The following is a 41,831-nucleotide window of genomic DNA, read 5'->3' as shown; positions in this document are numbered from 1 at the left end:
CTTTCAGACCATGCCCCTGACCAATCGCAGCCAGAAACCGCACCGCCGCAGGAGAAGAGAACGACAACACCACGAGCAACAACCTCCAAGAAGGGGTGTTGCATCGATCAATAGAATCCGGGGTACGTCTTCTGCAACGACGCGATCGGGCCTTCGCAGGGACATGAAGGCTGCCGACGAACCGTCCTCGAGGTGGCCGGCTGGCCGCGCGCAGGCTTCGCACATGGAGACGGCCGGCTTCACGGCACATCTTCATCCATGCGCCGTGGCCGGAATGTGGTCGCGCCAACCGGCCTGAGACGCCGCATGAGGAGAAAAGAACCCGCGATGCACAGGGTCCTGCTGTTGTAGCGAGGGCGGGACTCGAACCCGCGACACCACGATTATGAGCCGTGTGCTCTAACCACCTGAGCTACCCCGCCGGGAAGGCTTCGCCGGTTCTGCCGCGAGGCCGAACCGAGAGAACCAGAGCCCCGAGTCAGGATTGAACTGACGACCCCTTCCTTACCATGGAAGTGCTCTACCACTGAGCTATCGGGGCATGTGCCGCAATCGGCAACCTGAAGAGGATATCACCTCTCGGTGGATGATCCGAACACGTCGACCCCCGACCTCGACGGAAGCACATGCCCCCAAAAGGGGTGCTGTCAGTGCTGCCACGGATACCGGCGCGGGCGTCCGCGCAGTAGCCTTTCGGCATTCCTTGAGAAGGTCCGTCAAACGGGGGCGACGGTGATCTCGAACACCACGGCGATCGACCACGCCGGACTGCGGTCCGGCACGGCTTCACCCGCGCGCGGCTCGAAGCCGGGCGGGGTGGCGACGTTCGTCATCGGCGCGGCCGGAAGCGGCAAGACCGAGTACGCGCGACGCGTCGTCGCGGAGGCATCCGGCTCGCTCGTGCAGGCCACCAGGGAGTGGGGCGACGCGGATGTCGCGCGCCGGCGCCTGCTCGACGCGGCGGCCGAGTCCGGCGGTACGCTCGCCGTCGACGACGCACAGCACCTGCTGGGCACGAGCGCGGAACCGGTGCTCGAGGGGTTCGCCGCGGCATCCGGCCTGGATCGCCTGCTCGTCGTCTCTCGGCGGCCGCCGTCGTTCTCCGTGCCGCGCGACGGCGTGGTGCTCGCGCCCGACCTCGCGCTGCGCCTGCCCGATGTCGCGGCCCTGTTCCACGACGTCACCCGGCGCCGGATCGACCTCGAGACCGCGTCCATGGTCCGCCGGGAGACGGCGGGCTGGGCGCAGCCGGTGCACGAGCTCGCGGCCGACGCCGACGCGACGACCGAGGAGTCGCTCGAGGCGTGGATCGCCGACACGGTGGGCGGTGACACGGCGTCGGGATGGCTCGAGGAGGTGCTCGGCGGGTTGCCGGCCGACCTCGTCTCCGCGCTGGCAGCGACGAGCACCCTGCCGCAGCTCGACCTCGCGCGGGTCGCGGGGATGCTCGGGCGCGCCGGCGCAGTCACGCTCATCGGCGCCCTCGACCGCGGCGTCGTCATGCACAGCCGGTGCGACGGTGGGCGGCGCGCGCTCCCGCCGATCCTTCGCCGGCACCTGCTGCGCAGCATGGACGCCACAGCGCGAGCGGCGTCGGCATCGGCCGCGTGCCGCCTGCTCATGGACGAGGGCGCCGTCGAGGAGGCGGCCGACACGCTCGCCGCCGGGCGCTCCTGGATCGAGCTCGAGGCCCTGCTGTGCGATGAGGGCGCGATGAGCGGGGCGCTCTGGGCGGAGCCGGTGCCGGGCCACATCCTGCGGCGCTGTCCGAGCATCGCCGCCGCGCTCGAGTCCGGCCGGGCGGGCGACCGCATCGCGACCCGGGTCGAGACGCAGGCGGCCATCCCCATGGGCGGACGACCCGGAGGCATGCCGCTCCCGCCTCGCACCTCGGTCCCCCCGCTGCACGCGGCCCTCTCCCGCCTGCGGCGGGGCGACGTGACGGGGGCCGTGCCACTCCTCCGCCGTCTCGTGCGCACCGCCGAACGAGCCGACGAGCGATTCGCGGCCCGCCTGGCGCTGCTCGTCATCCGTGCGCCGCTCGCCACCGACGAGGAGACCCTCGACGGCCTCGTCACCGTGGAACGCCAGGCCGTCGACCACGGGCTCGGCGGACTCGGCCGCGTCGTTCGCGGAGCACTCGCGGCCCTCACGCGGCATCCGGAGCGCGGCACGGTACGGCGGGTGTGCGATCAGCTCGAGGAGCGGGGCGATGTCGTCGGGCTCGGCGTGGTCGAGGCGATCGACGTGCTCGACCGCTTCCGGCGCGGGGCGCTCGAGACCGAGCGGGCGATGTCGTTCGCGGCCAGATGCGATCGGCTGGGACTTCCGGATGTCGCGACCTGGGGTCGTGCCGTCGCCGCGGTCGGGGCCGCCACGAACGGCGACCCGCGGGCGTCGGAGTTGTGCTCCGCGGTGGACGCCTCGACCATCCGGTTGCACCTGCCCGGCCCCAGGTCGCTCCTCGAGGCGGCGTCGGCGATCCGGAGCGGCGATCCGCGCACGGCCGCGAGCCACGCGAGCGCCGCCCGCCGATCCGCGCTCGAGACCGGCCTGCCACGGCTCCCGGTCTCGATGCCGCGGCGGCCACGCGCCAACGCACGCGTCAGGGATCAGGGCGGCATGCACGTGTCCGTCGCCTGCTTCGGCGGTTTCCGGCTGCGGCTGGACGGCGTCGACGCCGACCTGCGACTCGTGCGCCCCCAGGCCAGGATGCTGCTCCGGATGCTCGCGCTGAACGCCGGTGCTCCCCTGCACCGGGAGCTCATAGCCGACCTGCTCTGGACCGACCTCGGCAGCGAGTCGGCGTTGCACGCGCTGCACGTCAGCGTCTCGAGCCTGCGGCGACTCGTCCCGGGTTCGGGCCGCGAGGGCGGCATCGTCGAACGCGTCGGGGAGGCGTACCGGCTCGGGCTCACCGCGGACAACGACTGCGACCTCGTCGGCTTCGACGAGCACCTCAGCGAGGCGGCAATCGCGAAGGCCCGTCGCGAGCCCGCGGTCGCCCGCGACCGGCTGGTCGCCGCGCTCGAGCTCTACACGGGCGACGTGCTGCCCGAGGACGGGCCGGCCGAGTGGGCCGTCGGCGCCCGGGACCGCTACCGGCACCGGGCGAGCGAGGCGGCGTCGTCACTCGCGCACCTGCACGCGCACTTCGGCGAGGCGCATCCGGCGGTCGCCGCCGCACGGCGCGCGGTCGAGATCGACCCGTGGCTCGACGAGTCCTGGCGAACGCTCGTCACCATGCACGAACGGGCGGGCGACGTCATCGCCGCACGTCGCGCCCAGCAGGGCTACCGCAACATGCGCCAGGCGCTCGGCGTGGAGTGAGCGTCACCTGCCGAAGAACTCGACCTCCGCGATCGCCACGTGCGTCGCATCCGTGGCGCCGAACGCGCCCTGGATCGTCATCTGCACCGCGACCACGTCGTCGACGCCGAGGTCGAAGCGCTGCGGGCCCGGCTCGTCGGCGAGCTTCAGCGTGTGGTCGCGCGTCACGCCCGCGGCATCCGTCGTCGTGACCAGCATGGTGGAGGGCCGCGCCTCGGCGAGGAACGCGGCCTGCTCGGCGGAGGCGCCGGAGGAGACCTGCACGGCCACCAGGCGGAACGGCGTGTCGAACGTCGCGGAGAGGGATTCACCCGTCGCCGGCCCGGTCGGCGCCGGCGCCCAAGAGCGGTCGGAGAAGCCATCGTGCGCGAGCTCCGGACCGCGACCTTCGGCCGAACTCGAGGCGCCCAGGCCGACCGGGTTGTAGGCGCTCGAATCGACCACCCGGTCTGCGGCCGTCGCGAAGAATCCCGAGATCGGCGAGCGCAGGAACCAGGCCAGCGAGGCGAGGCCTGCAATAAGGACCACGACGACGATCCAGCCGTAGCGGAACCGACGCCGCCGCTTCGGCCGCGTGCCGATCGCCGCCTGGTGGGAGACGGGGTGCGAGCGGTCCGGCTCCGGTTCGAGGGCCGCCGCGCACCGTCGACAGAAGTGTCGACCGGGAGCGTTGCCGGCGCCGCAGTTCGGGCAGACGAGGTCACCGGGCTTCGGGGCGTCGGCCGGCGTGGCCTGACGTCGAGCCGGCCGCTGCGGCACCGCGCTCGGCTTGCGCGCGGCCGGCGCGACGGCCTTCGGGGTCGTGGCGGTCGGCTTCGCCGGCGCGACGGACCTCGGCTTCGGGACGGATGGCGGGATCGCGGTCGGCGGCACCGCGGTCGGCACGGCGGCATGGCGAGCGGATGCCGCCGCTGTCGCGGCTGTCGCTGCCGCCGCGGCCGTGGCGGCCGCGGCGACTGGGGCCGCGGGTGAGGCGGGTTCGGGCTTTGGTTCGGGTTCGGGCTCGGGTTCGGGGTCCGGCTCGGGCTCGGGTTCGGGTTCTGGTTCTGGGTCTGGCTGGTCTCGATACGCTTCGCTACTCGACCGCCGGACGACGGGGTCCGGGTCAGGCTCGGGCTCGGGCTCTGGGTCTGGCTGGCCTCGATACGCTTCGCTACTCGACCGCCGGACGACGGGTTCCGGCTCGGGGTCCGGCTGGGGTTCGGGTTCGGGGACTGGTACTGGGTCGGGCTGGTCTCGATACGCTTCGCTACTCGACCGCCGGAGGACGGGGTCCGGTTCTGGCTCGGGTTCCGGCTCGGGGTCCGGCTCTGGCTCGGGCTGGTCTCGATACGCTTCGCTACTCGACCGCCGGACGTCCGGCTCGGGCCCCCAGGCCTCCTCGAAGGAGGCGGCCGGCGCGGCATCCCTCGTCGCGGCACCGCTGCGATCCCACGCGAGGTAGGCGCCGCACTGTCCGCAGAAGTCGTCGCCCTCCTCATTGTGCGCCCCGCACTCGTCGCACACGATGCCGTCGGCCATGTCACCCCTCCGTCAGCTCGATCTCGATGCGGATGTGGGCGGGCACGACGCGGCGTGCCGCCCGCTCGAGCCGCCGCCGCTCGGCCTCGGGGTCGCCTCCGGCACCCGTGACGCGCACGCGGACCGCACCGTCGGCCGATCCGGGCAGGGGGCCGTGCGCGGTCGTCGACCATGACGTGCCGCCGCTCTCGGAGATCTCCACCGCGGCATCCGCACCCGCGACCAGTCGCATGGTCTCGAGCACGCCGTCGGCGCGGCCCGAGCGTCGATGCAGCCCGGCCGCATCGGCGACGACCCGGCGCCGCTGCTCGACGGGCCACTCCTCGTCGAGCTCCACGTCGACCCAGCTCGCGAGCCAGTCGAGGAAGTCGGGCGGGGTCGTTCCCGGGCGGACATAGGCCTCGAGGTTGTCGAGCACCGACACGACGGGGGCGATCGAGAGGTCGAACGCAGTGAGCCAGCGCTGCAGGAACTCGTCCTCCTGCAGCACGGCAGGGACCCGCGTGATGAACGGCGACGGGTTCTCCAGCCTCGGCACCAGCCCGCGCACGTCACACCCCCGCCGTCACGCGCACGCGGTGCTCGAACCCGAACACGAGGGCGTCGGGCTCGAGGTCGATGCGCTGCACGGGGTCCCCGCGCTTGCCGGTGACGGGATCGGCGCCGAAGAGCAGCACCTCGTCGACGAGCTCGGTGCCGGGCAGGCTCTGCAGCACGGCGTAGACCTCGCCCGCCAGCACGGGGCGCCCGAACGGCCAGCCCGTGCCGTCGGCACCGCCGTGGGCCGCGTCGAAGGACCGGTAGAGCGCGGCGACGGCATCCTCACGGAGACGTTCGACGGCGACCCGCGGCTTGGCGATGAGCTTCGCGACGATCGTGATGCCCTGGTACAGCGGGGGCTCGATCGCGAGGCGTGCGCCGACCGTGCGCCGTTGCTCCAGCTCGTCGGCGAGCAGCATGAGCACGTCCTCCGACGGGATCAGGTCGGCGAACTCGACGCGGCCGTCGGCGGCGTGCACCGCCGAGGGCACGACGAGCAGGCGCACGCCCTGCTCCTCCCCCTTCGCGGTCGCCGGCACGGCGCGGACCCGCGCGATCGAGGGCGCCACGCGCTTGGCGAGCTGCTCGTAGTCCTCGACCGTGACCGCCCGGTCGAGCGTGCGCAGCGTCAGCGGGCCGCGGGCCTTCGCCTCCTCGACGGTCTCGCCGTCGACGCCATCATGGGCGGCGCGGCGGTTCGCGACCCGGTTCACGAACGGCACGGTCGAACGGAGCACCGAGAGTGCCCCGGGGGCGACATTGCCGCGGGCACCGCCGCCGACGCGATAGCGCGGCACGCGGATGGGCGCGCCCTTCGGCGGCACGGCGCCGTAGAAGCGCAGCACGCCGTCGGCCTCGCGAACGGCGGGCGCGAAGCTCACGACGCCGCGCGTGCGGTCGATGCGCACCACGCGCGCGTCGGCGTCCTGGTCGGCGAAGTCCTCGACCTCGACCCAGGCCTCCCACGCGGCGCCGGTGCCGACGTCGAGCGTGAACGGCGCGCCGTCGTCGACGACCGGGTGCACGTCGAGCGTGAACTCCTGGCCCGGAACGCCCTCGCTGAGCCCCAGCACCTCGTCGTCGATGGTGGTCGCGTGGATCGCCCGGGTGACCCCGCCGACGGTCTTCGCCTCGACCGAGCGCACGAGCGGCGAGGCGCTGTACGTCGGCACCTCGGGCTCGCGCTCGACGAGCCGGGTGCGGATCCAGCCCGCCCGCTCCCCCGCGATGACGGATGCCGCGTGCCCGGCGGGGACGATGAGCACGACGTCGCCGCGGCGGTTGAGCCCGCCGGTGCCGTCGGCGACGACGTCGCACGCGACCCAGCGGGTGCCGCACCACGCCTCCCAGACGATGGGCGGATCGAGCGGGTCGACGCCGACGCCGCGCACCGCGCAGTCGATGCGCAGCGAGATCGCGAGGCCGCCCGACGGCTCGTCCAGGCCGAACAGCAGCGCATCGCCGGGCGCGGGCGTCTTCTGGAAGGCGTCGATCTCGTCGCCGCGGAGGTTCGTGTCGCGGACCCAAGGCTCGCCCTCGGCCGGCTGGCTGCCGACGCGCACGAGCGAGCGGGGCGGGATCTCGAGGTCCGCGACCGTGGCGAACACGATCGCCTCGGTCGTCTCGGTGCGCGGGGTCCCGGCCTCCGTGCGCGCCGGCACGACGACCGTCTCGGTGCGGGGCGCCGAGAGCCAGAACACCAGGTCGACGGACGCGTTCGTCGGCGGGAACAACCGGATGCCGAGCAGGTCCAGGTACGCCAGGTACAGCCGGTCGGGCACGCGGTTCAGCCGGTAGAGCAGTTCGTCGGTCATGAACGCGAACGCCTCGATGAGCGTGACCCCCGGGTCCGAGACGTTGTGATCGCTCCACTCGGGGCAGCGCAGGGCGACGAGCCGCTTGGCGTCGTCGACGAGGTCCTGGAAGCGCCGGTCGTCGAGGTTCGGTGCGGGGAGGTTCATGACGGTGCTCCTTGCTCCTGCGGGATGACGTAGAACGGGAACACGAGGTTCCTCGGGTCGTTCGTGCCGAGGATCGTGTAGCCGACATCGATGTAGAGCACCCCGTCGTCGGCGTGCTCGAGCGACACCGAGACCTCGCCGAGCTCGATGCGCGGCTCCCAGAACCGCAGGGCCGCCCGAACGGCGACGCCCATCGCACCGGCGGTCGAGGCATCCGCCGGAGCGAAGACGAAGTCGTGCACGGCGCAGCCGAACTCGGGCCGCATCGGACGCTCCCCCGGAGCCGTCGCGAGGATGAGCCGGATGCTCTCCTCGATCTCGCGCTCGTCCGACGTGAGCGCGATGCGACCGGTCGCGTCGGCGTGCACGGGGAACGTCCAGCCGTGACCGACGAACTCTCGAGACATCCGCTTCCCCCTCAGTTGATCTTGACCAGGCTGCCCTTGACCGTCGTGATGCCCGAGGCCGACAGCTCTGCGGTGCCCTGCCCCTTGAGCGCGAGCGTGCCGCCCTCGACCTCCGTCGCGCCGGTGCCCTTGAGCTTCAGCGACGCGCCCTCGACCGAGACCTCGCCGGTCGCCTTGATCTTCACGCTCGAGCCCGACAGCGAGAGCGTGCCCTGATCGGCCTTGACCGTGGCGTCCGACTTGGCCGTCACCATGACGGGGCCCTCCGAGATGATCTCGATGCCCTTCTCGCCCGACTGGGTCAGGGTCACGCGCTGCGCCTTGCCGTTCGTCGAGAGGGTCAGCGTCTCGGTGCCCGACTCCTCGGTGAACACGACCTCCATCCCCGACCTCGAGGTGAACGCGCGCCGCACGACCGAGCCGGACTGCACCGCCTGGTCCCACCCGATCTCGGGCTCGTCCTTGCCGTTGTAGAGGCCGCCGATGACGTACGGACGGTCGAAGCGCCCACCCTCGAACGCGACGAGCACCTCGTCGCCGACCTCCGGCAGCACGACGGCGCCCCGCTTGGGGCCGGCCCCTGGCTGCACGGTGCGCGCCCAACTGCTGACGTAGTCGCCCGAGAGGTACGGGAAGGTGAGCTTGACCCGGCCCCGCCGCTCGGGGTCGTCGATGTCGCTCACGAGCGCCGACACGACGCCCGTCATGCGAGCGGCCTCATCGGCGGACGGGCCGGACCCGCCCGCGCCGCCCCCGCTCGCGAGGCCGTACAGCGAGCGATCCGATGCGTTGCTGACCACCACGGTCGTCGTGTACCCGGCCTCGGATGCGAACTCGTGCAGCACCTCGGTGACGGTGTACCGGCCGTCGAAGGGGGCGCCGTAGCCCTTCAGCGTCACGGCCGTGCCCGAGCGCATGTGCGAGTTGCCGAGGATGCGCGCCTCGACCTCGGCGAAGCCGCCCGCGATGCGATCGGCGACGGCCTTGGCCTGCGACTCCTGCGAGCGCTGCTGGCCGTCACCGGTCGCGGCGACGTAGGTGGGCGACGCGAAGGCGCCGGCGACCGCCTCGGGCTTGATCGTCGGCAGCTGCACGACGCGGGTCTTCGGCTCCGCCCTCGCCACGACCGCCTCCTTGCCGACCGGATCCCAGCCGCGCACCTCGACGCCCGGGACCTGGCTCGCCGCGGTCACGGTCGCCGAGAGCCAGAGCGCGTTGACGCCGTGCTCGATCACGACGGGATCGTCGCGCGCGGACTCCGCGCCGCTCGGCGCCTCCGAGGCCTGGGTGGGCAGGGCGAACACCAGCCCCTGCTCGACGACCGAGAAGGTGCAGCCCGCGGCATCCGCGAGTCGTTTCAGGAACACCCAGTCGCTCACGTTGTCCTGGGTGACGTGCTTGACGACCGAGCCGGCGACGGCGATCGACTTGACCGGGACGCCCGCCTTGTCGGCGACCTCGCGCACGATGTCGGCGATCGTCTTGTCCTGGTACGCGGCCACGCGCCGGCCGCGGAACAGCCGATGCGAGCGATCGAAGCCGCGCACGCGCGTGCGGAGGGCTCCGGCGACGTCCTCGCGGTCGATGGCCGTGACCTCGCCGTCGAGCAGTCGTTGCGGGCCCTGGGGTCCGTTCTCGGAGACCGAGAGGACAACCCGCTTGCCGATGTCGAAGCCGGCGTCCCTGAGCACCGTGCCGCCCGGGTCGGTGAACTCCAGCTCGAAGGAGTCCGGCAGGTTCGCGGCATCCGTCACCCTCCCGGTGAGGAGCAGGCTCGCGGCCGTCGCCGGCATCGGCCGCCCCTCCACCGCGACGAGGAGCAGGCTCGTATAGGTGTCAACGGACGGCACGGGCCACCTCCCGGCGGGCGATCTCGCGAGACGAGGGCCCGGCGAGCTCGTCGGCCGCGGGAAGGAAGATCGAACGTCCCGGGGAGAGGCGCATCGGGTCGTCGATGCCGTTCACCTCGGCGAGCACCCGCCACATCGCGGCGCTGCCGTACTCCCGGTACGCGATCGCGGCGAGCGAGTCGCCCTCGCGCAGGGTGTGCACGCGCCGCGGGCGCAGGCCTCCCGAGGTCGGGTTCTGCTTGCCGGGTTCCTCCGCGATCTCCTCGAGGGCGACGGTGCACACCGCGCGCAGCGGCGTGCCCGTCGGGGAGAAGAGCGTGTACTTCGCCGACACCGACTTGACGTAGCCGACGAATCCCGAGAGCACGCCCCACTTGAATCGCACCCACGGCGCCGACGGGGTGTCGCCCCGCTTGGAGTCCTTGGTGGGAGCGCAGGCCTGGAAGAGCTTCTCGACCCGCTGCACGACGCTCTCGCCGCCCGAGCTCTGCGTGTCGTCGAAGAACATCTCGACCGAGAGCTTCTGCGCCTCGGGCCCCTGATAGGTCGCCGGAGGCGCGGATGACGCCTTCTTCTGCTTCTCGGTCTTCCAGCTGGCCGACTTGGCCATCGTGAGTTCCTTGGGGTTCATCTGGAACTCGATCGAGCCGATCGGGCCGCCGGGGACGCCCGGCGTCTTGCCGGGTTCGAGCAGTTCGAGCACCGCGTGCGTCAGGCTCGCGCTGGTCGTGTCGGTCTTCGTGACGGGCATGGCGGGTCCTTCCTCAGCCGTCGGCGTCGATGCCGTGATGGGCCAGTTCGAGGGTCTCGGTGAGTACCTTCGGCTGGTCGGCCGTGAGCGAGGGACCGGTCCAGCGCACCGGCACGACGCGCTGCAGGTACCAGGTGGCGATCTTCTCGCCGAAGGAGTTCTGCGCCTGGATCTCGGCGCTGCTGGGCGTGAGCGACGGCGCCTTCGAGATCCACGCGAGGATCGGCCCCGAGGTTCCCTTGCCGACCGGGCGCGACAGCTTCACGTTCGAGAACTTGAGCCGGGTCGGCAGTTGCCAGACGAAGCTGTTGTTGCCGCCCTCCTCGCGGGACTCGAGCACGACCTCGACGCCGAGCCCCTCGCAGCTCGCGAACTCGCCGAGGGACTCCCCGTCGATCTTCACGATGTAGCTGACGCCGACGGCCAGCGCGGTGTCCTCGAGCATGTCGCCTCCCCCTTCAGATTCCGTCGATCCGGATGCCGCGGCGTTCCCGATCGAGCAGCAACTCGGCCTTCAGTCGGCGCGCGAGCGGGCCGTAGAGACGTGCGGCGAGCGATTCGATGCCGGCGGGCGAGGTGTCGATGCCGGCGGCTCCGGGAGCGGCGGCACCGGCGGATGCCGCGACGGACGCGGTTCCACCGTCGGCCGGCGGCGAGACGGAACCCGGCCCGTCGGGTGGCGGCGCCCCGGGGGCGATGGCCGTCTGCACGACCGGACCCGAGGGCGAGCCCGAGTCCGGGCCCGCATCGTTCGCCCACCCCGCACCGGCGGCTCCCCCGTCGGCGCGCGCCGCGGGCGGCGAGGCGACCGGCAGCGGCAGGCGCGGGGCGGATGCCGCGGGGCCGGCGATCGTCGGCACGCTGCGCTGCACGAGCATCGGCCCGGGGGCGTGCTGCGGCTGGGTGAGGGTCGCGGCGCCCTGGTTCAACCACCCGCTTGGGGCGGCCGAGGTCGCCGCGTCGGTGAGCCGGCTCACGGTGAGGGGCCCCGCAGCGCGGGCGAGCGGGGCGTGCGCGACGCCCGCCGGGGCGGAGGTCGACCACGGCGTGAGATCGGCGTTCGCACCCAGGTCGCCGCGGTGGTCGGCGCCGTGGTCGGCGCCGTCGCCACGGTCACCGGAGCCATCCGACGCCGTCGCGGTCATCGCCGCGGTGGCCTCGTTGCGACCGAACACCCGCTGCACCCAGGCGAACACTCCCCCGGATGCCGCGGCCGAGGGCGTCTGCGCGCCGCCGCTCGCACCCGCGGCGCGCGGGTCGGCCGTGCTCGGGGAGCCGGAGTCCGCGACATCCGATCGCTGCACGGACGCGAGCCCGGCGGCACGGCCGAGTGCGGACGACGGGCCTCCCGTCGAACCCGTCGAGCCCGGGGACGACGACGATGACGTCGTCGGGAACGGCTCGAAGGCCACGACCGGGATCGCGCGTGGATGGCTGGGGGCGACCGGCGGCATGGCCGTGGCGTCGAGCGAGGTCTCGAGTGCGCGCTGCGCGATGAGCGGCACGGTGTGCAGCGGCGGCAGGGGTTCGGCGCCGGGCGACGGGACGCGCCCATCGTCGGTCGGCGCCGCGGCGGCCCCCTGGCCCGAGCCCTCGGCCGCGCCTCCCGCGGTCGCCTCGGCGCCGGAGTCGGAGCCGGCGGGCTCACCGCCGCCCGCCATCGAGCGCTGCAGCGCGAGGGCAGTCGGCACGGCCCAGTCGAGGGGCGTTCCGGGCCGTGCCGACGATTCCGCGACGGGGTCGGCGAGGCCGACCGGTCGCTCGTGCATTCCGCCCTGGTCGACGGATGCGACGTACGGGTCAGGTCCGTCGTGCTCCGCCGGAGCCGACGTGTCGAGCAGGGCCGCGGACGAGGTCGTGCCGGGACCCGGGCTCGTCGCCGAGGCGTCGGGGCGGGGCCCGGAGCGCGCGGACTCCTCGCTGCGCTGCACGGATGCCGGCGGTTCGACCGACCCGCCCGTCGCAGCGGGCTCGCCGCTCGCAGCCCAAGTGCCACCGAGCGTATGCCGCGGCTCGGACCGGATGCCGGGCGGCAGCGGAGCCCCGAGGCCGATGCGTCGCATCCCCCCGGTATCGGGCGCTGACGTCGACCGCTGCACCGAGGTGCCGCCGGCCGCCGGCGGCGACGATGAGTCACTCGCCGCGCGCGCACCGGACACGGGCGCGGCGAGCCCCAGCCGTCCCGGGTCCCCACCGAGCGGCGGAGCGGCGGAGATCGTCGGCGCGTCCGGGGCGTGCGGAGTCGGCACGTCGGCGCCGTCGGGGGACCCGACGGCGTCGGGCGCCACGGGCGTCTCCGGGTGCGCTGCGTCGGGTGTGCGCTGCACGGCAGCCAGGTTCAGGGGTGTCGACGGGCTCGACCCGGCGTGCGGAGGCCGTGCGCCGAGCCCGTCACCGAGGCCGGCGCCGAGCGCCGTGCCCGCGGCATCCTGCCCGCTCACCGCGGTCGCGGCCGCATCCGGCACGGACGCGGCGGGCACGGGGCTCGCATCGGTCACCGCCGCGACGGCCTCGCCCGGCATCGGCGGAGGGGTCGGACTCGCTGTTTCCTCGGCGCCGAGGTCGGGCAGCTCGAGACCCGGCTCCTCGCTCGGCCCGGCGGCATCCGACCGCTGCACCGGCAGTTCGGGCTCGTTCGCCTCGCGCTGCACGACGGCGGCCTGCTGCGCGGCCGTCGGCTGGACAACCTGCCGCTGCCGCTGGGCGACCTGTCGTTCGCGAGCCCGTTCGGCGGCGGTCTGCGGCGGCCGGAGGGTGAGATCGGCGACGGCCGAGCGCTGCACGGGTGCTCCGAGCGCCGCCGACGCGGTCGCTACGGTCCCCGACGGGGCCGCATCGTCGACGAGGTGCGTGAGTTCGGCGACCCGGCTGGGCACCGTGCGCGTCGGCAGCGATTCGATCCACCCCGGACGGAGCGTGGCGGGCGGGGCATCCGAGATCTGCCGCTGCATCGGCGGCAGGAACGCCCAGCCCGCCGGCGAGATCCGGGGCTCCTCCGAGCGGCCGGCGCCGTCGGTTCCCTTTGCATCGACGCCGTCCTCGACCGCGACGCGCTGCCACGGCCACCGCATCAGTGCTCCTCGGAAAGCCTTGTGTTGATCGCCGCGATCTCGCGCACGTAGCGCAGTCGCACCGCGTGCTCCATGTCGAGGATGTCGTCGAGCGACCAGTGGAAGTGGTAGGCGACGTACGCGACCTCCTCATGGATGCGGTCGGTCGAGTACGTCATGATTCCCCCAGGCGACCACCCGCGAGGTCGGCGGTGAACCGGTGCGAGCACTCCGGGCAGGTCACCGCGATGCGCGTGTGGCCCTCCGCGTTCACGCGGCGGTAGAAGTCCTGCAGGAACGCGACATCCGAGGCGAACATGTTCTCGACGATCGACGAGTCGATCGAACCGAGCGAGCCGAGCGAGGTGATCACCCGGCCGAGCAGGACGACCGTCGTGTACGCCGGATTCTCCTGCACGCGCGCGTCGTAGAGCGGGAGCAGTTCGTCGCGCGCCGTCGCGAGTCGCATGACCCCGCGCCGGTGCACCGTGCCGTCGGCGCCGACGTACCCGCGCGGGAGCTCGAAGGCGAACTCGGTGCGCATGGCCCCGTCGTCGACGGGAGCGGCCGCGCCCGCGGCATCCGCTGTCTCGGTGCTCGGGCGCGTCGCGATGACGCGCTGCATGTCACTTCACCTCTGACTCGTCGAAGCAGACCGTGAACTTCTCGGTCGCCTGCTCGGTCGCGCCGGCCTTGAGGGAGTTGACCTCGACGCTGCGCACCCAGCAGTTGCGGAACTCGTACCTCTTGATCGTTCCGCCCTCGTAGTCGAGCAGCTCGACCGACGCCGTCTTGCGGGCGCCCTTGACGTCGCCCTTCATGACGACGCCGAGCCAGTCCGAGATCGTCTTCGAGTCGGTCAGGCCACGGGTGATGGTGAACTCCCCGGCCTTCGGACGGCCGACGAGCTGGCGCACGACGTACTTGCCGTCGGCGAGCTGCTGCTTGAGCTCGATCTTGTCGACCTCGTTCTTCAGGCCCGAGACCTCCGTCACCTTCGGCAGCTCGATGCCGTCGATGATGACCTTGAAGGCGTAGGCCGGTGAGGAGTCGAAGGCATCCGCGAGTCCCATGGTGTGCTCCTATTCGATGTGAGGTGTGCTGGACGTCGGGGTCATTCGTTGACGAGGCTCGTGCCGCCCGAGAACTGCGAGAGCTCGAAGATCACGAACTCCGCGGGCTTCACGGGTGCGACGCCGATCTGGCAGACCACCTGGCCGGCATCGATGACCTCGGCGGGGTTCGTCTCCTCGTCGCACTTGACGAAGAACGCCTGGTCGGCGGTGGCGCCGAACAGTGCGCCGGCGCGCCACTCGTTCACGAGGAACGCCGAGATCGAGCGTCGCAACTTGCCCCACAGGGCCTGGTCGTTCGGCTCGAACACCGCGAACTGCGTCGCTCCGAGAATGGACTTCTCGAGGTAGTTGAACAGGCGGCGGACGTTCACGTACCGCCACGCCGCGTCGCTCGAGAGCGTCCGGGCGCCCCAAACGCGGATGCCGCGCCCCGGGAACGCGCGGATGGCGTTGACCCCGATCGGGTTCAGCAGCTCCTGCTCGGTGCGGGTCAGCTGCGTCTGCAGCTCGACGGCGCCGCGGACGACCTCGTTCGCGGGCGCCTTGTGCACGCCGCGCTCGGCATCGTTGCGGGCCCACACCCCGGCCATGTGGCCCGACGGCGGCATGAACCGGTTCGTCGAGGTGACCGGGTCGAGCACCTTGATCCAGGGGTAGTAGAGCGTGGCGAACTTGGAGTCGTAGCCGGCGCCCGTGCGGCGCCACTCGCGCACCTCCTGCGCCGAGAGGTTCGGCGGGGAGTCGAGGATCGCCATGCGGTCGCCCATGAGCTCGCAGTGCGCGATGACCGCCAACTGCACGGACTTCACGATCTCGAGCGTGACCGCACCCTGCTCGTACGCGGCCATGAGGTCGGGCACGGCGACCATGGTGATCTCCTCGACCTCCTCGAGGCCTCCGAAACCGGTGCGGTCGGCGGGGCTGCCGATGTAGTTCGCCGCCGAGATGCCCTCGAGCACGATCGGTTGCTCCTCGGGCTCGGGCACGGCGAGGTCGAACGTGCCGGTGCGCGGGGTGACGCCCGCCGAGGCGGGGTCGCGCTCCTCGACCGTCACGAGCTTGGAGTCGGCGGTGACCTTGGACACGACGTAGGTCGCGCTGTCGGGCTTCGGCGAGACCTGCTCGAAGACCTCCGGCGAGCGTCCGTCGACCGTGATGACGACCTTGAAGGCGCCCTCCTCGACGTCCTCGCCCGTCGGCTCGGCGATCTCGACCGAGATCGGCTTCGCATTCGCCGACGAGTTCTTCGCCGTGAAGACGTAGTTGCCGATCGCCGCGGTCTGCGGGCCGGACGCGAGCGACTTCGGTTCGCCGCGCTTGCCGACGTTCTTGCCGCCGCCCCCGCCGCCGCCGGCGGCACCCGCGGTGCCGATGCGGACGACGTAGCAGTTGCCGCCGCCGTTCAGGAAGTACCCGTACACGGCGTACGCCAGGTACGCGCCCGGATACAGGCCGCCGAACGTGTCGACGAACTGGGTCCAGTTGGACACCAGCGTCGGCGTGTTCTCGGGGCCTTTGGGCGCCATGCCGACGAAGGCCGCGACCGCGGTTCCGACGCCCTCGATGGGCCTCGTCGCAGCCTCGATCTCCTGCACGTACACGCCTGGGGAGAGATAGGTGGGCATCGGATGCTCCTTCGCGGTTCGCAGCGGTTCGCATGCTCGGGTTCAGCATCGAACGGATGCCGCGCCGCGGACCTGTCCGGCGGGACGTGCATGCGGGTAGCGAGCCGTGCGCGATCGGGCACTCCGGCGCGGGTTCGCTGCGGCGCGAAGCGGTGTCGCCCGCTCTGATTCCCGGCACGCCTTCCAGATTTCGGTATGCCAGTTCCCCCTCAGCCGACGAGGGGGAACTGGCATACGGCGGAAAAGCAACTCCCATGGGCGGCTCTCAGAGCGCCCCGGAGATCAGTCCGAGCATCTCCTTCTTCTTCTCTCCTTGCATCGCTCCCACCTGGCCCATCTCTACATCGGGATTCGGGGTCGTGTCGTCGATGTAGACAGCGAGCCCCGCGTTCGCCGCCTTGACCGGTCGTAGATGCGCGGGGACCGAACCGTCCCAGATCTCAGCCCGCACGAAGTCGAGCAGGGCCTTGAGGTAGCTCTTGACTGTGGGATTGTTCGTGAAGAGCCCGCGGAGTGCATCGTGGAACCGCTTCGTGCCCTTCGTCGTCGTCAGCCCGAGCGGTCCGGCCGTGATCCGCTTATGACGACGCTCTGCCTCATCGAATCGCGACGTCGCCGCGTGCAACCTGATCTCCCACCCGGGAGTCCGGTCGACCTGGGCCTTGAAGAGGGCGTCCTGCGCGCGCTTGAGGACATCCGCCGAGTTGACCGCTCCACCGACGTGCTGTTGGAGCGTGAAGTCGAGTTGAGTGAACTCGAAGTGCCAGATCACGGCATACGTCTTCGACCGGAGTTTGTTCTGGAGGGCCTGCCAATCGTCGAGCACTCCCGCGTCCCGTGCCGCGACGGCGCGATCCAGAACCTTGTCCAGCATGTTCGTCGGAATCCATTCGTGGGTGTACGGCGCTGCGCCGCGGAACTCGTTCTTGATGTAGTTCCGAATGGTCGCATCGGACGCGAAGAGCGAGCGGATCTTCGCCACCTCCATGCCACCGATCTCCTTCGCGGAAGCGCACAGCGTCAGGAAGGGAAGGATGCCACCCGATGCGGCGATCGCCTTCTTCACTCCCTCGAGGCCGTCGAGTGTAGCCGCGCTGTCGACGTTGCTCTCGGCCGTCGTCTCGCGCTGCACCGACGCCCGCACCATCCAGTGCTTGTCCCCAGGCACGGCTTCGAGCACCGCGAGTCCGTTCCGGACCCGGGCGAAGGCGAGCGCGGGCTTCAGGATGTGCTGGCCGATCCGCTTCCCCGCGAATCGGTTGATCGCCGCGACGCCCGCCGCGGCGCCTGCGCGCTCCTTCTCCTCCGGTGTCTTCTCCTTGATCCCGAGCTTCTTCTTGATCTTGCCCCAGGCCTCCTTGCCCTTCGCCTTGACCTTGGCCAGTGCCTTCTTGCCGAGCGCGATGGCCTTCTTGCCGAAGGCGACGGCCTTGCCGACGACCCAGTCGATGACCTTGTTCACGGGCTTCTGCACGGCCTCGATGATCTTCTTGATCTTGCCGCTGATGCCGCCGAGGCCGAGGAGCGAGGCGAGGAAGCCGATGATGACCGGCACCATCCGGCCGAGCGTGTTCTCGATGTAGCCGGCCACGGCTCCGACACCGCCCGAGGCGATCGACTCGACCGAGTCGAGGATCGAGTCGACGAACGCCTTGATCTGCTCGGCCTTCTCGACGAAGAACATGACGACGTCGTAGATCATCTTGCAGGCCTTCACGAAGGCCGAGGCCGGGTTCAGCATCGAGACGAGCCAGACGATGCCGGCCTTGATGATCTCGACCGCGACCATCTCCTTGACCTGGCCCATGATCATCTCCTTGATGTCCCCGACCTTCTCGAGGATCATCCGCCAGATGCCGCCGAGCCCTTCCTTCACGATGAGCTTCACGACGTCGAACCCCTGCTCGACGAGCTCGATCGCGCCCGGCGGGAGCTTCGCGGCGATGCGCGCCCGCACGTTCGCCCACGTGAGTCCGAGGATCGAGAGCACGAGCTTCAGCACGCCCTGCAGGTCGAACTTCGCCGGCAGGTCGATGCCCGCGGCGGACAGTGCGCCGAACAGCCACGTCTGCAGTCCGTTCTTCAGGTGCGTCGCGATGTTCGAGCCGAAGGCCATGATGCCGCTCTTCACGGCGTTGACGAGGTTGCCGAGGAAGGCGATCGGGTCCTTGATGATCTTCTCGACGGCGCCGGCCGCCCTGGCCAGCACCCCGAGCAGCATCGTCTTCAGCTTCAGGATCGTCTCGACCGCGCCGACGACCGCGTCCTTGGCCTTGTCGACGAGGCCCTTGTTCGCCTCCTGCATCGCCTTGATCTCGTCGTCGACGGCGGTACGCGCCTCCACGTACTTCGTCGCGAGGTCCTCGGCGAGCGCCTGGCCCTTCTCATCGACGGAGGCTTCGAGCTCCCCGAACCGCCCGCCGACCTCCTTCGCGGCATCCGCCCCCACCTTCGCCAGCGAGGGCTTCAGGCTCTTCGTGTACGCGGCGATCTTCGCCTTGCCCTCGGCGATCTTCGTCTTCGCGGCGTTCAGCTCGCCGCCCACGAGGTCGGCGATGCGGTCGATCGCCTTCGCCATCTCGCGCTCGTAGGTGGCACGGGCGCGCCGGAAGATCTCGTCGACCTCGGGCTCCGGGCCGAGCAGGAGGTCGGCGGCCCAGCGCATGGCGCCCACGGTGTCGTACGAGTAGCGCTTGTCGCGGAACGCCTTCATCTCGCGGGTGTGCTGCTCCGTGAACGCCTTCTTCGCGGTGCCCTCGCCGTCCTTGAACGCCTGGTCGACCTTGCCGTCGATGCCCTTGAGGATCTCGTCGACGGCGATCTTGGTCTCGTCGAAGAGCCGGGTGACGTTCGCGGTCACCGCGGCTCGTTCCTGCTCGTCCTTGCTCCGAGCTCCCTGCTGGCCGCGGCCGACGGCCGCACGGTTCGCGGCGCCCAGGCCCATGAGCCCGGCGGATGTCGCGGTGCCGGCGCTCGCGGCGCCCTGCTGCGCCTGCCCGAGCTGCTGGGCCTCCTGCGCGCGGAGTTGGCCGGGCGCGGCGGCGGAGTGCGCCTCGGCCTGCTGCTTGGCGGCGAGCGCACCCGTGAACTCCGGCTCGTTCGAGCGTCGGAGCTGGTCTTCGGTGACCCCCGCGTCCTCCATATTGCGGTCGGTCTCGGCGGGGCCGTTGCGGAGGTCCACCTGCTCCGGTGGGGCGCGCGACGGCGCGGCCTGCGCGGCGTCGATCTTCAGCGGCCCTGGCGGGGCCTGGGTCGGGAGCGGCGTGACCTCCTTCTCCACGGCGCGCGACGCGTCGGGCGGTCGGGCGGATGCCTCGGCCATCGGCCGCGCGGCCGACTGGGTGTTGCGACCGGCGAGCCCGCGCACCTCGGCGCCGACCTGGTCGGCCTTGCCGGACTTCCCGAACTCGTCGGCCTCCTCGAGCGTCTTGGGCGTCTGCTTGTCGATGGCGGCCTTCACCGCGGCGACGAACGCCGCCTTGTCGAACCCGCCGGCGGGCGTCGCACCCATCGTCTCGGCCTTGTCGGCCTTGGCCTGCGCCTCGCGATCGCCCGCGGGCGGTTGCGCCGCCTTCTGGGCCTCCTGCGCCTTTGATCCGGGCGACGGATGCTGCGCCGCGCGGTGCGCGGCCGATCGGATCGACGCGGTCGCCGCCCGCACGCCCGGGTGCGCGGCGGGGTTGGGCGTCGGCGGCGGCACGGGCGGCGGCGGGACCGAGCCCCGGACCAGCCGCTGGACGGGGTGGGCGGTCTCCGGCGGGGATGCCAGCATCGCCGCGACGGCCGCGTTGCCGGCGCCGGCCTGCAGCCGCATGAGCATCGGCGCACGACCTCCGACGCCGTCGCGCGCCTCGGAGGCGGCGCGGGCGCCCGGCGCCCGCGCATGTTCGGCGCGGGCGCGCTCGGCACCCAGCAACGTCATGCCTCCATTCCCGCGCGTTCGCGCGCCGGGCGCGGCGACATCCGGGACCGCGTCGGGGCACGGGCACATGCCCGATCGGGCACCGCACGGTCGCCCGGGCGCCGCCGCGCGGCATCCGCTCGGTTCGGGGCGCGGCTACGCCGTGTCGCGCAGGAAGTCGACCTCGCGGAACCCGTCGGCGTCGAGGATGACCGCCGCCGACTCCTCCACCTCGACGAAGGCTCCCGGCAGGTCGGTGAGCGGTTCGGAGACGACGACCCTCGCCTTCGCGCCGAACAGCCGAAGGCGGTCGACCTCGGGGTACATCTCCTGCAGCGTCGGCATGTCGACCGAGTAGTAGAGCGTGCGAGTCTTGTGCATCGAGGAATACCGGAAGGCCCAGATCGTCTCCCCGTCGGAGACCGCGAACGTGCCCTGCACCACGTCGCGCACGCCGTGCGCCAGGCCGATCTCCTCGATCCGGCGGAGCGCTCGGCCGAGGCCCTTGATCGGATCCTCCTGCAGCCCGTACGTGATCGCGAGGTAGAAGACCACCTCGGAGTCCGTCGTGCCGTGCACGAGCGGGAACAGCTCGGGGTCGAGCGCGAGCATCATGTCGCGGCGAAGACGCGGGTGGTGCACGATCACCCCGTTGTGCATGAACATCCACCGGCCGTGCCGGAACGGGTGGCAGTTCGTCTGCTGGATGGGCGGCCCGCCCGCCGCCCGCACGTGCGAGAAGAACAGCGGCGAGTCGATCGCCTGCGTCAGCTCGCGCAGGTTCTCGTCGTGCCAGGCCGGCTCGATGCTGTGGAAGAGCGCGGGCCGCGGCGTCAGGTCCTGCGTCGACGGATACCAGCCGACGCCGAACCCGTCACCGTTGACCGTCTCCGCGCCGAGCGGCGAGTTCAGCGACTGCGCGACGAGCGAATGCCGCGGTTCGAGGATGAGGAGGGCGGGATGGATCGCCTCGCCCGAGTACGCAAGCCATCGGCACATTCCCGACCCCCTTCGGTCTACGGGAATGATAGACCCTCAGGTTCGGCCATGGGCGGAAGGCCGTTCGGGCACAGCACCTGCCCGAACGCGCAGCACTTGCGGAAGTGGCCGTCGAGGAGTCCAATCTGGAGGAATGACGACGGCTGCGATGGCGGCATCCGCGCCGACCCGTGCGCACGGCACGCGGGCCGCGCCGAGCCGGTCCGCGCAGAACGCGCCGACCCGGCTGCCCGACGGTCGCGTGCTCGACCTCGTGGCCCTCCAGCGCAGCGCCGGCAACCGCGCCGTGAGCGCGCTCGTGCAACGGCAGCGCCATCAGTCCGGCGGGGACTCGAGACGACCGGGCGGCGCGCACCACGCGGCATCCCCCATGGTGCAGCGGGTTCCGGTGACCGTGCCCTCGCGCGAGGAGACGCTGTTCAATCAACGCGGCACGCCGGGCAGCACACCGGGGACCGCAGGTGCAGCGGTCTTCGGACACGATCGAGGCAAGACCTTCGATCTGGCGCGTACCGGCAGTCCGGAGGCGGTGGTCGTGACGGTGCGCATCCGCTTCTTCCAGGAGGGACGCGTGCTGAGCGCACCCGATGCCCAGGGTCGCACGCATCCGGTCAACGACGACAACAAGTCGGTCATCCCGCCGGGGGACGCGCGGCGACCGTTCGCCCAGAACATCTGCACCACGGCACCCGCCCACTGGAACAACCGCGCCACGCTCGCGGGTGTGAGGGCGGCGCCGGGGCTCATCGACTCGATCTTCACCACGGACACCGGCGGCCCGGTGCGCCTTCCGATCCGCTTCCGCGCGGAACCGGTCTGGGACCTGACCTCGCCGGTCGATTCCGAGGTGCGCGTCTTCCCGCAGTCCCAAGCCGCCGGCGGCCCGGTGCACCCGGTGGATGCCGGCCACTTCTACATGAACACGACGGCGAACTACGCAGGAATGGACCTCGAGGCGATCTACGCCCATGAATACGGCCACCTCATCGGCCTGTCCGACGAGTACTCGCAATCGCACCCGCAGATGCACGCCCTCATGCACGGCATGGACCCCGCGACCTCGGCCCAGCGCAGCGCGGCGATGACCCGCGAGAGCGTGCGCCGCATGGTGCTCGCCGCGCTCATCCCCCAGCTTCACGGGCGGGTCGCGTCGGCCGCGGGTGAGATCTCGCAGCAGTTCGTGCGGGCGCAGGCTCCCGTGCGCTCGGCGCTCGGCGCGAGCGTGCGCACCGCGATGACCGACCCGACGACGATCGCCATGCTGCAGATCAGCGTGCCGCCGACCGCGGCCAGGCTAACGCCGTACGTTCCGCGCACGCTCGCGGCTGCGGCGAGGAACCCTGCGAACACCACGGCGCCGGCCGCCGCGGCCGTCGCCGCCGAGTTCGCGCCGGGTCCGATCGAGTCGACCCTGCGCCGGCTCTACTACTCCTCCTTGAACAGGGCCGCGACGGGCGTGACGGATGTCGGCGGCAACCTCGGCATGCACATCAACATCGAAGGCGGCTCCGGCATCACACCCGACGGCCGGCCGGCGGTCGGCGGCGCGACCGGGCTCTGGGCCGGGGGGCCGGCGAACGCGGGAGACCTCTCGGCCGTCGTCGACCAGGTCGCGGGCGCCTCGCGCACCGGGCGGGTCCCGCCGCTGCGGGCGTCGGGCTCCATCCTCCGCGACCTGACCTCGCTCCCGGCCGGGTGGGCGGCGCTCGCCGGCGGCGCGCCCGCGTCGATGTCGGTCGCGACGGTGACCAACGACGTGAAGCAGTCCCTGGCGAACGCGTTCACCGCCCGAGTCGGCGCGATCATCTTGGGCGGGGCGGCACCGACCACCACCGACCGACTCGGCACCTTCGTCGCCGGACTGAACGGCGCGGCGCGCATCGCCGCGGCGGCCGCCAGCACGAACGCCGTCCGCACCTTCCTCACCTCGGAGATCGAGCCGGTCGTGACGAGGTCGACCACCTCGCTCATGGCCGCGATCGGTGGCGAGGTCACGCGCATCATGGGCACGCCCGCCGAACAGCTCGCGCTGACCGCCCCCCGCGATCCGGCGATCGCGTCGATCGCCTCGGCGATGTCGACCCGGCTGGCGGTCTCCTCGCTGACCGCCACCGCGTCCCAGATCGGGGCGCTCCGCCCCGCGGTCAACCCGGGCACGACCGCCCCCGCGCAGGAGGTGACCTACAGCACGGTGAACATGATGAGTGACAACACCGACATCTTCCGCGCCGACCAGTTCGCCGACATCGCGACGGTGTTCAACGATTCCGGGCTCAAGCGCAGTCGCGAGGGCGACTTCCGCGTCGAGATGGGCGCGACGTGAGCGAGGGCGCGCCGCGGCTGCTCGCACGCGTCGGCGGCCCCGCACGCGACCTCGCGTTCGCGGTGACGGATGCCGCATGCTGGGTCGCGGTGCTGCGACGGCCAGGGGCGGCCGGCGACACGGTCGGCACGTTCCGCACGGCCTGCTCGAGCGTCGAAGCGGATGCTGCGGTCGAGGCCGCCCATCGGGCACAGGCCGCGCAGCACGACGGCGCGGGCGGCGACGTCGGATGGTCGATCGACCTCGAGGGCCGGAAGGCGCTCGTCTCGCACGGGACCGCCGTCGACGCGGGTCTGGACGCCGCAGTCGATCCGCTCATCGCCCGCGCCCTGCAGACCGCGGTCGCCGCGGTGCGGCTCGAGCCGCTCGTCGTCGACGTGCCCGGCATGGGCACCATGCTCAGCTTCACGTTCGCCTCGCTCGGCATCGAGACCACCTCGCTGTACCTCGATGCCGAGCGGTTGGCGGTGACCTCCGTCTCCGGGGCACTCCTCGAGCTCCCGACGCCGACGCTCGGTCTCGTCGATACCGACGGCACCCTGCGCGACGGCATCAGGGCGATCGCCGAGCTGCCGCCCGGTCGTCGCGCGGCCTGTTCGTTGCCGTTCTCCGGCCTCGACGGCGGTGATCGCGCGACCGCCGCGGCATCGGGCACGATCGCCCTCACGGGGCCCTGGGCAGCTGACGGGGTTCAGGCGTTCGCCGTACAGGCGCCGGTTCAGGTCGTCCCGATGGGCGCGCTCGGCTGAGCGGTCGTCGTCCGGGCGTCAGCCGGCCGCCTCCTCCGGTTCCTCCTCGGGAGCCTCCTCGCGCTGCACGAAGCTGCCCTGCACGGGCGCCTCCTCCTCTTCGCCCTCGGCGTGGCGCTGCACCGGTGCGGGTTCGCTCATCACGCGCGACGCGTTCTCGGATGCAGCCTGCTCGAAGCGGTCGCCCGGGTCGCTGACGCTGACCCCGCCGCCGCTCGGCGTGCCCTCCACCGGACCCGACCGTTGTTGCACGACATGCGTCAGCTCGTGGGCGAGGGTCGTCTGGCCGGCGAGCGAACCCGGGTCGTACGCGTCCCGCTGGAACACGACGTTGCTGCCGACCGTGTAGGCGTTCGCGCCGACCGACTTCGCGGAGTCATGGGCCGCGGCATCCGTGTGGACGCGCACGTCGCCGAAGTCCTGGCCAAGCCGGGACTCCATGTCGGTGCGGACCGCCGGCTCGAGCGGCGAGCCCGAACTGCCGACGACGTCGAGCACGGGTGAGCGCTGCTCCTCGACCATCTCGCTGACGGCGCCATTGCCGGCCTCGCGCTGCAGCCGCAGCATGCCGGCCGGTCCGATCAGGTCGGGCCGCCGCTCGGCGAGGCCGGCCGTCCTGGCCTGCGACTCGCGCTCGACGTCGGACGTCCGACGCGCGAGTTCGAGGTCCGCTCCGTCGTAGTCATGTGCGTGCATGGTGCACCTCCATGGTTGCCCGATTCCATTCCACCGCCGTGCGGGGCGTGCGGAGCGAACTGTGCCCGAAGGGGCACCGGCCCCGTCGCGATCGCGCGCGCCGCGCCGTGCCGGCCACCGTCATCGCCCCACCACCTCGGGCCAGTACGGCCCGAACTCGCGCTCCACGAGCAGGCGCCCGAGCTTGCGGTACTCGCGGTGCACGGCCATCACGAGGTGCCGCATCCGCACGGTGCCCTCGTCGGCGGCGGCGAGATAGGCGGCGGTGACCGCGGCCGAGCGGATGGCTCCGCCGGCGAGCTCGAACGCGTCACCGAGGAAGACGAGGTCCAGGTCGTCGCCGCGCCGGAGGCGCGACCCGAGGCTCCGGTCCCAGAGGCGCGTGCGGTGCGCGGCATCCGGCATCGGGAAGTCGACGATCACGTCGAGCCGGCGGGTGAACGCCTCGTCGATGTTGGCGCGCAGGTTCGTCGCGAGGATCGCGAGCCCGTCGAAGGTCTCCATGCGCTGCAGCAGGTACGCGCTCTCGACGTTGGCGTACCGGTCGTGCGCGTCCTTCACGTCGCTGCGCTTGCCGAACACCGCGTCGGCCTCGTCGAAGAGCAGCACGGCGTTCGTCCCGGCCGCTGCGACGAAGATCCGCTCGAGGTTCTTCTCGGTCTCGCCGATGTACTTGTCGACCACCGACGACAGGTCGATCACGTAGAGGTCGAGGCCGAGCTCGCCCGCGACGACCTCGGCCGACATCGTCTTGCCCGTGCCGGAGTCGCCCGCGAACAGCCCGACGACACCGTGCCCGCGCCCGCCGCCCGGGCGCATGCCCCAGTCGCCGAGCACCTGCTCGCGATGGCGGGCGCGCACCTCGATCTCCCGCAGCGCCTCCATCGTGGCGGCGGGCAGCACGAGGTCGCTCCAGCCGACGCGCGGCGAGACGCGCCTGGCCAGGCGGTCGAGCGCCGAGGCGTTCTCGGCCCGGGCTCCCGCAGCCAGGTCGGCCGCGGTGATCGCCCCGGTCGGCGAGAGCGCGGCCTGCGTGCGCGCGGTCGCGGAGGCGCGGAGGACCTGCTCGGGCCGGAGGCGGAACTGCGCAGTGGCCGTGTCGACGTCGAGCCCATCCGCGGCGGGCCCGAGCGCTTGCGCCCAGAGGGCGTTGCGCTCCTCGGCCGTCGAGGCGTCCACGTCGTCCATTGCCGGAAGCTCGCGGAACCAGCCCGGATCCCAGCTCGGCTCGCCGACGAGGACCGTCGGCCTCGGGGAGTCGGCCAGCACCTCGATGAGCGCCGGCGTCGTCTCGAGCGTCACGGGCGAGATCACCAGCCCGCGCCCCGTGAGCCGCGCCTCGCGCACCGCGAGCCGGGCCAGCCCGAGTGCGTCGGCCTCGTGCCCGAGCCGCGGCAGGTCGACCTGCACGGCGCCGAGCCCATTCGCCCGCAGGGCGCGCCGCGCGATCGTCTCGCCGGAGCCGGTCGCCGTCTCCCGCAGGTACAGCAGTCGGATGCCGCCGGCGAGCGCCCGGCGAACGCGGAGGTCGTCGCCCCACTCGATGTCCGCCGCCTCGACGAGCACGCCGTCGAGCGATCGGTCGGGGGTGTCGTCGCCGAGGAGGTGGCCGACGACGCGGTCGGGCACCCGCACCGCACGCCCGGGGAGCGGACGGTCCTCGTCTTCGACGATCACGAGACCGCCGGCGACGAGCGGGCCGGTGAGGAGCCGCGCGCGGTCGGCGGCATTCGTCAGGGGCACGCCGCAGAGCTCGAGCGCGACCGTGACGGAGGGGCGGCGGCGTCCCACATCGTCGTTGAGGTAGCCGAAGAACCGCTCGAACCGCGGATCCAGGTCCGCGGCGAGCGCGATGACGAGCAGGTCCACGTCGATGGGCGCGAGCCCGAACTCGTCGGCCAGCCGGCGCAGCCGTACGGGGTGCCCGGCGGCCTCGGCCATGTCGGCGGCCTGTTCGCACGCGGCGAGGCGGGCCGAGGCATCCGACCACTCGGGCACCTCCGGGGCGCCCTCGAGCATGCGATCGATGAGCTCGTCGCTGAGGTAGAGGCCGCGGAACGGGTCGTCGGGCTGGGGGTCCACCGCCCGACGCGCGGCGACGAGGCGACGGATGCGATCCTCGATCGCGCCGAGGCGTCCGAGCAGGTGCGCGAGGCCCGGATCGCTCGTCATGTCAGTCCGCGTCGGGGGCGGGCTCGAACCTGGCATCTTCACTCCCGAATCCGATGGCTTCGAAGCTCGCGCCGACGCCGGCCGTGACGGGCGGGCCGACCGAGTACGAGATGGCGCGCGTGAGCGGTGCCGTGACGACGACATCGAGCGAGGGCTTCAGCTCCCCGCCGAGGGAGGACCACACGTCGGCGAACGCCCGATCCTCCGGCGGCGGCTGCGCGATGGTGATCGAGCACGGCAGGCCGGTCTCGGCGAGCGTGTCGACGACGAAGGCGTCGGGGATCGCGTCGAAGCGCAGGAAGCACCGCAGCAGCGCGTCGAGCAGCCGGTGCTCGTCGTCGGGCCGCTGGGTCCACGCCGTCACGAGGTACGAGAGCTTGAAGTACCTCGGGGCGGGCTCCCTCGACACCACGATGCCGTGCTCGTCGCGACGCTCGATGAAGCCGAACTCCCGGCGGCGCACGTCCTCGCGGATGTCGTAGAGGAAGAGGTCGACCGTCGGGGCATTGCGCCTCGCCGCCCAGTCCGTGGTGGGCGCGTCGAGCGCGATGTCGATGTCGGCGGCGATGCCCTCCGACGCCTTGACGAGCGCCCGCAGCGCCTCGTCGATCTCGCCGATCATCCGCCCCTCCCCACGAGGTCGGGCCCCATGCCGGTGCGCGGCACCACGAGGAGCTGGTTGGTCGAGGGGATGTCGGCGAACAGGCCGTCCTCGCTGTGCATGACGAGGGTGCGCGCCCCCGCGAACTGCCAGCGCAGGATCACGAGCGACCAGCGCGCCTGGGTCGGGTCGTCGGGGTTCTCCCAGTGCACCGCGGGCGTGGAGGTCGGCACACCCTCCCAGCGGAACGTCACCGCGGCATCCGGCGGCAGGTACTTGGCGTACGTCTCGATGCCGTCGCCGGGCGTCACGACCGACTGTGCGAGGAGGAGGTTCGGCTGCAGCACCGTGAACGGCTCCCGGTCCTGCCCGATCCACGCCGGGGGCAGGGTGCCGTCGAGCGGCTCGGGTTCGGCTGCGGGTTCCTCCGGAAGGGCCGGCTCTGGAGGGCAGGCCTCGGATTCGTCGAGGCACACGCAGGTGCCGTCGTCGGCGATGAAGCACCCCTCGGGCGGCCAGGGCGCCGGCTCGGGCGGAGGTGGCGGCGGCTCGACCGGCGGCGGCGCGAACGACAGCGCGACTCCGTCGACCGCGACGTCGTCGGTCCGCGGGGCGACCTCCGGCACCGGCGGCAGGGTCGGCGGCGGCATCGAGAAGGTCAACCGCACGATGGCGGATGCCCCTGGCTCGTCCAGCCCCGTCACCGTGCACGTCGTGCCCGAGAAGCTCGCGCACCCGGACTGCGAGGTCCTCGTGAGGTATCCGGCCCAGTCGAAGTCCAGGCCGACCTCGAGGCCGGGGAACTCCGGCCCGGCCGCCTCGCGCGTGAGGGTCGTGGTGACGACCAGCTGCTTGCCGCCCGTGTACCCCGGGTCGCGGTCGAGGCGCAGGTCGAGCGTGATCTCCGCCCGGATGCGGGTCACCCGGTCCTCGTCCGACCCCACCCACTCCGTTGGGAGCGACTGGTCGCCGTCGTCGCTGCGATGCAGCAGGCCGGCCGCCTCGGCCGTGATCACGCCCGGCACGAGCCCGCCGGGCGGGGCGCTGCCGACCGAGAACTCGAGCCCGATCTCGACCACCGAGCCGGGATCGGGCAGCACGATGACGCAGATGGTTCCGTCCCACGACTCGCAGCCGGTGGGCGCAGCGGTCGGGACAAGGAACTCCGGCCATGTGATCAGGACCTCGACGGCGAGGTCGCCGAACGGGTCGCGACGGACGTCGGGGAAGGCGGTCCGCGTCGCGGTCACCGTGGCGCCGACGTCCTCGCCGCCCTCCCAGACGAGGTCGCGCTCGACGTCCACATCGAGCGCGATGAACGGGTCGACTCCGCCCACGGGCTCCTCATCGGGCACGACCCATTCGACGGGAAGGTCTTCGCTCTCCTCGCCGTCGAACTCCTGGAGGTAGGCACCCTCGGCGCGGACGATGCCGTCGGTCACCCCGGGGCCGACCGAGAAGGCGATGAGCACGCCCATCGCGGGATCTGGGCCCGGATCCTCGAGCGTGACCTCGCACACCATGCCGTCCGTCTGGGCGGTGCACCCCGAGGGGATGCTCGCCGGCGTGAGGTAGTCGGGCCAGGTGATCGCGATGCCCACGATGAGGTCGCCCCAGAAGTCGCCGCCATCGTCCTCGCGCACGGCGCGGGACGGGATGACCCTGGCCATGAGCATCGGGCCCTCCTCCCAGACGGAGTCCTCGCTCAGTACCACGTCGAGGGTCACCAACGCGTCGTCGATGGTCAGCGCGCGCGAGCTGTAGAGGATCCAGCTGCTGGGGAACTCGTGCTCGATGTCGCCGTCGGAGTTGGGCTCCACGACGATCACGGATCCCGCGGAGGCGCTGAACCGGCCCCAATCCGGGGCGCCGGCGGTGACCACGAACTCCATGGTGATCTCGGCCGTCGCGCCCGGTTCATCGAGGCCCTCGATCGTGCAGACGTGGTCGACGTAGGACGTGCACCCGACCGGGTCCGCGACCGGTTCGACGAAATCGGGCCAGTCCAGCCTGACCTCCACCACCGAGCCCGTCAGGACCGTCGTGACCTCGGGGCGGTGGGTGACGGTGAAGACGGCGGCGACCTCATCGCCGCCGGCCGACGACAGATACTCCGCATCGAGGTCGGTCGTCGTCGGGAAGACCTGGTCGAGCAGGGCGAAGGGCGTGCTGTCCGGCGCCGCCCAGGCCGAGGTCATGACGATTCCGCCCGGCGGCGGCGGGCTCGCGGCCGGCATCACGGGCGCCTCGCGCGATGCGGGGGCGACCACCGTCATCGAGGCCTTGCCACCCCCGGATGCGCCGTGCGGCGAGCTCGTCGCGGCATCCCGTGACGAGGCGAGCGCGATGATCGGCTCGGTGTAGGTCCACCCGCTCACGAACTCGATATCGAATGAGTCCAGCCGTTCACGCTCCACCTGCGAGGCGGGAGGCGTGAAGTGCAGGTCCCATTCCCGCAGCACTCGCTGGTACAGGTCGTCGTAGTCGACCGGCGGGTCCGGGAGGCCGGGCAGCACGTTGGCGTCGTCGATCGTGCAGTCGAGGGCGGAGGCCCCGAAGGTGACGCAGCCCGCCGGCGGTGGATCCTCGAGCACCATGCCCTGGGGCCACGAGAGACGCACGACCAGCTCGGCGTCGTCCAGGCCGCGCACGGCCACCTCGCTGCTCGTCACGGCGAACCTGCCGAGCACCTCCTCATCGTCGCCGACCGCGGCGATGCCGAGGTAGTCGTAGTTCTCCACGGAGAGCAGGTAGACGGTCTCCGCCGCCGCCGCGACCGCGGTGGTCACGACCTGGTCGTTCCCCAGCGGGGTGAACTCGAACGCCTCGCTGGACACGTCCACCCAGCCGGCGGCAGTCGCGCGGAACTCGCCACGGTCCGCCGACGTCGTGCCGAACGGGCGAACGCCCGTGTCACGAAGCCGGACGACGCACTGCCCGGTCGTGCCCGGCACGCTCACGCCCTCGATCAGGCATCGATCACCGCTCGTCTCAGGCCAGTTGCGGTACCCGTCACTCGTTCCGATCAGGTGCCACAGCGAACTCCCCGACTCCGCCACCGGCCTGAACGAGGAAGACCTCCAGTCGAGGCTGACGGCCAGCCGATCCGTCTCCCGATCGGCCGGGAGGTCGAGGTTCGTGACCGTCAGCGTCACGGTGACGATTCCGCCGATCGCCACCGGCATCGGGTCTGCGGTGACCGACAGCCGCAGCCCAGGCGATTCGGCCTCCGCCGTGGCCCCACGCACGGCCGACGGCGCTGCCGCTGCCGGGCGGGCCGTGCGGGCGGGAGTCCCGGCGACCGGAGCACGGACCGCGGGAGCCGACGCCTCGCCGACCGACGACGTCACCGCGGCAGGTGACACGGACGCCGAGGACGATGCGACCGTTGCCACGGCATCCGTCGCTGCGACCGCGGGAACCGCGGCCGCGAACGGCGCGACCAGGGCGACGACCGCCACGGCGACCGCCCATGCGGATACCACTCGGCGCACGGCGTCTCCTCCCATCACCCCACGATGGCGAACGACGGGCCCTGCCGCCCTCGACCCGGTGCACCGACCGGGGCAGGCGCACCTGCCCACTCGGGCACCGGGCCGACGCACGGCGTCGGCCCGCGGCATCCGCTCAGATGAGTCCCTCGCGCACGGCGTACGCGACCGCATGCGAGCGGTTGCGCAGCTGCAGGCGGGTCGTCACGTCGTGGAGCACGTTCTTCACGGTGCGTTCGGAGTAGCAGAGCTCCTTCGCGATCTGGGCGGTGTCCCAGCCGTCGGCGACGAGCTTCAGCACCTCGACCTCTCGGGAGGCGAGGCCGCTGAACGTGATGCCCCGTGGGTCGAGCACGGTGCGCTGCAGGCGTCCGACCTGATCGAGCAGCCGGCCGAGCAGGTCGGGCGGAACGGTGCCCTCCCCCGCGGCGGCCGCCGTGATGGCGGAGAGCAGCCGGTCGACGGTCGCCTCCGAACGCCGAAGCAGACCCACGACGCCGCACTCGACGGCGTCGACGAGCACCCGGTCATCGAGCTGCGAGGCGACGAGGATCACCCGCGCTTCACCATTGCGGCGGAGGAAGCGCAGGCTGTTCATCGTCTCGTCGTCGAACACGTCGACGACGACGAGCACGACCTCCGGCGCCTCGGGATCATCCGGGCCGACGACCCGCACCTCGGGTCGCGGCCTCAGCGCGCTGGTCACGCCTGCTTCTGAGATGGGATCACGTGCGTAGACGCGCACGGTGGTTCTGGTCATGGTTCCCCCCTGGGACTCGGAATGGGTGCGGCAACGCACTGGTGCAGGGGGAATGCGAACAGGATGCCACCGTGTCCTCTTCGCGCACTCAACATCCGCTCAACGGGCAGGATCGAGTGCGCGCCCGGATGGCCGAGGGGCCTGCGTGGGGCGGATGCCGCGCCAATACGTTGGCGGCATGGCTACCAGTGCGACCATCGCCCCGGCCGCCCTGTCCATCGATCCGGGGACGGCGGCCACGCTCACCGTCAGCGTGCTGAACGACACGCTCCTCGTGGAGTCCTTCGAGCTGTCCGCGGTCGGCGGAGCCGCCGTCTGGACGCGCATCGAGCCCGCGACCCTCACCATCTACCCCGGTCAGACCGAGACCGCGACCGTCACGGTGCTCGCCCCGCGACTGCCGGAGGCCGTCGTCGGTCAGGTCGCGCTGGGGGTGCGCGCCCGTGCCGTCGAGCAGCCGGATGTCTCGGTCGTGGCCGAGGCCCTGCTCACGGTCAACCCGTTCACGGAGACCGAGGCCGAGCTGCTCCCCCGCATCGCGCACGGCCGCGGACGCAAGCGGGTCAGGGTCGCGATCGACAACCGCGGCAACGTGCCCCTCGTGGCGCAGGTCGCCGGCCAGAGCGACGACCGCCTCGGGCTCTCGACGCCGACGCCCGATGTCGCGGTCGACCCCGGCCACACCGAGTTCGTCGACATCGACCTCCGCCCGGTCAAGCGGGTCTGGCGCGGCGATCAGGTCACTCACCAGTTCAGCGTCCTGCTGTCGCCCGTGGACACCGACGAGCCGTTCGTGCTGCCCGGAAGCTACGTGCAGGAGCGCGTGTTCCCGAAGTGGCTGTGGAAGCTGCTGCTCGCGCTGCTCCTGCTCCTCCTGGCGCTGCTCGCCCTGTGGTTCTTCGTCCTGAAGCCGACGATCGAGTCCGCCGCCCGCGACGCCGTCGAGGAACCGCTCGCCCAGGCGAACGACAAGTCGGACGCCGCAGCGCAGCAGGCGGACTCGGCCGCGCAGAAGGCGAACGACGCGCTCGAGGCCGTCGGCGAGACGCCCGAGCCGGTCGAGCCCGTGTCCACCTCGACCACGAGCGACGTCGACATCCGCTTCGAGCTGGCGGATGTCCCGGGCGGAGACCCCGACGAGAGCGATCGCTGGACGGTGCCGGCGAACTCGGTCCTGCGCATCACCGACGTGGTGATCAGCAATCCCCGCGGCGACTTCGGCACGCTGACGATCGAGAACCGCGACGTCGCGGCGCCGATCTTCACCACGGGGCTCGAGAACTTCCGCGACATCGACTTCCACTTCGTGACCCCGCTGCAGCTGGTCGCGGGCGACGAACTGTTCACGACACTGGACTGCGCCCGGATCGCCCCACCCGTGTCCGGTCCCGCCCGCACCGAATGCGGTGCATCGGTGCTCATCACCGCTCGCGTCGTCACGAGCACCGGCTGATGCCCACCGGACCCGCGCTCCGCGCCGGCGACTCGGCCCTCTGCGCCCTCATGGACGGCCCGAAGCCGCACGTCGGAGGACCCATCACGCCGGCCGCCGCCGTCATGACGGTGCTGATCGCGAACATGCCCGCGGCGGTCGCGAACGCGATGCCGGGCGGCATCGTGTGCGTCTCGCCCGCACCGAACGGCATCGCGCAGGGCAGCGCGACCGTGCTCATCGGCGGCTTCCCGGCCGCGCGCCTGGCGGACCTCAGCATGCACGGCCAGCCGATCGCGCCGGGGCCGGGCGCCCCGACGGTCATCATCGGCGGCTGACGGAGGGCCCGGCGACGAGGGCCGCCGCGCCGTGCGATCGGCGACTGGCGACGCGCGCCGTGCGCTTCACGACTCGCGACTCGCGACCCGGGACTCGCGACTCGCGACGTGCGTCAGGTCACCAGGCCGGCGCGGCGACTCCCGGCAGGAGCCAGGCGCTGAAGCCCGGCCCGTCGCCCTCGAGGCGCACGAGCCCGTCGGATGCCGCGAACCGGGCCTCCCCGGTGAGGAGTTTCTCGGTACCGACAGCGGCGGCTGCGGGCAGCCCTGACGCGTCGAACGAGACGCTCGCCGCAGTGCGCGCCGCGAACACGAGCACCGAGGCCTCGGCCGATTCACGGACGAAGGCGAGCACGTCGTCGCCGACCGCGAGCCAGCGGATGCCGCCGGTGGCGAGGACCGGATGCTCCCGCCGCAGCCGGAGCAGCGCGCGATAGGTCTCGAGCACCGACGCCACGTCGGGCGAGGTCTCGCTGCCCCACGGCATGGGCGTGCGCGAGGCCTCGCCGTCTTCGCCGGTGAGGCCGTACTCGTCGCCCGCCCACACCACCGGAATGCCGGGGAGCGCGACCGAGAGCCCGAGCGCCACGGGCACCGTGCCGGGGCGCGCATGGGTGGCGAACCGAGGGGTGTCGTGGGTGTCGAGCGCGTTCATGGTCGCAGTGCGGGTGCGCCACGGGAACTCGGCGGCGAAGCGCAGGTGCGTGGCGTGGAAGTCGCGGCCGGTGAAGGCGGGCACCGCCCCGAGCGCGAAGCCGATGCCGCCGCCGCCGGGGCTGCCGGGCTCGAGCAGCCAGCTCCAGAGCGGCCGCGTGAACGGCGTGTAGGTCATGGCCCCGTGCCACGCGTCGCCCTGGAAGTCGGATGCCGCGTCGTTCGTCGACTCGCCGAGCAGGATCGTGTCGGGGTTCACCTCGAGCATCGTGCGCCGGATCGTCTGGCGCACGTCGGCGTTCAGGTCGGCCGCCCCGAGGCGACCGGTCATGTTGGCCACGTCGATGCGCCAGCCGTCGAGGCCGAACGGCTCCCGCAGGTAGCGGGCCACGACCGAGTCGGGACCCTCGATGAAGCGGCGACGCAGTTCGACCGAGCTCCAGTCGAACTTCGGCAGGCTCGGCACGCCGAGCCAGGACTCGTACCCACCGCCCTGCGCCTCGTCGCGGAAGAAGTAGAACGCCCGCTCGGATGCCGCCGGATCGGCCTGCGCCGCGCGGAACCACTCGTGCGCGTCGCCCGAGTGGTTCGAGGTGAGGTCGCCGATCACGCGGATGCCGCGCGCGTGCGCCGCCTCGACGAGTCGCACGAGCGCCTCGTCGCCGCCGAGCAGCTCGTCGACGTGGTCGAACGTCGAGGCGTCGTAGCGATGGTTCGAGCGGGCCGGGAACACGGGCGTCAGGTACAGCAGGTCGACGCCGAGCGACTCCAGGTGGTCGAGCTTCTCGCGCACGCCGTCGAGGTCGCCGCCGTAGAACTGGGTCGAGCGGCCGGGCGGCCGGACGTCGACGGGGTCGTCCCAGCCGGCGGGCATCGCCCAATCGGGCACGGGTCGCCCATCGGCGGCCACCGACCGCGCGAACCGGTCGGGGAACACCTGGTACATGATGCTCGACGCCGCCCAGGCGGGAGCGGGCTCGTGCGCCACGAGCCGGAAGTCGTCGCGGTCGCGTGTCTCGGTCGTGTGCAGCCCGAGCTGGTTCAGCCAGTGCTGGCGGCCGTCGGCGCCGACGATCAGCCACCGGTACCCGTGCACCGGGTTCTGGACCTCGACCTCGGCCTCCCACCACTGCTCGCCATCGCCGTCATCGCGCGGCTCACCCACGACGACGGATGCCTCGCTGAAGCGCGGTTCGCGGTCGGGGTTCGAACGGGTGCCGACCCACGCCAGCGTGCCGAGCGGCGACCCGTCGGCCGAGACGGCGCCGGCGGGCACGCGCAGCCGCACGCGGACCGTCTCGCCGAGTGACGGCGCGGCGGTCGAGACGTGCAACGGCGAACCGTCGTGGTGCGGGCGCAGCGCGAGCCTCGGCTCGGGAGTCGGTTCAACGGGCATGCGCCCACCCTTCCAGCCACGTGTGACATCCGGATGAACGCGCGCACGCGGCATCCGCTGGGCCGTGTCGACTACTTGACGGCGCCCGCCGTCAGGCCGCCGACGATGTACTTCTGCAGGAACAGGAACAGCGCGACCACCGGCAGCGCCGCGATGACGGCACCGGCGGAGAAGGCGCTCCAGTCCGCGTAGCGCGGGTTGGAGACGAGCTTCGTGAGGCCGACCGCGAGGGTCTGCTTGTCGGTGTCGATGAGCAGCACGGATGCCACGACGAACTCGTTCACCGAGGCGATGAACGAGAGCAGGGCGACGACCGCGAGGATCGGCGCGACCAGCCGCAGCACGATCGTGAAGAAGATGCGCGCGTGCCCGGCGCCGTCGATCTTGGCGGCCTCGTCGATCGAGACCGGGATCGTGTTGAAGAAGCCGTACATGAGGAACGTGTTCACGCCGAGCGCGCCGCCCAGGTAGACCATGATCAGGCCGATGTGCGTGTTCAGGCCGATCGCCGGGAACAGGTCGCCGATCGCGCTCATCAGCAGGAAGATCGCGACGACCGCGAGCAGCTGCGGGAACATCTGCACCACGACGATGCCGATGAGGCCGAACCGTCGGCCCGTGAAGCGCATGCGCGAGAACGAGTACGCCGCCAGCGCCCCGAGGAACACCGTGAGCAGGGCCGTGATGCCCGAGATCATCAACGTGTTGCCGAGCCACGTCGTGAACGGCACCTGCGGATCGGTGAGGATCCGCACGTAGCTGTCGAACCCGATCTTCGAGAACAGGGCGTTCGAGCCCGTCAGCGTGCCGTTCGGGTTGAGCGACGAGGAGATGACGAAGACGATCGGGAACAGCGAGAACGCGATCATGACGATGCCGACGACGTGGCGCCATCCGGTCTCCGTGAACCAGCGCCGGAGGTTGAACGGGCGCCTCGGCATGTCGCGCACGGGGCCGTCGGCGAGGGCGCTGTGCGCGCGCGTCGAGGCGTCGGCTTCGTCGAACTCCTCGAGTTCGCCCACGACGAGTCCGGCCTGGGTACCGGGAACGGGCTTGCGGGCCATCAGTTCAGCTCCTCGAGGGACTTGGTTCGGCGGAACGCGATGATCGAGATCACGGCGACGATGATGAAGATGAGGATCGAGTAGGCGCTCGCGAGACCGTAGTCGCGGGTCTGGCCCGTGAACGCGACCTTGTAGACCATCGTGATCAGGATGTCGGTGAAGCCGACGGGGATCGGCGCGTTCGAGTCACGTGGACCGCCGTCGGTGAGCATGTAGATGGTGTTGAAGTTGTTGAAGTTGAACGCGAACGACGCGATCAGCAACGGCGCGACGCTCACCAGCAGCAACGGCAGCTTGATGAGGCGGAACACCGCCCAGGGGCGGGCGCCGTCGACCTTCGCGGCCTCGAGGATGTCGTCGGGGATGGACTGCAGGGCGCCCATGCACACGAGGAACATGTACGGGAAGCCGAGCCAGAGGTTCACCGTGAGCACCGAGACCTTGGCGAGCCAGGGATCGGTGAGCCATGGGACGGATGCCCCGCCGAGCAGCACCTGGTTGATGAACCCGAAGCTCTCGTTCATCATGCCCGCCCAGACGAGCGCCGACAGGAACGACGGGATCGCGTACGGGAGGATGATCAGCACCCGGTAGAACTTGCGACCGCGCATGCGCATGTCGTTGAACACGATCGCGAGGAAGAGCCCGAGGAAGAACGTCGACGCGACCGAGATGAGCGCGAAGGCGAAGGTCCAGAGCGTGACGTAGAGCAGCGGGCCGGCGAGGCGCTCGTCGGTGACAGCGCGCACGAAGTTGTCGAAGCCGATGACGATCTGCCAGCCGGGCAGCAGTTCCTCGCCGTCCTCCGACGTGAAGGCGCCGGTGCCGATGTCGCTGTAGACCGTGCCCGTCTCGAGGTCGGTCATGGTGCCCGCCGCCTCGTCGTACTCGAGCGCCGAGACGTAGAGGTAGGCGCTGGAGCCGTCGGGCGTGCGCACGGCGCCGTCATTCGGATCGTCGGAGAACGGCACGGCGAGGGCGGTGATCTCGTCGGTGCGGGCGAGCACCTCGGCGAAGCTGAGGGTGGTCCAGCCGTCGGCCTCGACGGCCTTGCTGCCGTCGAACTCGGCGTCGACGGGCTCGAGCGGGCTCGTCGCCGTGCCGACCAGGGCGTCGCCGTCGGGGTCGGTGAGGAGCAGGCCGAGCTCGCCGCCGCGGTCGACCACGGTCACCGGGTAGGTGGCCGAGTCCTCGACGCGCTCGAGCGAGGAGGCCATGAGCGAGGAGACCGCCTGCTCCTTCGAACCGTTGTGGCCCGTGCCGTAGTTGGTGAAGGCGATGTAGCCCGTGTAGACGAGCACGAACACCTGGAAGACGACGAGGAAGATGACGCCGGGCGTCAGGTACTTCGCCGGGAGCTTGCGACGCGAGAAGTAGATCCAGTTGACGAGGATCGCGACAGCGGCGACGATCGCGGCGACGAGCCACTGGCTTGCGCCGAGGAGGATGATGATGCCGAAGATCGCCAGCGCATCGATGATGCCGAGGCCGAGGATCTTCACCAGCAGGACCTTGATGCCGACGGACGCGGCGTCGGCGATGCCCGCGGCCTGTCGCTGCCTGCGGGTCGGCGGCTTGCCGCCCGTGCCTCCGGTGGTCGGATCGCCGGCCGTGGCCGCCGCTTCGGTCGTGGTGCTCATGCTGCTCGCTCTTCTCGTCGCGTCAGGGGGATGTACGCCCAGAGGCGGAACCCGCCGGCCGGCGTGCGCGGAGCGCACATCGTGCCGACGGGTCCCGCCCCGGGGCATCCGCTCTCCTAGCCGATCGCCGCCTGCACGTCGCTGGCGAGCTTCTGCCAGGTCGTCACCGGGTCGGCACCGTTGATGATGTCGGCCTCGGCGATGCCCCAGTACTGCCAGACGGCGCCCATGGCCGGGATGGCCGGCATCGGCACGGCGTCGGCGCCGGCAGCGGCGAAGCCCTCGATGATCGGGTCGCTCGAGGCGCTCTCGGCGGCAGCGGCGTTCGCGGGCAGGACGTTGCCGGCCTCGAACAGCGAGAGCTGAGTGTCCTCGCTCCCGAGGTAGTTGACCAGGAAGTCGTTCGCGGCGACCTTGTTCTTCGACTCGGCCGAGATGAAGAAGCCCTTGACGCCGGCGAACGGCTGAGCCGGGTCGGCGGTCGGGCTCGGGGTCGGGTCGACGGCGACGTTGATGCCGGCGTCGACGGCCGCGCCCACGTTCCACGGGCCGGTCAGCCAGAAGGCGGCGGTGCCGTCGAGGAAGGCCTGCTTGGCGATGTCACCGTCGACGTCGGTGTTGAAGACGCCGGTGCCGTTCTTGCCCTGGCTGCCGAGCCAGGTTGCGAACTGCTCGCCGCCCGCGTTGCCGAGCTGCAGGTCGGTGGGGTCGTAGCCCTCGGCGTTCGAGCCGAAGACGGGTGCGCCGAACGCGGTCTGGAAGGGGTACAGGTGGTAGGGGTTGCCCTCTGCGCCCTGCTCGACGACGAACGGCTGGGCGAGGCCGGCGGCCTTGCCCTTCGCGATCATGTCGTCGAAGCTGGTCGGCGCCTCGGCGACGAGGTCGGCGTTGCGGAGCACGGCGATGTTCTCGACCGCGTACGGGAGCATGTAGACGGTGCCCTCGTAGGTGGACGCGTCGATCGCGACGGGGAGGTAGTCGGCGGCGGAGTCGCCGAGCTCGAGCGGGGCGACGACGCCGTTCGTCGAGAGCTCGCCGAGCCAGTCGTGCGCACCCATGGTGATGTCGGGGCCCTTGCCGGTCGGCACCTGCTGGATGAAGTCGTCCTTGATGTCGGCGTTGTCCTTGCCGATCAGGTCGACCTTCACGCCCGTCTTCTCGGTGTAGGCGTCAGCCGCGCCCTGCAGTGCGTCGACGCGCTCGGCGTCGACCCAGACGGTCAGCGTGCCGCTGGCCGAGGCTTCGCCCTCGGAGCCGCTGTCGGCGCCGGCGCAGCTCGCGAGGCCGAGCGTCGCGACGATCGCGACAGCGCCTGCGGCGAGGAGGCTCTTCGTGTTCACCCTCATTGGTGTGCCCTTCTCAGTGTGCGTGAGATCGGCGCCTTCGCCGGGTCCGTGCTCCCTGCGCCCGTTTTCGGGGCAGGAACCGCGCCGTGACTGAAAGGCCGTTCTTCCGTGGAAATGCCAGCAGGAAAATGCAAGCGATTACAGGTATACCTTTTCGTCTGTCAATAGTAAAACTGGGAGGCTGGTATCGATACGGCTTTGTGACCATTTACGTTTCCGTCTCGTTATGCAAGCGTTTCCATTGCCTTGATGAATGTCGTACAGTGTCGCCATGACTTCCGAGTGGTGGCGCACCGCCACGATCTACCAGATCTATCCCCGCTCCTTCGCAGACTCGAACGGCGACGGCATGGGCGACCTCGCGGGCATCACCGCGCACCTGTCCGACCTGCAGGAGCTCGGCATCGACGCCATCTGGCTCTCGCCCTTCTACACGTCGCCGCAGCGCGATGCCGGCTACGACGTCGCCGACTACTGCGACGTCGACCCGCTCTTCGGCACCCTCGCCGACTTCGACGCCATGCGCGCCGAGGCGCACGCCCGCGGCATCCGCGTGATCGTCGACCTCGTGCCGAACCACTCGTCGAGCGAGCACGTGTGGTTCCAGGCCGCCCTCGCGGCGGAGCCCGGCAGCGCCGAGCGCGGTCGCTACCTCTTCCGCGACGGCCGCGGCCCCGCGGGCGACGAGCCGCCCAACAACTGGGAATCGGTGTTCGGCGGCCCCGCCTGGACCCGCGTCGTCGAGGCCGATGGCACGCCCGGCCAGTGGTACCTGCACCTCTTCGACAGCTCGCAGCCCGACTTCGACTGGACGAACGAGGAGGTGCGCGAGGAGTTCCGCCGCATCCTGCGCTTCTGGCTCGACCGGGGCGTCGACGGATTCCGCGTCGACGTCGCCCACGGCATGATCAAGGCCGACGGACTGCCGGACTACACGCCGCCCGCCGAGGGCGGCAGCATGGGCGGGGCCGGCGGCGTCGCCGACGGTTCTGAGGAGGCCCTTGTCGAGGGCGCGGTCGGCGTCGCCCTCGAGCCCGCGATCAGCGACGAGGCCGACGGTGCGCCCTACTGGGCACAGGACGGCGTGCACGAGATCTACCGCGACTGGCGGGCGCTCCTCGACGAGTACCCCGGTGAGCGGATCCTGGCCGCCGAGGCCTGGGTCGACCCGCTCCCCCGCGTGGCCAAGTGGGTGCGCCCCGACGAGATGCACCAGGCGTTCAACTTCGCCTACCTCGAGACCCCGTGGAACGCCCGCGCGCTCCGCACCGTCGTCGACGCGTCGCTCGCCGCGTTCGGCGCGGTCGGCGCTCCCTCGACGTGGGTGCTGTCCAACCACGACGTCGTGCGCCACGCCACCCGGCTCTCGGTGACCGAGCCGAACCCGCAGGGTCACGGCCTCGGACCCCGCTCGAAGGGCATCCCCGAGTACGAGACCGGGGTGCACCGCGCTCGTGCCGCCACGGCGTTCATGCTCGCGCTTCCCGGCTCCTCCTACCTCTACCAGGGCGAGGAGCTCGGCCTGCCCGAGGTCATCGACCTGCCCGACGAGGCCCGCCAGGACCCGACCTGGTTCCGCACGAACGGCGAACGCTACGGACGTGACGGATGCCGCGTGCCGCTGCCCTGGACCGCGGATGCCGCGAACTACGGCTTCGGCGCCACCGGGACGCCCTGGCTCCCGCAGCCCGAGCTCTGGAGCCGGCTCGCGCGCGACGTGCAGCGTGACGACCCGTCGTCGACCCTCGCGCTCTACCGCGACGCCCTGCGCCTCCGGCGCGAGCACGCGGTCGGGGCCGGCGCCCTCGAGTGGCTGGAGCTCGACGCGCTCCTCGCGCACGAGGCCGATGCGGCTGACGCCCCCGCGGTCGACGCCTCGTCGGTCGCGGCCTTCCGCAACGGCGACGTCATCGTCGTGGCGAACACGGGCTCCGGGTCGGTGCCCCTGCCTGCCGGCGTCGTGCTGCTCGCGAGCGGACCGCTCGACGGCGATGCGCTGCCCGCCGACACCACCGTCTGGATCTCGGCCTAGCCCGACGCATCCGCACTCCGGGCCGGCATCCGCATCGCGCGGGTGCCGGCCCGTTCTCGTGCACGCCCGTGCGCCCCGCGCCCACGCTCGCGGCGCCCGCGCGCGCCCCGCACGCGCTCGCCCGCG

General features: G+C 71.7%; 29 protein-coding genes and 2 tRNA genes. 6 read left to right on the top strand and 25 right to left on the bottom strand.

Annotation, left to right across the window (positions count from 1 at the left end; genetic code table 11):
• Positions 1 to 348: 348 nt before the first annotated feature.
• A tRNA-Met gene (locus tag GQQ95_RS18565) sits at positions 349 to 422 on the bottom strand.
• A gap of 47 nt (positions 423 to 469) precedes the next feature.
• A tRNA-Thr gene (locus GQQ95_RS18560) sits at positions 470 to 541 on the bottom strand.
• 191 nt (positions 542 to 732) lie between these two features.
• On the opposite strand from GQQ95_RS18560, the gene GQQ95_RS18555 reads away from it, so the two are divergent.
• Positions 733 to 3,330 (top strand): AfsR/SARP family transcriptional regulator, encoded by a 2,598-nt coding sequence (locus GQQ95_RS18555; protein ID WP_157429099.1) that lies wholly within the window; start codon positions 733 to 735, stop codon positions 3,328 to 3,330.
• 3 nt (positions 3,331 to 3,333) lie between these two features.
• Here the strand turns inward: GQQ95_RS18555 and GQQ95_RS18550 are convergent, their stop codons facing one another.
• From GQQ95_RS18550 to GQQ95_RS18485, 14 genes are all read right to left on the bottom strand, one after another.
• The gene (locus tag GQQ95_RS18550) at positions 3,334 to 4,215 is read right to left on the bottom strand and encodes an NADase-type glycan-binding domain-containing protein (RefSeq protein ID WP_157429098.1); all 882 of its coding nucleotides are present in this window, start codon (positions 4,213 to 4,215) and stop codon (positions 3,334 to 3,336) included.
• A 637-nt stretch (positions 4,216 to 4,852) separates the two neighbouring features.
• Positions 4,853 to 5,401 (bottom strand): phage tail protein, encoded by a 549-nt coding sequence (locus GQQ95_RS18545; protein ID WP_157429097.1) that lies wholly within the window; start codon positions 5,399 to 5,401, stop codon positions 4,853 to 4,855.
• Between the two features lies 1 nt (position 5,402).
• Positions 5,403 to 7,352, bottom strand: coding sequence for a putative baseplate assembly protein (locus GQQ95_RS18540; protein ID WP_157429096.1), 1,950 nt, complete (start codon positions 7,350 to 7,352; stop codon positions 5,403 to 5,405).
• Complete coding sequence (locus tag GQQ95_RS18535; RefSeq protein ID WP_157429095.1) at positions 7,349 to 7,759, bottom strand: GPW/gp25 family protein; 411 nt, start codon at positions 7,757 to 7,759, stop codon at positions 7,349 to 7,351. Before GQQ95_RS18535 ends, GQQ95_RS18540 begins: the two co-directional genes overlap by 4 nt.
• A gap of 11 nt (positions 7,760 to 7,770) precedes the next feature.
• Positions 7,771 to 9,609: a VgrG-related protein gene (locus GQQ95_RS18530; RefSeq protein ID WP_157429094.1), complete on the bottom strand. Its 1,839-nt coding sequence runs from the start codon at positions 9,607 to 9,609 to the stop codon at positions 7,771 to 7,773.
• Positions 9,596 to 10,360 (bottom strand): CIS tube protein, encoded by a 765-nt coding sequence (locus tag GQQ95_RS18525; protein ID WP_157429093.1) that lies wholly within the window; start codon positions 10,358 to 10,360, stop codon positions 9,596 to 9,598. Before GQQ95_RS18525 ends, GQQ95_RS18530 begins: the two co-directional genes overlap by 14 nt.
• A gap of 13 nt (positions 10,361 to 10,373) precedes the next feature.
• Complete coding sequence (locus tag GQQ95_RS18520) at positions 10,374 to 10,805, bottom strand: phage tail protein (protein WP_157429092.1); 432 nt, start codon at positions 10,803 to 10,805, stop codon at positions 10,374 to 10,376.
• Between the two features lie 13 nt (positions 10,806 to 10,818).
• Entirely contained in the window at positions 10,819 to 13,431 is a 2,613-nt protein-coding gene (locus GQQ95_RS18515) for a hypothetical protein (protein WP_157429091.1), read from the bottom strand.
• Positions 13,431 to 13,589, bottom strand: a complete 159-nt coding sequence (locus GQQ95_RS18510) for a DUF6760 family protein (protein ID WP_157429090.1) — start codon at positions 13,587 to 13,589, stop codon at positions 13,431 to 13,433. The genes GQQ95_RS18515 and GQQ95_RS18510 overlap by 1 nt, the downstream gene beginning before the upstream one ends.
• Positions 13,586 to 14,035, bottom strand: a complete 450-nt coding sequence (locus GQQ95_RS18505; RefSeq protein ID WP_157429089.1) for a hypothetical protein — start codon at positions 14,033 to 14,035, stop codon at positions 13,586 to 13,588. The genes GQQ95_RS18510 and GQQ95_RS18505 overlap by 4 nt, the downstream gene beginning before the upstream one ends.
• Before the next feature lies 1 nt (position 14,036).
• Entirely contained in the window at positions 14,037 to 14,483 is a 447-nt protein-coding gene (locus GQQ95_RS18500; protein WP_157429088.1) for a phage tail protein, read from the bottom strand.
• Between the two features lie 41 nt (positions 14,484 to 14,524).
• A complete protein-coding gene (locus GQQ95_RS18495) occupies positions 14,525 to 16,111 on the bottom strand; it encodes a phage tail sheath family protein (RefSeq protein ID WP_157429087.1) in 1,587 nt (528 codons plus the stop codon).
• A gap of 265 nt (positions 16,112 to 16,376) precedes the next feature.
• Positions 16,377 to 20,033, bottom strand: coding sequence for a phage tail protein (locus GQQ95_RS18490; protein ID WP_157429086.1), 3,657 nt, complete (start codon positions 20,031 to 20,033; stop codon positions 16,377 to 16,379).
• A 135-nt stretch (positions 20,034 to 20,168) separates the two neighbouring features.
• Positions 20,169 to 21,011, bottom strand: coding sequence for a class II glutamine amidotransferase (locus GQQ95_RS18485; RefSeq protein WP_157429085.1), 843 nt, complete (start codon positions 21,009 to 21,011; stop codon positions 20,169 to 20,171).
• 133 nt (positions 21,012 to 21,144) lie between these two features.
• Here GQQ95_RS18485 and GQQ95_RS18480 point away from each other — a divergent pair, with 133 nt between their 5' ends.
• Together GQQ95_RS18480 and GQQ95_RS18475 are read left to right on the top strand one after the other, a co-directional pair.
• On the top strand, positions 21,145 to 23,334 hold the full coding sequence (locus tag GQQ95_RS18480) for a hypothetical protein (protein ID WP_157429084.1): 2,190 nt from the start codon (positions 21,145 to 21,147) through the stop codon (positions 23,332 to 23,334).
• Positions 23,331 to 24,083 (top strand): hypothetical protein, encoded by a 753-nt coding sequence (locus GQQ95_RS18475; protein ID WP_157429083.1) that lies wholly within the window; start codon positions 23,331 to 23,333, stop codon positions 24,081 to 24,083. The genes GQQ95_RS18480 and GQQ95_RS18475 overlap by 4 nt, the downstream gene beginning before the upstream one ends.
• Before the next feature lie 18 nt (positions 24,084 to 24,101).
• Here GQQ95_RS18475 and GQQ95_RS18470 read toward each other — a convergent pair whose 3' ends face one another.
• The 5 genes from GQQ95_RS18470 to GQQ95_RS18450 form a co-directional block, all read right to left on the bottom strand.
• The gene (locus GQQ95_RS18470; RefSeq protein ID WP_157429082.1) at positions 24,102 to 24,779 is read right to left on the bottom strand and encodes an eCIS core domain-containing protein; all 678 of its coding nucleotides are present in this window, start codon (positions 24,777 to 24,779) and stop codon (positions 24,102 to 24,104) included.
• Positions 24,780 to 24,899: 120 nt separating this feature from the next.
• Entirely contained in the window at positions 24,900 to 26,951 is a 2,052-nt protein-coding gene (locus tag GQQ95_RS18465) for an ATP-binding protein (RefSeq protein ID WP_157429081.1), read from the bottom strand.
• Between the two features lies 1 nt (position 26,952).
• The gene (locus GQQ95_RS18460; RefSeq protein ID WP_157429080.1) at positions 26,953 to 27,573 is read right to left on the bottom strand and encodes a Pvc16 family protein; all 621 of its coding nucleotides are present in this window, start codon (positions 27,571 to 27,573) and stop codon (positions 26,953 to 26,955) included.
• Positions 27,570 to 31,046 (bottom strand): hypothetical protein, encoded by a 3,477-nt coding sequence (locus GQQ95_RS18455; RefSeq protein WP_157429079.1) that lies wholly within the window; start codon positions 31,044 to 31,046, stop codon positions 27,570 to 27,572. The genes GQQ95_RS18460 and GQQ95_RS18455 overlap by 4 nt, the downstream gene beginning before the upstream one ends.
• Positions 31,047 to 31,179: 133 nt before the next feature.
• Positions 31,180 to 31,803 carry a response regulator transcription factor gene (locus tag GQQ95_RS18450; RefSeq protein ID WP_157429078.1) on the bottom strand — a complete coding sequence of 208 codons (624 nt, stop codon included), beginning with the start codon at positions 31,801 to 31,803 and terminating at the stop codon, positions 31,180 to 31,182.
• A gap of 178 nt (positions 31,804 to 31,981) precedes the next feature.
• On the opposite strand from GQQ95_RS18450, the gene GQQ95_RS18445 reads away from it, so the two are divergent.
• Complete coding sequence (locus GQQ95_RS18445; RefSeq protein WP_157429077.1) at positions 31,982 to 33,256, top strand: COG1470 family protein; 1,275 nt, start codon at positions 31,982 to 31,984, stop codon at positions 33,254 to 33,256.
• Positions 33,256 to 33,573, top strand: coding sequence for a PAAR domain-containing protein (locus GQQ95_RS18440; protein WP_157429076.1), 318 nt, complete (start codon positions 33,256 to 33,258; stop codon positions 33,571 to 33,573). Before GQQ95_RS18445 ends, GQQ95_RS18440 begins: the two co-directional genes overlap by 1 nt.
• 118 nt (positions 33,574 to 33,691) lie before the next feature.
• Here the strand turns inward: GQQ95_RS18440 and GQQ95_RS18435 are convergent, their stop codons facing one another.
• The 4 genes from GQQ95_RS18435 to GQQ95_RS18420 all read right to left on the bottom strand — a co-directional run bounded on the left by GQQ95_RS18435 (position 33,692) and on the right by GQQ95_RS18420 (position 39,673).
• On the bottom strand, positions 33,692 to 35,623 hold the full coding sequence (locus GQQ95_RS18435; RefSeq protein ID WP_157429075.1) for a glycoside hydrolase family 13 protein: 1,932 nt from the start codon (positions 35,621 to 35,623) through the stop codon (positions 33,692 to 33,694).
• A 71-nt stretch (positions 35,624 to 35,694) separates the two neighbouring features.
• Positions 35,695 to 36,564: a sugar ABC transporter permease gene (locus GQQ95_RS18430; protein WP_157429100.1), complete on the bottom strand. Its 870-nt coding sequence runs from the start codon at positions 36,562 to 36,564 to the stop codon at positions 35,695 to 35,697.
• 122 nt (positions 36,565 to 36,686) lie between these two features.
• Positions 36,687 to 38,327, bottom strand: a complete 1,641-nt coding sequence (locus GQQ95_RS18425) for an ABC transporter permease subunit (protein WP_157429074.1) — start codon at positions 38,325 to 38,327, stop codon at positions 36,687 to 36,689.
• A 116-nt stretch (positions 38,328 to 38,443) separates the two neighbouring features.
• Complete coding sequence (locus GQQ95_RS18420) at positions 38,444 to 39,673, bottom strand: sugar ABC transporter substrate-binding protein (protein WP_157429073.1); 1,230 nt, start codon at positions 39,671 to 39,673, stop codon at positions 38,444 to 38,446.
• A 271-nt stretch (positions 39,674 to 39,944) separates the two neighbouring features.
• Here GQQ95_RS18420 and GQQ95_RS18415 point away from each other — a divergent pair, with 271 nt between their 5' ends.
• Positions 39,945 to 41,705 (top strand): glycoside hydrolase family 13 protein, encoded by a 1,761-nt coding sequence (locus GQQ95_RS18415; protein WP_246205799.1) that lies wholly within the window; start codon positions 39,945 to 39,947, stop codon positions 41,703 to 41,705.
• Positions 41,706 to 41,831: the final 126 nt, after the last annotated feature.

The organism is Agromyces salentinus (genome assembly GCF_009749395.1).
In the GTDB taxonomy this organism is placed as follows: Bacteria; Actinomycetota; Actinomycetes; order Actinomycetales; family Microbacteriaceae; genus Agromyces; species Agromyces salentinus.
The sequence above is the reverse complement of the archived record's forward strand: the minus strand, read 5'-3'. Positions and strand labels throughout refer to the sequence as shown.

What these genes read in the sequence shown, in the direction of transcription:
- GQQ95_RS18430 (WP_157429100.1), bottom strand. Translation starts at nt 36,564, where the DNA reads ATGCCGAGGCGCCCGTTCAACCTCCGGCGCTGGTTCACGGAGACCGGA.
- GQQ95_RS18495 (WP_157429087.1), bottom strand. Translation starts at nt 16,111, where the DNA reads ATGCCCACCTATCTCTCCCCAGGCGTGTACGTGCAGGAGATCGAGGCT.
- GQQ95_RS18525 (WP_157429093.1), bottom strand. Translation starts at nt 10,360, where the DNA reads ATGCCCGTCACGAAGACCGACACGACCAGCGCGAGCCTGACGCACGCG.
- GQQ95_RS18470 (WP_157429082.1), bottom strand. Translation starts at nt 24,779, where the DNA reads ATGCACGCACATGACTACGACGGAGCGGACCTCGAACTCGCGCGTCGG.
- GQQ95_RS18420 (WP_157429073.1), bottom strand. Translation starts at nt 39,673, where the DNA reads ATGAGGGTGAACACGAAGAGCCTCCTCGCCGCAGGCGCTGTCGCGATC.
- GQQ95_RS18435 (WP_157429075.1), bottom strand. Translation starts at nt 35,623, where the DNA reads ATGCCCGTTGAACCGACTCCCGAGCCGAGGCTCGCGCTGCGCCCGCAC.
- GQQ95_RS18460 (WP_157429080.1), bottom strand. Translation starts at nt 27,573, where the DNA reads ATGATCGGCGAGATCGACGAGGCGCTGCGGGCGCTCGTCAAGGCGTCG.
- GQQ95_RS18540 (WP_157429096.1), bottom strand. Translation starts at nt 7,352, where the DNA reads ATGAACCTCCCCGCACCGAACCTCGACGACCGGCGCTTCCAGGACCTC.
- GQQ95_RS18520 (WP_157429092.1), bottom strand. Translation starts at nt 10,805, where the DNA reads ATGCTCGAGGACACCGCGCTGGCCGTCGGCGTCAGCTACATCGTGAAG.
- GQQ95_RS18510 (WP_157429090.1), bottom strand. Translation starts at nt 13,589, where the DNA reads ATGACGTACTCGACCGACCGCATCCATGAGGAGGTCGCGTACGTCGCC.
- GQQ95_RS18445 (WP_157429077.1), top strand. Translation starts at nt 31,982, where the DNA reads ATGGCTACCAGTGCGACCATCGCCCCGGCCGCCCTGTCCATCGATCCG.
- GQQ95_RS18500 (WP_157429088.1), bottom strand. Translation starts at nt 14,483, where the DNA reads ATGGGACTCGCGGATGCCTTCGACTCCTCACCGGCCTACGCCTTCAAG.
- GQQ95_RS18535 (WP_157429095.1), bottom strand. Translation starts at nt 7,759, where the DNA reads ATGTCTCGAGAGTTCGTCGGTCACGGCTGGACGTTCCCCGTGCACGCC.
- GQQ95_RS18515 (WP_157429091.1), bottom strand. Translation starts at nt 13,431, where the DNA reads ATGCGGTGGCCGTGGCAGCGCGTCGCGGTCGAGGACGGCGTCGATGCA.
- GQQ95_RS18440 (WP_157429076.1), top strand. Translation starts at nt 33,256, where the DNA reads ATGCCCACCGGACCCGCGCTCCGCGCCGGCGACTCGGCCCTCTGCGCC.
- GQQ95_RS18425 (WP_157429074.1), bottom strand. Translation starts at nt 38,327, where the DNA reads ATGAGCACCACGACCGAAGCGGCGGCCACGGCCGGCGATCCGACCACC.
- GQQ95_RS18465 (WP_157429081.1), bottom strand. Translation starts at nt 26,951, where the DNA reads ATGACGAGCGATCCGGGCCTCGCGCACCTGCTCGGACGCCTCGGCGCG.
- GQQ95_RS18505 (WP_157429089.1), bottom strand. Translation starts at nt 14,035, where the DNA reads ATGCAGCGCGTCATCGCGACGCGCCCGAGCACCGAGACAGCGGATGCC.
- GQQ95_RS18490 (WP_157429086.1), bottom strand. Translation starts at nt 20,033, where the DNA reads ATGACGTTGCTGGGTGCCGAGCGCGCCCGCGCCGAACATGCGCGGGCG.
- GQQ95_RS18415 (WP_246205799.1), top strand. Translation starts at nt 39,945, where the DNA reads ATGACTTCCGAGTGGTGGCGCACCGCCACGATCTACCAGATCTATCCC.
- GQQ95_RS18485 (WP_157429085.1), bottom strand. Translation starts at nt 21,011, where the DNA reads ATGTGCCGATGGCTTGCGTACTCGGGCGAGGCGATCCATCCCGCCCTC.
- GQQ95_RS18450 (WP_157429078.1), bottom strand. Translation starts at nt 31,803, where the DNA reads ATGACCAGAACCACCGTGCGCGTCTACGCACGTGATCCCATCTCAGAA.
- GQQ95_RS18480 (WP_157429084.1), top strand. Translation starts at nt 21,145, where the DNA reads ATGACGACGGCTGCGATGGCGGCATCCGCGCCGACCCGTGCGCACGGC.